The 57,036-nt window shown below is 68.4% G+C and carries 54 protein-coding genes and 2 pseudogenes (1 of these 56 only partly in view); 27 read left to right on the top strand and 29 right to left on the bottom strand.

What is annotated here, in order from left to right; translation table 11 throughout:
• From QMK34_RS10865 to QMK34_RS10850, 4 genes are all read right to left on the bottom strand, one after another.
• Nucleotides 1-227: the beginning of a patatin-like phospholipase family protein gene (locus QMK34_RS10865; protein WP_326413610.1), read on the bottom strand. 679 nt of this gene lie to the left of the window's left edge; 227 of the gene's 906 nt are visible here — the first part of the coding sequence; the start codon lies at nt 225-227; its stop codon lies beyond the left edge, outside the window.
• Between the two features lie 502 nt (nt 228-729).
• Complete coding sequence (locus tag QMK34_RS10860) at nt 730-1,680, bottom strand: aldo/keto reductase (protein ID WP_326413702.1); 951 nt, start codon at nt 1,678-1,680, stop codon at nt 730-732.
• 684 nt (nt 1,681-2,364) lie between these two features.
• Nucleotides 2,365-3,183, bottom strand: a complete 819-nt coding sequence (locus QMK34_RS10855) for an SDR family NAD(P)-dependent oxidoreductase (RefSeq protein WP_326413608.1) — start codon at nt 3,181-3,183, stop codon at nt 2,365-2,367.
• Nucleotides 3,164-4,624 carry an aldehyde dehydrogenase family protein gene (locus QMK34_RS10850; RefSeq protein ID WP_326413607.1) on the bottom strand — a complete coding sequence of 487 codons (1,461 nt, stop codon included), beginning with the start codon at nt 4,622-4,624 and terminating at the stop codon, nt 3,164-3,166. Before QMK34_RS10850 ends, QMK34_RS10855 begins: the two co-directional genes overlap by 20 nt.
• A 539-nt stretch (nt 4,625-5,163) precedes the next feature.
• Here QMK34_RS10850 and QMK34_RS10845 point away from each other — a divergent pair.
• The 5 genes from QMK34_RS10845 (at nt 5,164) to QMK34_RS10825 (ending at nt 10,093) form a co-directional block, all read left to right on the top strand.
• Nucleotides 5,164-6,267: a sugar ABC transporter substrate-binding protein gene (locus QMK34_RS10845; protein ID WP_326413606.1), complete on the top strand. Its 1,104-nt coding sequence runs from the start codon at nt 5,164-5,166 to the stop codon at nt 6,265-6,267.
• Nucleotides 6,268-6,272: 5 nt separating this feature from the next.
• On the top strand, nt 6,273-7,808 hold the full coding sequence (locus QMK34_RS10840; RefSeq protein WP_326413605.1) for a sugar ABC transporter ATP-binding protein: 1,536 nt from the start codon (nt 6,273-6,275) through the stop codon (nt 7,806-7,808).
• Nucleotides 7,809-7,813: 5 nt separating this feature from the next.
• Nucleotides 7,814-8,938 (top strand): ABC transporter permease, encoded by a 1,125-nt coding sequence (locus tag QMK34_RS10835; protein ID WP_326413701.1) that lies wholly within the window; start codon nt 7,814-7,816, stop codon nt 8,936-8,938.
• A 142-nt stretch (nt 8,939-9,080) separates the two neighbouring features.
• Nucleotides 9,081-9,710, top strand: coding sequence for a TetR/AcrR family transcriptional regulator (locus QMK34_RS10830; protein ID WP_326413604.1), 630 nt, complete (start codon nt 9,081-9,083; stop codon nt 9,708-9,710).
• A gap of 224 nt (nt 9,711-9,934) precedes the next feature.
• The gene (locus QMK34_RS10825) at nt 9,935-10,093 is read left to right on the top strand and encodes a hypothetical protein (protein ID WP_326413603.1); all 159 of its coding nucleotides are present in this window, start codon (nt 9,935-9,937) and stop codon (nt 10,091-10,093) included.
• Between the two features lie 6 nt (nt 10,094-10,099).
• Here QMK34_RS10825 and QMK34_RS10820 read toward each other — a convergent pair whose 3' ends face one another.
• The 3 genes from QMK34_RS10820 to QMK34_RS10810 all read right to left on the bottom strand — a co-directional run bounded on the left by QMK34_RS10820 (nt 10,100) and on the right by QMK34_RS10810 (nt 12,702).
• Nucleotides 10,100-10,249 carry a hypothetical protein gene (locus QMK34_RS10820; RefSeq protein ID WP_326413602.1) on the bottom strand — a complete coding sequence of 50 codons (150 nt, stop codon included), beginning with the start codon at nt 10,247-10,249 and terminating at the stop codon, nt 10,100-10,102.
• 69 nt (nt 10,250-10,318) lie between these two features.
• Nucleotides 10,319-10,723 (bottom strand): hypothetical protein, encoded by a 405-nt coding sequence (locus QMK34_RS10815; protein ID WP_326413601.1) that lies wholly within the window; start codon nt 10,721-10,723, stop codon nt 10,319-10,321.
• Nucleotides 10,724-11,019: 296 nt separating this feature from the next.
• Nucleotides 11,020-12,702: a bifunctional 3-(3-hydroxy-phenyl)propionate/3-hydroxycinnamic acid hydroxylase gene (locus QMK34_RS10810; protein WP_326413600.1), complete on the bottom strand. Its 1,683-nt coding sequence runs from the start codon at nt 12,700-12,702 to the stop codon at nt 11,020-11,022.
• Nucleotides 12,703-12,972: 270 nt separating this feature from the next.
• On the opposite strand from QMK34_RS10810, the gene QMK34_RS10805 reads away from it, so the two are divergent.
• From QMK34_RS10805 to QMK34_RS10795, 3 genes are all read left to right on the top strand, one after another.
• Nucleotides 12,973-13,230 (top strand): hypothetical protein, encoded by a 258-nt coding sequence (locus QMK34_RS10805; RefSeq protein ID WP_326413599.1) that lies wholly within the window; start codon nt 12,973-12,975, stop codon nt 13,228-13,230.
• 652 nt (nt 13,231-13,882) lie between these two features.
• Nucleotides 13,883-15,484, top strand: coding sequence for a tannase/feruloyl esterase family alpha/beta hydrolase (locus tag QMK34_RS10800; protein WP_326413598.1), 1,602 nt, complete (start codon nt 13,883-13,885; stop codon nt 15,482-15,484).
• 605 nt (nt 15,485-16,089) lie between these two features.
• On the top strand, nt 16,090-16,536 hold the full coding sequence (locus QMK34_RS10795) for a hypothetical protein (protein WP_326413597.1): 447 nt from the start codon (nt 16,090-16,092) through the stop codon (nt 16,534-16,536).
• A gap of 427 nt (nt 16,537-16,963) precedes the next feature.
• Here QMK34_RS10795 and QMK34_RS10785 read toward each other — a convergent pair whose 3' ends face one another.
• Nucleotides 16,964-17,257, bottom strand: a complete 294-nt coding sequence (locus QMK34_RS10785) for an SbtR family transcriptional regulator (protein ID WP_326413596.1) — start codon at nt 17,255-17,257, stop codon at nt 16,964-16,966.
• 25 nt (nt 17,258-17,282) lie between these two features.
• Nucleotides 17,283-17,701: pseudogene (locus tag QMK34_RS47765) on the bottom strand (IS982 family transposase); the annotation flags it as partial.
• Nucleotides 17,702-17,829: 128 nt separating this feature from the next.
• On the opposite strand from QMK34_RS47765, the gene QMK34_RS10780 reads away from it, so the two are divergent.
• The 5 genes from QMK34_RS10780 (at nt 17,830) to QMK34_RS10760 (ending at nt 22,235) form a co-directional block, all read left to right on the top strand.
• Nucleotides 17,830-17,988: a helix-turn-helix domain-containing protein gene (locus QMK34_RS10780; protein WP_326413595.1), complete on the top strand. Its 159-nt coding sequence runs from the start codon at nt 17,830-17,832 to the stop codon at nt 17,986-17,988.
• Nucleotides 17,985-18,275, top strand: a complete 291-nt coding sequence (locus QMK34_RS10775; RefSeq protein WP_326413594.1) for a TetR-like C-terminal domain-containing protein — start codon at nt 17,985-17,987, stop codon at nt 18,273-18,275. The genes QMK34_RS10780 and QMK34_RS10775 overlap by 4 nt, the downstream gene beginning before the upstream one ends.
• A gap of 146 nt (nt 18,276-18,421) precedes the next feature.
• Complete coding sequence (locus QMK34_RS10770; RefSeq protein WP_326413593.1) at nt 18,422-19,093, top strand: (2Fe-2S)-binding protein; 672 nt, start codon at nt 18,422-18,424, stop codon at nt 19,091-19,093.
• 5 nt (nt 19,094-19,098) lie between these two features.
• Nucleotides 19,099-20,079, top strand: coding sequence for an FAD binding domain-containing protein (locus QMK34_RS10765; RefSeq protein ID WP_326413591.1), 981 nt, complete (start codon nt 19,099-19,101; stop codon nt 20,077-20,079).
• Complete coding sequence (locus QMK34_RS10760) at nt 20,076-22,235, top strand: xanthine dehydrogenase family protein molybdopterin-binding subunit (RefSeq protein WP_326413590.1); 2,160 nt, start codon at nt 20,076-20,078, stop codon at nt 22,233-22,235. The genes QMK34_RS10765 and QMK34_RS10760 overlap by 4 nt, the downstream gene beginning before the upstream one ends.
• A 367-nt stretch (nt 22,236-22,602) precedes the next feature.
• Here the strand turns inward: QMK34_RS10760 and QMK34_RS10755 are convergent, their stop codons facing one another.
• Genes QMK34_RS10755 through QMK34_RS10745 form a run of 3 tightly spaced genes read right to left on the bottom strand, consistent with a single transcriptional unit; the run spans nt 22,603 to nt 25,738 of the window.
• Entirely contained in the window at nt 22,603-23,547 is a 945-nt protein-coding gene (locus QMK34_RS10755) for an alpha/beta hydrolase (protein WP_326413589.1), read from the bottom strand.
• Nucleotides 23,548-23,594: 47 nt separating this feature from the next.
• Entirely contained in the window at nt 23,595-24,740 is a 1,146-nt protein-coding gene (locus QMK34_RS10750; protein ID WP_326413588.1) for a TetR/AcrR family transcriptional regulator, read from the bottom strand.
• Between the two features lie 32 nt (nt 24,741-24,772).
• A complete protein-coding gene (locus QMK34_RS10745; protein ID WP_326413587.1) occupies nt 24,773-25,738 on the bottom strand; it encodes an SDR family oxidoreductase in 966 nt (321 codons plus the stop codon).
• 117 nt (nt 25,739-25,855) lie between these two features.
• Here QMK34_RS10745 and QMK34_RS10740 point away from each other — a divergent pair, with 117 nt between their 5' ends.
• A complete protein-coding gene (locus QMK34_RS10740; RefSeq protein WP_326413586.1) occupies nt 25,856-27,370 on the top strand; it encodes a class I adenylate-forming enzyme family protein in 1,515 nt (504 codons plus the stop codon).
• 22 nt (nt 27,371-27,392) lie between these two features.
• On the opposite strand, the gene QMK34_RS10735 is transcribed toward QMK34_RS10740, so the two are convergent.
• From QMK34_RS10735 to QMK34_RS10725, 3 genes are read right to left on the bottom strand one after another with little or no spacing between them, the layout of a single operon-like run.
• Entirely contained in the window at nt 27,393-27,953 is a 561-nt protein-coding gene (locus QMK34_RS10735; RefSeq protein ID WP_326413585.1) for a carboxymuconolactone decarboxylase family protein, read from the bottom strand.
• 45 nt (nt 27,954-27,998) lie between these two features.
• Nucleotides 27,999-28,766, bottom strand: coding sequence for an SDR family oxidoreductase (locus QMK34_RS10730; RefSeq protein ID WP_326413584.1), 768 nt, complete (start codon nt 28,764-28,766; stop codon nt 27,999-28,001).
• A gap of 12 nt (nt 28,767-28,778) precedes the next feature.
• Nucleotides 28,779-29,660 (bottom strand): IclR family transcriptional regulator, encoded by an 882-nt coding sequence (locus QMK34_RS10725; protein WP_326413583.1) that lies wholly within the window; start codon nt 29,658-29,660, stop codon nt 28,779-28,781.
• 34 nt (nt 29,661-29,694) lie between these two features.
• Here QMK34_RS10725 and QMK34_RS10720 point away from each other — a divergent pair, with 34 nt between their 5' ends.
• The 4 genes from QMK34_RS10720 to QMK34_RS10705 all read left to right on the top strand — a co-directional run bounded on the left by QMK34_RS10720 (nt 29,695) and on the right by QMK34_RS10705 (nt 33,478).
• Entirely contained in the window at nt 29,695-30,687 is a 993-nt protein-coding gene (locus QMK34_RS10720; protein WP_326413582.1) for an amidohydrolase family protein, read from the top strand.
• Nucleotides 30,684-32,243 carry a bifunctional 3-(3-hydroxy-phenyl)propionate/3-hydroxycinnamic acid hydroxylase MhpA gene (mhpA, locus tag QMK34_RS10715; protein WP_326413581.1) on the top strand — a complete coding sequence of 520 codons (1,560 nt, stop codon included), beginning with the start codon at nt 30,684-30,686 and terminating at the stop codon, nt 32,241-32,243. The genes QMK34_RS10720 and mhpA overlap by 4 nt, the downstream gene beginning before the upstream one ends.
• Nucleotides 32,244-32,363: 120 nt before the next feature.
• Nucleotides 32,364-33,011, top strand: coding sequence for an alpha/beta fold hydrolase (locus QMK34_RS10710; RefSeq protein WP_326413580.1), 648 nt, complete (start codon nt 32,364-32,366; stop codon nt 33,009-33,011).
• 158 nt (nt 33,012-33,169) lie between these two features.
• Nucleotides 33,170-33,478, top strand: coding sequence for a carboxymuconolactone decarboxylase family protein (locus QMK34_RS10705; RefSeq protein WP_326413579.1), 309 nt, complete (start codon nt 33,170-33,172; stop codon nt 33,476-33,478).
• A 143-nt stretch (nt 33,479-33,621) separates the two neighbouring features.
• Here the strand turns inward: QMK34_RS10705 and QMK34_RS10700 are convergent, their stop codons facing one another.
• The 10 genes from QMK34_RS10700 to QMK34_RS10655 form a co-directional block, all read right to left on the bottom strand.
• Complete coding sequence (locus QMK34_RS10700; protein WP_326413578.1) at nt 33,622-34,536, bottom strand: cyclase family protein; 915 nt, start codon at nt 34,534-34,536, stop codon at nt 33,622-33,624.
• Nucleotides 34,533-34,817 (bottom strand): SDR family NAD(P)-dependent oxidoreductase, encoded by a 285-nt coding sequence (locus QMK34_RS10695; protein ID WP_326413577.1) that lies wholly within the window; start codon nt 34,815-34,817, stop codon nt 34,533-34,535. Before QMK34_RS10695 ends, QMK34_RS10700 begins: the two co-directional genes overlap by 4 nt.
• Nucleotides 34,787-35,128 (bottom strand): SDR family oxidoreductase, encoded by a 342-nt coding sequence (locus tag QMK34_RS10690; RefSeq protein WP_326413575.1) that lies wholly within the window; start codon nt 35,126-35,128, stop codon nt 34,787-34,789. Before QMK34_RS10690 ends, QMK34_RS10695 begins: the two co-directional genes overlap by 31 nt.
• A 169-nt stretch (nt 35,129-35,297) precedes the next feature.
• Nucleotides 35,298-36,134, bottom strand: coding sequence for a fumarylacetoacetate hydrolase family protein (locus QMK34_RS10685; RefSeq protein WP_326413574.1), 837 nt, complete (start codon nt 36,132-36,134; stop codon nt 35,298-35,300).
• Entirely contained in the window at nt 36,131-36,787 is a 657-nt protein-coding gene (locus QMK34_RS10680) for a VOC family protein (RefSeq protein ID WP_326413573.1), read from the bottom strand. Before QMK34_RS10680 ends, QMK34_RS10685 begins: the two co-directional genes overlap by 4 nt.
• On the bottom strand, nt 36,784-37,233 hold the full coding sequence (locus tag QMK34_RS10675; RefSeq protein ID WP_326413572.1) for a nuclear transport factor 2 family protein: 450 nt from the start codon (nt 37,231-37,233) through the stop codon (nt 36,784-36,786). The genes QMK34_RS10680 and QMK34_RS10675 overlap by 4 nt, the downstream gene beginning before the upstream one ends.
• A gap of 64 nt (nt 37,234-37,297) precedes the next feature.
• Nucleotides 37,298-37,891, bottom strand: coding sequence for an NADPH-dependent FMN reductase (locus QMK34_RS10670; RefSeq protein ID WP_326413571.1), 594 nt, complete (start codon nt 37,889-37,891; stop codon nt 37,298-37,300).
• Nucleotides 37,892-37,918: 27 nt separating this feature from the next.
• The gene (locus QMK34_RS10665; protein WP_326413570.1) at nt 37,919-38,557 is read right to left on the bottom strand and encodes a nuclear transport factor 2 family protein; all 639 of its coding nucleotides are present in this window, start codon (nt 38,555-38,557) and stop codon (nt 37,919-37,921) included.
• Nucleotides 38,558-38,561: 4 nt separating this feature from the next.
• Nucleotides 38,562-39,773 (bottom strand): acyl-CoA dehydrogenase family protein, encoded by a 1,212-nt coding sequence (locus QMK34_RS10660; protein WP_326413569.1) that lies wholly within the window; start codon nt 39,771-39,773, stop codon nt 38,562-38,564.
• Nucleotides 39,774-39,827: 54 nt separating this feature from the next.
• Nucleotides 39,828-40,985: a flavin reductase gene (locus tag QMK34_RS10655; RefSeq protein WP_326413568.1), complete on the bottom strand. Its 1,158-nt coding sequence runs from the start codon at nt 40,983-40,985 to the stop codon at nt 39,828-39,830.
• Nucleotides 40,986-41,157: 172 nt separating this feature from the next.
• Between QMK34_RS10655 and QMK34_RS10650 the strand changes: the two genes are divergently transcribed.
• A complete protein-coding gene (locus QMK34_RS10650; RefSeq protein WP_326413567.1) occupies nt 41,158-42,624 on the top strand; it encodes an aldehyde dehydrogenase family protein in 1,467 nt (488 codons plus the stop codon).
• Between the two features lie 38 nt (nt 42,625-42,662).
• On the opposite strand, the gene QMK34_RS10645 is transcribed toward QMK34_RS10650, so the two are convergent.
• Nucleotides 42,663-43,550 carry an aldo/keto reductase gene (locus QMK34_RS10645; RefSeq protein WP_326413565.1) on the bottom strand — a complete coding sequence of 296 codons (888 nt, stop codon included), beginning with the start codon at nt 43,548-43,550 and terminating at the stop codon, nt 42,663-42,665.
• A gap of 137 nt (nt 43,551-43,687) precedes the next feature.
• On the opposite strand from QMK34_RS10645, the gene QMK34_RS10640 reads away from it, so the two are divergent.
• The 8 genes from QMK34_RS10640 to QMK34_RS10605 all read left to right on the top strand — a co-directional run bounded on the left by QMK34_RS10640 (nt 43,688) and on the right by QMK34_RS10605 (nt 53,996).
• Complete coding sequence (locus QMK34_RS10640; RefSeq protein ID WP_326413564.1) at nt 43,688-44,338, top strand: nuclear transport factor 2 family protein; 651 nt, start codon at nt 43,688-43,690, stop codon at nt 44,336-44,338.
• Nucleotides 44,339-44,610: 272 nt separating this feature from the next.
• On the top strand, nt 44,611-45,783 hold the full coding sequence (locus tag QMK34_RS10635; protein ID WP_326413563.1) for a sugar ABC transporter substrate-binding protein: 1,173 nt from the start codon (nt 44,611-44,613) through the stop codon (nt 45,781-45,783).
• Entirely contained in the window at nt 45,780-47,294 is a 1,515-nt protein-coding gene (locus QMK34_RS10630) for a sugar ABC transporter ATP-binding protein (protein WP_326413562.1), read from the top strand. The genes QMK34_RS10635 and QMK34_RS10630 overlap by 4 nt, the downstream gene beginning before the upstream one ends.
• The gene (locus QMK34_RS10625; protein WP_326413561.1) at nt 47,291-49,507 is read left to right on the top strand and encodes an ABC transporter permease; all 2,217 of its coding nucleotides are present in this window, start codon (nt 47,291-47,293) and stop codon (nt 49,505-49,507) included. The genes QMK34_RS10630 and QMK34_RS10625 overlap by 4 nt, the downstream gene beginning before the upstream one ends.
• Nucleotides 49,508-49,549: 42 nt before the next feature.
• On the top strand, nt 49,550-51,007 hold the full coding sequence (locus tag QMK34_RS10620) for an aldehyde dehydrogenase (protein ID WP_326413560.1): 1,458 nt from the start codon (nt 49,550-49,552) through the stop codon (nt 51,005-51,007).
• A gap of 36 nt (nt 51,008-51,043) precedes the next feature.
• Nucleotides 51,044-51,742: an SDR family NAD(P)-dependent oxidoreductase gene (locus QMK34_RS10615; protein ID WP_326413559.1), complete on the top strand. Its 699-nt coding sequence runs from the start codon at nt 51,044-51,046 to the stop codon at nt 51,740-51,742.
• A 45-nt stretch (nt 51,743-51,787) separates the two neighbouring features.
• Nucleotides 51,788-52,972, top strand: coding sequence for a cytochrome P450 (locus QMK34_RS10610; protein WP_326413558.1), 1,185 nt, complete (start codon nt 51,788-51,790; stop codon nt 52,970-52,972).
• Nucleotides 52,973-52,982: 10 nt separating this feature from the next.
• Nucleotides 52,983-53,996, top strand: a complete 1,014-nt coding sequence (locus tag QMK34_RS10605) for a PDR/VanB family oxidoreductase (RefSeq protein ID WP_326413557.1) — start codon at nt 52,983-52,985, stop codon at nt 53,994-53,996.
• Here QMK34_RS10605 and QMK34_RS10600 read toward each other — a convergent pair.
• From QMK34_RS10600 to QMK34_RS10590, 3 genes and pseudogenes are all read right to left on the bottom strand, one after another.
• Nucleotides 53,993-54,175, bottom strand: a pseudogene (locus QMK34_RS10600) (IS630 family transposase); the annotation flags it as partial. The gene QMK34_RS10605 and the pseudogene QMK34_RS10600 overlap by 4 nt on opposite strands.
• Nucleotides 54,176-54,268: 93 nt before the next feature.
• Nucleotides 54,269-55,270 carry an amidohydrolase family protein gene (locus QMK34_RS10595; protein ID WP_326413556.1) on the bottom strand — a complete coding sequence of 334 codons (1,002 nt, stop codon included), beginning with the start codon at nt 55,268-55,270 and terminating at the stop codon, nt 54,269-54,271.
• A gap of 109 nt (nt 55,271-55,379) precedes the next feature.
• Complete coding sequence (locus QMK34_RS10590) at nt 55,380-56,183, bottom strand: IclR family transcriptional regulator (protein ID WP_326413555.1); 804 nt, start codon at nt 56,181-56,183, stop codon at nt 55,380-55,382.
• Nucleotides 56,184-57,036: the final 853 nt, after the last annotated feature.

Below are 57,036 nucleotides of genomic sequence, written 5' to 3'. Positions count from 1 at the left end.
GGCATGATCTCGGCGGCCTGCATCTCCGGTTCGACCTGCCGGGCATACAGTTCCTCCAAGCCCAACCCACTCCCCAACTGCGCCGCGACGGCCGAGCCTGCCGAGGTCCCAACGATCAGCTCAGCCCCACTCACGTCCTGACCCGCATCAGCCAGCCCCGTTAGCAGCCCGATCGTCCATGCCACTCCGGCGACGCCTCCACCTCCGAGCACCAACGCTTCAGTCATCTCTTGTCCTGTCTTGTCCTGTGGCTAGTTGAAGAAGTCATTTGCACTTCGGGTACCTGTGATCACAAATGAGTGGAACGTCACTCTGCGGTGGCGACCGCTGCTCGGGAGGGCGTCCAGCTCCGCGAGGACCTCGGCGTCCAGTTCCACCACTCCAGAGTCGACGTTCGATGAAGGTGCCCGGCCTCTGCGATACCGGGGATAAGGTGGGTGTTTGGCGCGTACCGCAGGATTCAGGCCAGGCCGATCTTTACTGGGTACAGCAGACTTCGCCGGCGACGTGCCGCTCGCCGCCGCGCAGCCGATGGCGGCGGTGATGGTTCGAAACTCTCGTCCGGTGACATGTTCGGCACGGCGCCGCGATCGGGCTCAGCCCGAACCGACACATGACGCGCCCGACTGAGCCACCGAGTTTCGGGCGACATTTGCGTGTTCGAACAGGCGGGATTGCGCTTCGCATTGCGCGAACTCGCCTTCATGACCGGTGCCAGGCTTTCCGGTCTTACCGGAAAGCCAAAGCCGTTTCGGTCGGTCGTGGATGAGCTTCGGCGATTGCGGCGAGAGTTGCGGTGTCGAGGATGATCGTTCCCGCATCGAGGTTCGCCTCGAGGTGGCTCGGGTCGGCGGTGCCCGGGATAAGCAACACGTTGGCGGCGTGGTGCAGCAGCCACGCCAGGCCGACCTGAGCCGGAGTACGGTTGAGCGACTTAGCTGCGGCGCGGATGGCGGGATCGTCGGTGACCTTGGATGTGCCGGGCACGGCACCACCGAGAGGAAAGAAGGGAATCCAGGCGATGCCCTCATCGGCACACATGTCGAGCAGGTCCTCGTCTTCCCGGTTGAGCAGGCTGTATTCATTCTGCACGCACGCGATGCCGACAGGGATCGCACGACGCAGCGCGTCAGAAGTGACGCTGCTCAAGCCGATGGCACCAATCTTACCTTCGTCGCGCATGGCGGTCATCACCGCGAGCTGGTCGTCAAGGTCCACCACCTGGTCGCCTTCGGCGCGTAGCCGTGACGTGCGATCGAGGCGCCTGAGGTTTACCACCGGCAACTGCTCGAGCCCCAGGGCCCGAAGATTGTCTTCTACACTGGCACGCAGCTGCTCGGGTCGCTGCGCCGGTCGCATCGGAAAAGGGCCTTCAGGATTGGGATCGCAACCGATCTTCGTGACCACAAGGACGTCTTCTTGGCCACCCAGTCCCTCGCGGATCAGCTCGTTGACCAGACCGTCGCCGTAGAACTGGGCCGTGTCCACGTGATCGACACCCAGTTCCATGGCCCGCCGAAGGAGGGCGATTGCGGCTTTGCGGTCGTCGTGCAAGCGCCGAAGCTGCATTGCCCCGTAACCGATTCGAGAAACGGTGTGTCCGGCGAGCGGGCCGGTACCGCCCGGCTTCGGGCCTTCGCCGGCTGCCGGGCCGGTAGCTGAGGTGCTGTCGTGGGTCATCGTGTGTATGTCCTTCATAGAGTTGACGGTACTTGCGCGAAAGCTCGCGCTCAGTCCTTGATGGAGGAGACGTGCGCGCGTTCGGGGGACGGCCCTCCGTCGTGCGATCCCAGCCACGAGAACGCGGCGTCGTAGAGCGCGTCGACTGGTTCGGGCTGGTCGTCTCAGTAAAGGTCCTCCGTGATCTGCTTGCCGACCTGGTGCAGGTGGTAAGCCAGGTACGTGAACGGCCGGCGGAAGCGAGCCAGTAGCTCGGGATCGATCGTGGGCGATGACCCGTGGATAACCGGCACCAGGGTGTCGCGTTCATAGATGCAGTCGAGAGCGGCAATCAGTCAGTTGCCGCCGAGGCGCTCGTCCACTCCACCGAAATCCTGAATCACCGAGACTTCGGCAGGCACCTCGGCCACGGCCCGATCGACCCTGTGATGTACCACGGGTGGCGCGAGCCGGTGACTGGGTCGGATGCTCTCGGCATACTGGCTCGAGAGAGCTGCACGAACTCGGCGCCGGGACCGTCGAACCAGGTGATGTGCACGCGTGACTGCGGATGGAAGCACGACGCCTCCTGCTCGAACCATCCGCGATCGCGTCCCTGGCGTTCCTTGAGGATCACCTGCGTGATCGCGGTGACATCGTCCATGGCGTCGGCTCCCCGATTGTGGTCGTGCATCATGGTTGATTTCAGACCCGCATGAGTCCGCCGTCGGCGACGATGGTCTGCCCGGTCACGAAGTCCGAGTCGTCGCTGGACAGGAAGCAGATCGAGCCGACGATGTCGGTTGCCGTCCCGACCCGTTTGATCGCCTGCATGTTGGCCACCATCTCGAGTACCTCGTCGCCGATGAAGCTCTGCCCACCCGGAGTGCGCGAGGCGGTCGGGCAGACTGCGTTGACGGTGATGCCGAACGGTGCGAGGTCGGTTGCCAGTGCGCGGGTGAACCCGATGACCCCGCCCTTGGCGGCCATGTATGGAACCATGTTCGCTACAGCGAGACCGAGGGAGTTCGACGCGAGGTTTACGATCCGACCCCACGAGTTGTCGCGCATCGAGGACATCACGGCTTTCGCCATGAGGAACTGGGAGTCCAGGTTGATGGCCTGAATGCGCTTCCACTCCGCGAAATCGAGTTCCCAGATGTCGCGAAACGGGAAGATGCCGGCGTTGTTGACGAGGATGTCGATACGGCCGGCGAAACCCAGCATGTCGGCGGTGATGGCTTCGACTTGTTCTGGGTCGGAGACATCGGCCTGCAGTGCGAGCGCCTTCTGCCCGATGTCTTCGACGGCCGAGACCACTGCGGCCGCGGGATTGAGGTCGACGGCGATGATGTCGGCACCGCGGCGGGCCAGTTCACAGGCGATGGCCGTGCCGAAACCCCCGGCCGCGCCGGTGATGACGGCGATGCGGCCGCTGTGCGACGACGTTGTGGACATAGAGGCTCCTTTGCCAGCTGAGAGCGACGATCCGAGGGTGTGCCGGTCAGTGGCCGGTGGGTGCATAGTCCTGCACGATCTGCTTGTACTCGAGGAAGTCCTCCATACTGGCGACACCACCGAGCCGGCCGAGACCGCTGGCCTTGAAGCCGCCTTCCTCGAATTCGATGGTCAGGTTGGCCCAGCTGTTGACCGAGATCAGTCCGACCTCCAGCTGCCGGGCGACGCGCACCGGCCGGTCGACATCGCGGCTGTAGATGCAGGCCGATAGCCCGTACCGGCTGTCGTTGGCCAGCGTGATCGCCTCCTCTTCGGTGTCGAAGACCTGCACGGTCTGCACGGGGCCGAAGGTCTCCTCCTGGACGATCGGCAGGGCGGAGTCGGACACCAGCAGCAGCGTCGGCTGGAAGAAGGCGCCGTCGGCCAGCGCGGGGTCGGTGCTCGGTCCGCCACGGACGAGCGCCTTCGCACCCGCCGCGATGGCCGCCTCGACAGCGGCGTCGACCCGGGCGACGGACGCCTTGTCGATCATCGGCCCGATCTCGCTCGCCGGGTCCGAGGCCGGTCCGGGCTTGACCGCTTCCAGCCTCTGGGCCAGCCGCTCGATGAGCTCATCGGCGATGTCCCGCTGCACCAAGACCCGGCTGCCGGTCATGCAGAACTGCCCGGCGAACACGGTCGAGGACGCGACGACGGTGGGGATCACCAGGTCGAGGTCGGCGTCGGCGAACACCAGGTGCGGCGTTTTGCCGCCCAGTTCCAATCCGACCCGCTTGAAGTTAGCCGCCGCAGCCGCGGCGATGAGCTGGCCGGTGGCGGTGCTGCCGGTGAAGCTGATGACCGGCACCTGCGGCGACTCGACCAGCAGCCGGGCGACCTCGGCACCGGATTCGACGACGATGTTGACCACGCCGGCCGGCAGGTCCGGCACGCTACCCAGGATGTCAGCCATCAGGTCGGCGGACTGAGCCGCCTGGCCGGGCAGCTTCAGCACCGCGGTGCACCCGGCCGCGAGCGCCGGCGCCAGCGCCCGGATGGAAAGGTACGCGGGCGAGTTCCACGGGACGATGAGGCCGGCGACCCCGACTGGCTGCCGGATCGACAGCGCTTGCCGGCCGGGCTGGGTGTCACTGACCCGGCCGAAGGTGTGCAGGGCGAGGCCGACGGCGAACCGCAGCGCACGGACGATGAACTGAGCCTCGAAACCCGCTTCAGCCTGTAGTTTGCCGTTCTCCCGGCACAACGTGGTGACCACGTCGTCCAGCCGCTCGGCATAGGCGTCGGCAAGATGGCTCAACGCGGTGGCTCGCTGCATCGCGTCGAGCCGCCAGCTGCTTTCGGCGAACGTTAGGACGGCGGCATCGATCGCCGCCTGCCCGGTTGCCGCGTCAGCCTCGGCGTAGGTGCCGATCACCTCTCCGGTTGCCGGGTTGGTGCTCGTGGACGTGGTGGCGGTATCGACCCGCCGCCCGGCGATCCAGTGCCGCACTGCGATGTGTTCGGTCATCTTCTCGTCTCCTCTGCCGGGTGTTGCCGGCGACAGCGTCGATGCGACGGGGGTCAGTGGGGAGAGGCTCGGCGTAGCCGTCGACTTACACCTGGCGTTCACTTCTGTGCATCAGTTTCACGAATGTTGAACCCTGGCACCTGCTCGTGTCAATGCCGCCGACGGGGTGCCAGGAGGATTCACAGACGGCGAGAGTGGCGAACCGACCGGCTCCACCCTGCCCCCTCCACCTCGTGGGCCGCAGCGGGAAGGTCGACAAGTTGCCTGGTCAAGGAACTGTCGGCGCGCCGACGGTGCGAGTTCGCCGCTCCGCGGATTCCTCACGTTGGCCGTTGACGCCGGTGGTCCGCTGGCCTATGGTCAGGCAATCAGCTGTAAGTAACGACCGTCACAGAAGGTCGGCCTGGTGGTGGCGTGCCCTGCGCGACCGGCGTGAGCAGCCGCTCCCATTTCTCAGCTTCTTTCAATGGCGACAGGAGAGTGCAGCAGTGCGTCACAGAATCGATGAACGGCGTGCGAAGCGTCGGACACGCTGGAGGGTGAGCATCACCTGTGCGGCCGCGTTGGGTGTGCTGGCCAGTTCGGCTTGCGGGGCGTCCGGCTCGGCGGAGTCCGGATCGGGTGGGCAGGCGAACGTCGCCGCCGCGAAGACGGCCATTGCTGCCTACCAGGGGCACCCGAGTGCCTTCCCGGTGTCCGAACCGCTGAGCAAGCCGTTGCCGGCCGGCACCAAGTTCGTCTACCTGCAGTGCTCGACGACCGCGTGCGGACTGATAGGCAGCCTGATCCGGCCGGCGATCGCGGCCGTCGGCGGGACCTTGACCTCGGTGAACGCCAGCTCGACAGCGCAGGCGTCACAGGCCGCCGTGTCGAGCGCGCTGGCCCTCAAACCCGACGCCGTGATCATCACCGGGATTGACCCGTCACTGTTCGGTGACGGACTCAAAGCGCTGTCCGCCGCCGGGATCAAGGTGCTGTCGCTGTCGATCAGCAAGGACGTCAAGCCCTTCGGTATCACGTTCAACTACATCGGCTTCCCGCTCACTCTGCAGAACGGGAGACTCCTGGCGGACTGGGTGATCGCCAACAAGGGCGCGAACGCCGACGTCGTCTTCTACGGCGTTCCCGCCCTCGACTTCTCCGGTCCGATGCAGAAGGCCTTCGAGGACGAGATGAAGAAGAACTGTCCCTCGTGCAAGGTGCGCACCGACCCGATCGGCTTGGCCACGATCGGGACGACCTCGGCGAGGACGGTCGTGACCGACCTGCAGGCCCATCCCTCGACGAACGTCGCGGTGTTCGCCAGTTCCGAGGTGGCCGCGGGCTTATCGTCGGCGATGAAGGCGGCCGGATTGTCGGTCACCACCCTGGGCTACGCCCCAACGCCCGGCAACCTGCAGGACATCAAGGACGGTGGCCTGACCGCCGGGTTGGCCATCGACTTCCCGGTGTCGGTCTGGACCGGTGTCGACGCAGCCGCACGCCTGATCGAGGGCGGCCAGCCGGTTCCGGGGCAGCAGGCCGGGCAGGTGCCGACGCAGTTCCTGGAGCAGAAGGACATCACCTTCGACCCGGCCAGAGGCTGGTCGGGATATCCGGACTACCAGCAGCGTTTCGCCCAGCTCTGGCATCCGGCGAGGTGAACGCGGTGATCGCTGGATGCGCACCACTGCTGCGGGTGCACGAGCTGTCGAAGACCTTTCCGGGGTTGAAGGCTCTTGATGAAGTGTCCCTGGACGTGCACGCCGGTGAGGTGGTCGCGGTGCTGGGACACAACGGCTCGGGCAAGTCGACGCTGGTGAAGGTCCTGGCCGGTGTCCACCAGGCCGATGCGGGCGGAAGTGTCCAGGTGCGCAACGCCCAAGGGCGGCTCACGGCTTGGTCGGCGGCACGCGAGGAGCTGCACTTCATCCATCAGGATCTCGGCCTGGCCGACATCCTTTCGACCGTGGAAAACCTGGGCCTGGGCAAGCCGGCGCGTGGCCGGGGGTTCGCTCCCGTGCATTCGGCCGCCGAAAGACGGCACGCGCAGCAGCTGATCGCCCGCTTCGGTGTCCGGTTCGATGTGACGGCGCCGGTGGGTGGGCTCTCACCAGCCCAGCGGGCGATCGTGGGAATCGCCAGGGCAATGGACGGTTGGACCAGGCCGGACAACGTGCTGGTGCTCGACGAGCCGACGACGGCGCTGCACGGCGACGAGGTACGAATCCTCTTCGACGCCGTCCGACGGGTGGCGGCCTCCGGTGCCGGGGTGGTCTTCATCTCCCACCGGCTCGACGAGGTGCTCAGCCTGGCTGACCGGGCGGTCGTGCTGCGCGATGGCCGGGTGGTCGCCGACGAGGCGACCAGTCGGTTCGACCACGACGCGATGGTGAAGCTGATCGCCGGGCGCGAGGTCGCCGACGTCGACCTCGCCGGCGGTAGCGGCGGGCAGCCGGTGCTGACCGTCTCGGGAATCAGCGGGGAGGAGATCCACGACTTTTCCCTCACCCTCCGCGCCGGGGAGATCGTCGGTGTCGGTGGCCTGCAGGGTTCGGGGCGTGAGCAACTGGGCGCGATGCTGTTCGGGGCCCGGCACCGCCACGGCGGCCGGGTCGAGGTCGCCGGCCGGAAGCTGGTTCCCGGTGACACCTCCGCGGCGATCAGAAGCGGCGTGGCCTACGTGCCCGCCGACCGCAGGCGTGGCGGCGCGATCATGGATCTGACCGTCCGGGAGAACCTGACGCTGCCGTCGCTGCGGCCGCTGCGACGGCGCCTGGGCTGGATCGACCGCCAGGCCGAGCTGGCCGAGACCCGGACGTGGATGCGGGTGGTGGACCTGCGTCCGCCGGCTCCGGAGCAGCCGCTGAAGCTGCTCTCAGGGGGCAACCAGCAGAAGGTCGTGATGGCCAAGTGGCTCCGGCTGGAGCCGAGGGTGCTGCTGCTTGACGAACCCACCCAGGGCGTAGACGTGGGTGCGAAGGCGGCCATCCATGAACTCGTCGCCGCCGCGAAGAACAACGGCACCGCGGTTCTCGTCTGCTCATCCGACACCAAGGAACTCGTGTCGCTGTGCGACCGGGTGCTGGTGTTCAAGGACGGCCGGGTGATCAGCGAGGTCGCACGGGCACAACTGACCGAAGCCCGCCTTGTCCGCGACGAGCTGGGACTCGACGCAAACCTCAAGACGGACAACACGGAGTGAAGCAGATGAAGGAAGCTCAAGTCACCGACGTCCAGGCAGTGTCGTCGGAGACTGCCTCGCAAACGCCAACGAAGACGCAGAATCCGCAGGTTGCGACGGAATCCGACCCGTGGCAGGTGCGATTGCGGCGTGTCGTGGCGTTTCGCAACGCTGCCGCGTTGTACCTGTTCGCCATCATGTTCGTCATCTTTTCGCTGTGGGTGCCGGACACCTTTCTGACGGCGAGTACATGGCGGTCGTTGTTGTCGAACGAGGCGGTCACGTGCCTGGTAGCGGTCGGTCTCGTGGTGCCGATCGCCGCCGGGGTGGTGGATCTCGCGATCGGTACCGAGGTCGGGCTGGGCGCGGTTGTCGTGGCCCGGCTGCTGGTCGGTTCGGTGCCGATCGTGTGGGCCGTCGTCTTGTCCTTGCTGGCGGGTGCGGCCGTGGGAATGTTCTCCTGGTTGATGATCACACATGCGCGGATCCCGTCGTTCATCGCGACACTGGGCGTGAGCTCACTGCTGACCGCTGCGATCGCGTGGATCTCAGGCAGCCAGCAGATCGTGAACCTGCCGGGCGGTTTCGAGGTGCTGGGAACGGGGCTGCTGTTCGGCCTGACTTGGCCCTTCTACATCATGGTGGTGGTGGCCTTGGTGTTGTGGTACGTGCTGGAGCGCACGCCGGCGGGCCGGCGGATCTACGCCACCGGCGGCAGTATCGAGGCAGCCCAGCTGAGCGGTATCCGCACCTCGCGCGTCATGCTCGGCGCGCTGGTCACCGGCGGCGTGGTGGCCGCGTTGGCCGGCTTGCTGCTGACCTCGCAGCTGTCCGCCGGCGATCCGACCGTCGGACCCGGGTACCTGCTGCCGGTCATCGCCGCGGTGTTCCTGGGATCGACGCAGTTCCGCGGTGGCCGGTTCAACGTCTGGGGTACGGTGGTGGCGGCCTACGTGCTGGCCGTGGGAGTGAAAGGGCTGCAGCTGGCACAGCTGCCGATCTGGATCCCCGATCTCTTCAACGGCGCTGCGCTGCTGCTTGCGGTCGGCCTGGCCGCTTGGCGGCGGAAACCCGGCACGCGCACGGCCTGGGTCCGGCGGCTGCCGTGGATCGGGCGGTTGGCTGCGGCCGGTGACAAGGACATGGGATGAGTGGACGATCCGGACCGCTCACGCTCTGCGTACCGGTTGCCGGCCGGGCGCATGCCGAAACACCTAACACCCCGGCCGCCGGCGCTGCCCGCTGGAGCCATCGTCGTGTGCTTTCCGGGCCAGCCGGCCGTAGGCTTTGCCGGTGAGCGAAAAAGCCACCAAGACCAAACGGCAGGAACAGGGCGACCGCTCGCGGGAGGAGATCCTCGACGCGGCCAGTCGGCTGATGGCCGTCCGCGGCTACGACGGCACCAGCATTTCGGCGCTCTCCAAGCAGGTGGGGTTGCCGGCCAGTTCGATCTACTGGCACTTCGGCTCCAAGGAGGGCGTGCTCAAGGCGGTCATGGAGCGAGGTGCCGCGCATTTCGCGGCGTCGACATCTCCGGCCGACCTGCCCCAAGCGGGCTCGCCGGCGCAGAAGGTGGCCTGGGTTCTGCAACGGGCCGCCAGAGTCATCGCGGAGTCCCCCGATTTCCTGCGCCTGCAGACCATCCTGCTACTCAGCGCCCCGAATGGAGAAGTCAACGACGCGGTGCTCCGGCTGCGACTGCGGCAGCGGGACGGACTGCGCGATGCCTTGGCCCTTTGCTTCGCCGAACCGAGCGGACCACCGGCCACAGCCATAGCCGACCGGCTGGTCGACTTCGCCGGGGCAGCGTTCGAAGGCGCGTTCCTCACCGCTCAGGGGGGCTCGCTGGCGCACTCGGACACATTGGCGAAGCTCGTCAACGTCCTGATCTTCATGGCAGCCGAGGATGGGGAGCCGGAGTGACGTCCTGACGGCACGACGCCGTCGACTCGCCTGCCCTACACCACGCTTGGCTTTCTATACGGAACGTGAGCGTCGAGCCGACGGATGCCGAGCAACTGGGGCCGGTGGGTAAATGACGACCAGTACGGCACGCTGAACTTCATCACCGACGAAGCACGAGCCCGGGGCGCAGCCGCGATCCGCACCGGGCGCGCGGGCCCGCGCTGGTGCTGCATCAAATCGGGGTGACGCGGCTGGGGCTGGCCCTCATCGACAACGCAGACGTGTCGACCTTGGCCGAGGTGTGCGCGGAAACAAAGCGCAGTCAGTTCCTCTTCGTGCTGGGCGCGCTACCCGTACACGGCGCCACCGGTGTCCAGGTCAGCCCCCTCGCGATTACCTGACGCCACTCACCGTCCCTGGTGGCCGATTTCTTCCGACATGGCCTGGGTCGAACGCAACAATTCTTTGGTCACCGAGGCGAGCAGTTCGTCGGTGACCTGCTGGGAAGGCATGGCGATCGAGACGACGAGCGGGAGCGAATCAGCCGCGGAGAACACCGGCGCGCCACTGAGACGACCCCGGGCACCACCCCGCCCGAGGTGACCGCCACGCGAGTGCGCCGCACCTCAGCGACGATGCGGTCGTTCTCCGCGAGGTCGGGCATTCGGGCGTCGGCTGCGTCGTCGGGCTGGCTTTTCAGCGGCGGCGCGGTCAGCGTCTGCGGTAGATACGCGAGATACACCCGGCCCACCGACGACGCCAGCAGCGGCATGGTCGCCGACCCGGACGGTGATGGGCGGGGCATACGAGCCGTAGTCCCAGCGGACGATGACCGGCCCGTGATCAGCCCAAGCCGCGAGGTTGACCGCGTGGCCGGTCCGATCGCGCAGCGTCGGCAGGTGCTCGGAGACGAGCGCGACCTCATCCATCCGTCGCAGCGCCGCGATGCCCAGCCTGCGCATCGCCGGCCCGACATCATAACGGCCCGAACCCGGCGACTGGGCGACGAAGCCGACCCGGGCCAAGCTCACCAAGTAGCGGTGCACTTGCTCGGCTGCATTCCACTGCCGACGCCGATCTGCTTGAGGCTCATGGGCCCGAGGCCCTTCTCGATCGCCTGCAGCACGGTCGCGGCGAGTTCGACGGACTGAATGCCCTGCCGCGTCGGCGACGCGCTCGTGTCGTCGGTTGTTTCGGGAGTCCCAGGGCCGGTCTCAGGGACACTGTACGTGCGGTTGGTCGCCAGCGGAGGCCCTGTGCCTGTCCAGGCCACTCGAGGTCTCCGAGCCGTCGATCTGCACCTGCCGACGGCCGGGACGTCGCGTGCTCAGCGGGCGGACCCGGTTGCCTGCGGGTGTTGACGCCCGTTCGCTTCGTCGAGTTCGTACCACCCATGACGGGCAAGCGCAGCGGCAAGTTCGTCGAGCAGAGCGGGCAGCTCCGCCACCGAACGCGCGGTTCCGAAGACGTAGCCGTCGGGGCGCTGCAGGAATGCCTGCACGCCCCTCGCCTGGAACCACTGGTCGTACTCGCCGTCGATGTCGAGGTAGTAACCGGGCCCGGGGCCGCGCGAGACGTGGACGACGTCGGTGTCCAACCTGGTCAGCAGGTCACGCTGGGCGTGGTCGAACAGCTCGGTCGCAACCGCGTGCCGGGACACGATCCGCCAACCAGACACGAATTCATCGAGCCGGGCGACTCGCTGGTCCAGCGCTACTCGCGCCTGCGGTGACGGCCGGCCGGCCGGGCCGTCCGGATCGTCGTCAAAGCCTTCGGCAACGATCCCCGGGCCCAATCGGGGGAACGTCGGCGGCGTCGGCACGGTGCCGGAGCGCAGCGTCTCATCGCGCTGACGGGCCAGCTCGGGGTCACGCATGAGAACCAGGTCGCCGAAGGCCATCGAGATCTCGGTCAGCCGCTGCACGTGTGGTGCCCGCTCCGCCTCGTAGGTGTCCAGCAGGGTGTCGGCGGCCTCGCCGCGCATTACCGCGGCGAGCTTCCACGACAGGTTCGCCGCGTCGCGGACACCCGAGCACATGCCCTGCCCCATAAACGGTGGCATGGTGTGCGCGGCGTCGCCGGCGAGCAGCACCCGGCCCTGCCGCCATGACGAGGTGAGCGTGCTCTCGAAGGTGTAGACCGCTCGCCGCTCGATCTTGCCCATCTCGGGAGTGATATCCCAACGTGCCAGCAGCTCCCAGCACCGTTGTTCGTCCACCAGTTCCGCACGGCTCTCACCGTTGTTCGCGGCGAACTCGAACCGCGAATGTCGCGGCCCGGACCACCGGCCGGCCAGCAGCGGCCGCTCGATGTCGAGCACCTGGTAGACCTCGGGCAGCTGAGGCAGGTGCACGTCCGGGTCACGGTGCTCGAGGTCGATGACGAGTTGGTCGAGAGCCGGGAAACCCAGGTCCATGCGGTCAATGCCGAGTGTGGTGCGTACCCAGCTGCGTGCTCCGTCCGCCCCGATCACGTAGCCGGCTCTGATCGTGCGAGGATCGGCGCCCGGCCGAGGTTCGGATTCCGGACCATGGCTGGGAACGACGGTCAAAGTGACGGCATCGGAATCCTGCTCCAAATGGGTCGCCACAGTACCCATGTGGACTGTCACCCCGAGTTCGCGCACCCTGGCGTCGAAGATGGCTTCAATTTCCGGTTGGTAGGACAGGTAGCTTTCCTTCCAACCGCTGCCGCCCTTGCCCAACATGAGGGTGGCCAGTACTTGCATGTCGGCTGACAACAGGCTCCACTCCAGCATGGGTCGGGCCACCAGCTCCACCGCCTCGGCGACACCCAGGTGCTGCAATGTCCGCATGGTTTCGCCGTCGAGGTGCCCTGCCCTGGACAAGGAGTACCGCTGAGGCCAGCGCTCGGCCACGACCACGTTCAGCCCCTGCTGCGCGAGCAGGCCTGCCGTGATCATGCCGACGGGTCCATAGCCCACGATCGCGACGTCGCAGTCGGTGTGGAGGGGCAGCGCCGGGTGCCCGTGCTGGCTGGGATGAGCCACGTCATCTCCTCGCAAAGAGTGTTCACCTACGAATGAGGTGGTCGGCCACTCGAAGGCTCGCGCCACCCCGCGTCGTTCGCACGCCGACCTGGTCGAAAGTCTCCGTAACGAACGATACAGATACGGAAGGCTACGGACTGCCCCGCGGTGTGTCAAGACTGCGTCACCTCGTTGAACTGTCGACGAAACCCGCTAATATTCACTTATATGCATCGAATTCACTGAATCCTGCGGTTCGGCCCGTAGCTACGGCGGAAGGAGCAGCGATAGGTGTCCACTGCATCATCAGCCTCGTTCGCGAGGTGTCGAACCTCCCTGCGACCGCGGGCCTTCTACACCGAGTTCGGACTGCAGGAGACGTCGTCAGGCACGTTCGCCACCCAGATCGGCGGCGAGCAGCTGGTCCTACGCACCGGCGACGAACCGCGCGTCGCCGAGTTGAATATCGAGACGGACGCCGAAGCCGACCTCGACGCAATCGCGCGCCGGATCGAAGATCTCGTATTCCCACCGCGCGCACCGGCCTAGGAGTGGAAGCGATCGAGCCAATCACTGAGGTGCTGGTTCGGGTTTCGATCGCCGAGCGGCTGCCGAAGACCCGCCACCGAGCGCGCCGACGTCGGTGGACCGGACCTAACTGGTTCAGCGAGAGCCCATCCGGCCGCAGCGGCTCGGCCACGTGGCCATCGGGTGGAGTGCACAACCCCCAGCCGTGCGGCTTCGTCGGTACCGGCGCCTGGTTGGCCGGCAAGCACGTTGGCCTTCGGATGTCAGCAGCACACCCGCAGCGACCTGCGCCACCACGACGTCCGGCTGCTGCTCGCCAAGTCGACCGATCTTCACCGCGTGACCCTTGTCACTCCAATTCGGGATGGGCAAGCCGGTCGACGCGATCGTGAGCTTTCAATCCGCACGTCAGACGTAGTCCACGCCCATCACGGGACTTAACCGGTCACGCTTGACATCGCCCGGCCGCATGTCATCATTGGTGAAACAAGTGCATGATAGTGAATATGGACAAAGTGACCAATGGAGTTCGTGGCGACCTATCGACCATCTCCGCACTCCGCCGATATCGTGCAACACGGACATCTTGGCCACAACGGGTGAAGGGAATCCATCCATAAGGCTATTGCATTGCGGTCCGACTAACTCACTATCGTCGTTCGAAGGGAAGAACGTGCGAGCTCGTATTGGTCATGTCCTCTCGCTTCCCATCACCCGGTCAAGAACCTTCACCGTCGTCAGCGTCGCAGCCACCACGATGCTGGTCATGGTCTTGGCCGCCACATCAATGCCCGCAGACGCCGTGATCGGCGCCCACGAAACGCAGGCATCGGAAGAGGCAGTCCGCGCAGAATCACAATGCGCAGCGTTGGCCGCCAATGGCGGGGACAATTTCGAGTCTCTCCAGGGCGCTACAACATTCATCACGTCGGCGACGCTCACGACCAGCGGCACCGGAAGTCAGGCGGTGACCCAGTGCACCGTCGACGGATACGTCACACCGTCGGACAATTTCATTGTCCAGCTCCCTGTTTCCGACTGGAATCAAATGTTGGAAGCGAACGGCAGTCATGGCTTGGGAGGCGCCTACTATCTCAACGAGTGCGCGCCATTCTTGGGGAAAGGCTACGCAACTGTCGCGAACAGCCTGGGACATGTCGATCCCGGCCTGAACGGAGGATTCGCTTACAACAATCCACAAGCTGACATCGATTTTGCTTACCGCGCGACCCACGTAACCACGGTGGCAGCCAAGGCAATCGTCCATGCTTTCTACGGAATGGAGCCGCGCGAGTCGTACTTCAGCGGCTGCTCGGAAGGCGGCCGCCAAGGGCTCGTCGAGGCCGCGCGGTATCCCGCTGACTTCAACGGCATCATTTCCGGGCCGGCATTCCCGGACTGGTCTTCGGTAATCGGGTATGACGGCATCTACACGGATGTCATCAACCGGGACGCCAACGGTCACACGATCCTCACGACCGACAAACTTCCCATCCTTCACGAGGCTGCGCTTCAGACGTGCGGCGCCGTTGACGGCACCATCACCGATCCCGAAAACTGTCATTTCGACCCGACGGTTGCGCAGTGCCCACCGGCGAGCCCCAACGGCGCCGACTGTCTCAGCGCTGCCCAGGTGAGAGTCGCACGGCTGTTCTATGGGCCGGTTCGCAACTCGCGCGGCCAAGCGATCACCTCTTACGCGAGCAATGAGCCTGGCTCCGAACTGAAATGGACCTCTCGGATAAATGATGCCGGCGGCCCCTCGCTCGAGGGCGGAATCGGCCTTCAGTTCGACCGTTACATGGCTTTTTCTCGCGATCCCGGTCCGGCGTTTCAGGAGACGAGCTTCAACTTCGACACCGATCCCGCTCGGCTCACGGCCTTGGCGTCACAATACGATGCCAATCCGAACCTCCAGGCGTTCCGCAACGCTGGTGGCAAGCTGATCATGTGGAGCGGCTGGGCTGACGAGGCCATGCCGCCGGACGCCACCGTGCAGTTCTACAAGGCCATCGAAGCCAATGCCGGCGGAGCGGCGGCGGCGCAGAGTTTTGCAAGCCTTTTCATGGTCCCCGGGGAATACCACTGCGTCGGAGGCAGTGGGCCACAACTGGCTAGTGACAGTTTCGCCGATCTACTCAACACCTGGGTCACCACCGGCCAGGCTCCCCAGACGGCTGTAGCCATTCAGACCAAGGCTGACGGCCAGGTCACAGCCACCCGAAAGATCCATCCGTATCCACTTCCCCCTGAGCCACAGGAAAACCAAGGATAGCCATAGTTCCGTCCAGGCATCTGAAAAAGCTTTTAGTCGAATTTTACCTTTGTCGAATTTCAGTCCTACGCGTCGTTCAATTGTCTCCGCCGTCGGCGGCGGAGACAATTGAACGACCGCACCACCTTGCACGCCGCCGCGGTCGCGCTGTACACCGCGATTCCGCAGGAGTCGCCGGCCGGCGCAGACAGAATATAACCCGGGGTCGAAGCGCTCTTCGGCAAACGTCATCTTCGCGCAGTCCGCAGTTACCGCCGACCAGGCGGCGGGCCCACGGTCGGGTCAGCACCTCACCGCCAAGACGGGATAGTGTCGGACAATTGGTTCCCGTAACGACTACCGCGCACCCGGTCGGGACACCGTTTTTCAGCCCAAACTCTGGTCGATGCATGGCCGTCCTAGCGACGATCCGCATGACCCCATCTATGGCCGAAAATCGCCTCCACCCCAGCGAAGCCGGATGGGCCGCAGAGCCCAAACCAGATCACGGAACCAGTGTTCAGCTGGAACCGATATTCCCGCCGACTTCATGAGACTGCGACGGTTCGCGGCACCACCTGCTGCATCGGCATCCGGTCGAGTCTGGTGGGAGGTAGCGTGTCTACGTGCCGCACGGCCTGTCCGATGTGTTCGACCTCGTCGTGCGCCTGAACCCGATTCGGGCACCACGCCAGGTCTACGAGACCAAGACCGACCGCCGGCGCCAGCAATGGCCCGCCTTTCCCCGGCCGGCACCGGCTGGCAAGGATGCACAGCTGCCGGCTTCCCGTAGACCGACCTTCACACTCGATGCCGAGGGAACCTCACGCCGCGGCCGACGCGAGCGTGCTGTGGATGCTGCCCCCTGGCTCGCCGGGCAGCCCGCAGGCGTGGGCAGCGCCAAGCCGGCTTGTGGTCGTTGCATCTGCCAGCGAGTCACGGCGCTCGGGCCCCGTCACCAGCGCAGGTTGCGGCAGCCGCCCGCGCACAACTTCACTGTTCCGAGGCATCGATTGGACGAAAACCGTCACGATGGCGCGGGGCCAACCACGCGCACCGGGACGAGGGGATGATCTGTGGCCGCACAACGTTCGAGTTTCGGTGGCGGCCGGCTTCCGCCGAAACTCGCGCTGGGCCTGGCCATCGTGTGGACCGTTCTCACGGTGGGGACCTTCTTGTGGTTAGCCACCACCAACTGGGTCGGCTGGTTATCCCGGTCAAGGAGGACCAGAAGCCACCAGGCTCAAGCGCGGCAGCGCCGGCGGCAGACCGCCGGCTTTCGACGCCGAGGGCTACAAAGAACGCAACACCACGGAGTGGTGTTTCACCAAGCTCAACGGTTTCCGGGCGGTCGCGACTCGCTACGACAAACTCGAAGTGGTGTATCACCTCCCTCATCGTGCGATGCATCATCGGCCACACCCAAAGCGCCGAGGCAGTCACGCACCCCGATCAGCCCATCGTGCATCCATGTTTTACCTGTGCCGGGGGCCACCACAGTTATGGCAGGGCACGGCTGGTGTCGCTCGCGCGGCATCCCTCCAGCAGCAAGGCGAGATAGCGGCGCCAGCGCGCGGGCTGGTCGGTCTCCAGATCGGGCACAGCGAGCATCGTGGCAACCACCATGGCGATCAGCGACGGGAAGTCGCTCGCATCCAGATCGGCCCGCGCGACGCCGGCCACCTGCGCCCGCTCCAGCGCCCGGCTCAGCGGCTTGACGAAACCCTCAGCCGTCGCGCGGGTGACCAGAGCCGTGTCGCGTGCCGCGGTCAGCAGCGCGGAATTGGCAGCCACGGTGACAACCGTGGTCTCCAGCCCATCGATCTGCCAACAGGACCTGGCCCTCGCGGATCAGATGGTGGTTGTTGTCAAGCAGTGCGGCGAGCACCTCACGTTCGCCAGTCTTGGGGTCGGCGAGGCACCACATGATCGCCCGTGCCGTCTCCGGCTCACACCAGGTACAGCTTGAGGCTCCAGTACCACCGAGAATGCGACGCACAGTAACCGTAGTTGGCGGGTCCTGACAGGTCAGAGCGTTTCACGGTCTCGCGGGACATACCGAACGGCATGGGGGTGGCGTCGGTGATCCACAGATCGTCGAACCGTGATGGGCAGAGCACGGCCAACGTCACGATTGTTCTACACAGCAAGGACTGTGCGGTCTTGATCCGGCGGTGGTAGCCGGACTGGCCAAGCATGTCGGGGGAACATTGCGAGGAGCTCAGGTGTGGCGTGGACTTTCGTCCACACACTGATCTTGAACACCCTCCTCCCGCGCCCGGAAGGCCGTACACGGGGAGAACTACGCCGGGCAGTCACGGCAGGAACGCACCGCCGATCGACGCGGCCGGATCGCGCAGGCGGCGTTGGAGCTGTTCGCCGCACGCAGCTACGACGACGTGACAGTGGCCGAGGTCTGCGCACGAGCGGTAGTGGCGAAGCGCTATTTCTACGACCACTTCGCCGACCGCGCGGACCTCCTGATCACCGGCCCGAAGGCCTCGACGAGTTGTTGCGGCCGATGAGGCAGGCCCTGGTCACCACGCTGCTCGAGCACCCGGTCCGGGCTCGTGTCATCTGCATCAACGCGTCACGCATGGAACTGCGGCTGCGCGAAGACGCCGCGGTCTTCGGACCGCTGGTCCGGCGTGCCGTTGACCGGCAGCGGTACGAGCGAGTCCTGCTGGCACTGGTGGCGGGCGTGAGCGAAGTCGTCATCGACTGGCTTAACCGCGGCATGACAGATTCGCTCGAAGTCATGGCCGACCATCTCACCCTTCTCGCCCGTTACTCGCTGGCCGCCCCGACGTAGATCTTTCACTGAGAGTAAATTGCTTCACGTAAAATTGACCACTACCGTCGATATGGTCGATACATGGACATCCCAGCTGAACCGAACCGGCTCGGATATTTGCCCGGTCGCGCATGCGGTCGGTGGCCTGAAGGCGCGGAGGCGGCATGAGCGAGCACACGTCCAGCGAGGGCGGACGGGACGGGGCCGATCTCGAACAGGTCACCGACGCATCTGCCGCTGCCACGGCGGAGAAGCCGGGGTGGACGCCGACCCGGCGCCAGTTCGTCGGCGTCGCGGGCGGCGCGGCCGGCGGGCTGGCGTTGTCCGGTGTCCTGACCGGCTCCAGTTCCGAGGCGGAAACGGCACCGCCCGAAGAGACCACGATCAGCGTGACGATCAACGGCAAACGCCAGCAGGTCTCGGTGGACAGCCGCACTTCGCTGCTCGACATGCTGCGCGAGCGGATCGGGTTGACCGGCACCAAGAAGGGGTGCAACCAGGGCGCCTGCGGCGCGTGCACCGTGTTGGTGAACGGACGGCGGATCGTCTCCTGTCTGACCCTGGCGGTGATGCACGAGGGCGCCGAGCTGACCACGGTGGAGGGGCTGGCCCAGAATGGGCGGCTGCACCCGCTCCAGCAGGCATTCATCGACCGCGACGCCTTCCAGTGCGGGTTCTGCACCTCCGGTCAGATCGTGTCCGGCGTCGGGTGCATCCGGGAGGGCCACACCGGCTCGCCGGAGGAGATCCGGGAATGGATGAGCGGGAACATCTGCCGCTGCGGCGCCTACCCCAACATCGTCGCCGCGGTCGCCCAGACCGCCAAGGCCCGGTGAGCGGCATGTTTCCCTTCACCTTCGTCAAGGCGCGCGACGAGCGGGCCGCCCTGGCCGCCGGTCGCGACGGCGGGCGTTACATCGCCGGGGGCACCACGCTGGTTGACCTGATGCGCGAGACGGTCGAGCGGCCAGGGACCGTCGTCGACATCACTGCCCTCCCCTACCGGCAGATCGAGCTCAGAGGCGACGTCCTGCGCCTGGGAGCGCTGGCGACCATGGCCGACGTGGCCGCCACGGGCATCGTGAAGCAGCAGTTCCCCGTACTCGCGCAGGCTCTCGATCGCTCCGCCTCGGCCCAGCTGCGCAACATGGCCACCATCGGCGGCAACCTCATGCAGCGTCCCCGGTGCCTGTACTTCCGGGACGTCACCGCCGGCTGCAACCGCCGCGATCCCGGCTCCGGCTGTTCCGCCGTCGAGGGCCACAACCGCACGCACGCCGTGCTGGGCACCAGCCCGGCGTGCGTGGCGACCCATCCTTCCGACCTGGCCGTGGCGCTGGTCGCCCTGGACGCCATCGTGCTGCTGCGCTCGACCGAGGGAGACCGCCGGGTGGCCGTGCAAAAGTTCTTCCTCGCCCCGGGATCCACTCCGGACCGTGAACACGATCTGCGCCCCGGCGAGCTGATCACCGGCGTCGAGGTGCCGAGGACCGCGGCCACCCGCACCTCCGGCTACCTGAAGGTCCGGGACCGCGAGTCCTACGAGTTCGCGCTGGCCTCGGCGGCGATCGCTCTGGAGATCAGGGCCGGAGTGATCCGGTCCGCCCGGATCGCCGTGGGCGGAATGGGCACGGTGCCGTGGCGGCTGCCCGCGGTGGAGGCGGCCCTGATCGGCCGCCGACCGGGGCCGGAACTTTTCGACAAGGCGGCCGCGCTGGCCGCCGACGGGGCCCGGCCCTTGTCGGAAAACGCCTTCAAGATCACCCTGGTGCAGCGGACCGTGGCCCGGCAGCTGGCCACCGTGGCCGAGGGGGCGGCATGACCGGCCCTTCGATCGGACAGCCCGTGGCCCGGGTGGACGGCGTGGCCAGGGTGACCGGCGCCGCCCGGTACTCCGCCGACCACTCCGCGCCCGGCCTGGTCCACGCGGTCCTGGTCACCTCGGCGGTCAGCCGGGCGAGCGTGGCCGCACCCGACGTCGCCGATGCCCGGTCGCAGCCAGGGGTGGTCGAGGTGTTCACCGACTTCTCGGGGGCGCGGCTCCCCTGGGCCGCCGGGCAGGTCAACTTTTTCGGCCAGCCCGTGGCCATCGTGGTGGGCACGACACTGGAAGCGGCCGAACACGCCGCCAGGCTGATCGACACCGGACCCGCCGCGGGCGGGTCCACTCCCGCCGTCACGGACATGAACGATCCCGGCCTGCCGACCGTGGTGCCGCCGAGGAGTCCCGACTACCGCCGGGGCGACCCGGACTCCGCGATCGCCGCGGCGCCGGTCCGCGTCGACCAGCGGTACCGCATCGCGCGCGAAAACCACAACCCGATGGAGCCCCCCGGCGTCGTGGCCGAGTGGACCGGCGATCGGCTGACCATGTACGACAAGACCCAGTGGGTTCAGGGCACGGCCCGGGACGTGGCCGCGGCGCTGGGCGTGCCGCCGGAGAACGTGCGAGTGATCTCGCCGTTCATCGGTGGCGCGTTCGGGAGCGCCGGTCTCACGTGGCCGCACCAGATCCTGGCGGCGTGGACGGCCCGGCAGCTCCGCCGGCCGGTGAAGCTGGTGCTGACCCGCAAGCAGATGTACTCGTCCATCGGCTACCGCCCGGCCAGCGACCAACGGGTCATCCTGGCCGCCGGTCGGGACGGACGGATCACCGCGACCGCGCACGAGGCCCGCACCGAGGACGCCCGCTACGCGTCCTACCAGGACGAGATCACGGCGGTGTCCCGCTTCCTGTACCGGAGCCCGGCCATGAGGTCCTCCCATCGCCTGGTGCCGCTGGACGTCGCCGTGCCCACCTACACGCGCGGGCCCGGTTTCGTCACCGGGACGTTCGCCCTCGAGTCCGCGATGGACGAACTGGCCGTCGAACTGGGCATCGATCCCATCGAACTGCGACTGCGCAACGAACCGGACGCCAACCAGGACACCGGTCTGCCCTTCTCCTCCCGGGGCCTGCCCACCTGCCTGCGGCGCGGCGCGGCCGAGTTCGGCTGGGCAGGGCGCAACCCGGCCCCGCGGTCACGACGGGAAGACGGGCTGCTGATCGGCACCGGCGTGGCCAGCGGCGCCTACAACGCCGGCCGCCGCCCAGCATCCGCACGCGCGCGGATCGACCGAGCCGGCAACGCCGTGGTCTCCAGCGCCACCAGCGACATGGGCCCTGGCACGGCCACCTCGATGACCCAGGTGGCCGCCGACGCGCTGGGGTTGCCGATGTCGCGCGTGCAGTTCATGCTCGGCGACTCGGAGCTGCCCACGGCACCCATGCACGCGGGCTCGGTGACCATGGCCAGCGTGGGGCCGGCGGTGCTGACCGCGTGCACCATGTTGCGCGACGCGCTGGTCCGCATCGCCGTGACCGACCCGGCCTCGCCCCTCTACGGCGTACCAGTCGAACGGGTCACGGTCCGCGACGGGAGGCTGTCATCCTCCGACGACCCGAAACGGTCGGAGACGTACCGGCAACTGCTGTCCCGCCGGGGCGGCGACGGTCTGGACACGTTGCGTGATTGGTCGCCCAGCGACAATCAGACCCGTTACGACACCCACGGCTACGGTGCGGTGTTCGCCGAGGTGGCGGTGGACGAGCTGGTCGGGACCATCCGGGTCCGCCGCATGCGCGCGGTGTACGACGTGGGTGCGGTCGTCAACCCCCGGCTGGCGCACAGCCAGGCGCTGAGCGGCATGGTCTACGGCATCGGGATGGCGCTGCTCGAGGGGACCATCCGCGACCACCGCGACGGGCGGATCGTCAACGCCAACCTGTCCAACTACCTGGTCCCGGTCAACGCCGACATCGTCGACCTCGACGCGTCCTTCCTGGGCGAGGCCGATCCGGTCACCGGTCCGCTCGGGGTCAAGGGTCTCGCGGAACTGGTGATCGTCGGGGTCCCGGCCGCCGTCGCGAACGCGGTCTATCACGCGACAGGCCGCCGGGCGCGTGAACTGCCGATCACGCTGGAGTCCCAGTTGTGACGTGACCGGACCGAGATCGAGTCGCCCGAGTACCGGCGCCGGCCAGCGCGAGGCGCCGGTACTTGTCGCGACCGGACCTGTCTCGCCGATGCCCGGTTGGCATCGGCGCGTGGGCCGTCGAGTGTGGACGCGCGGGCAGATCATCGGCCGCCACCGGCGAGTCCTGGCACACCGATGCGACGATCGTCGCAGGGAAAGATCGAAGCGGCACAGGCACGCTGGGCGACGGAGCTGCCGAACGCCGCGCGGGCGACGACGGCGACGGTGTTCGGCAAGCCTGCGGTACCGGCACCGGCGCGCGCTGAAGGAGACTTTCCTAGCATGTGACGAGGAAAGTCCCCTTCGCCTCGCGAGACGAGACCTACTGTTACGACACCGCGGCGTCGAGCAGGCGCCGGAGGTCGGCGTTGAGGGTGCGGACGGCGTCGGCCGCCGCGTCGGACATCAGGCCCATCCCGTAAAACCCATGGATCAGGCCGTCGAAGCAGTGCACCACAGCCGCGACACCGGCCCCTTCGAGACGTTTCCCGTAGGCCGTCACCTCGTCGCGAAGCAGGTCGTACTCACCGACGCCGATCACCGCCGGCGCGACGCCGGACAGGTCCTCGGCCAGCAGGACCGATGCGCGGGGGTCGCGGATGTCGTCCGGGGAGATGTAGTGGCCCTGGAACCAGTCGGCCAGTTCGCCGGTGAGGAAATAGCCCTCGGCGTTGTCGATGCGTGATTGATAAGCGGTGTCTTCCGTGAAGTCCGTCTTGGGATAGACGAGCAGCTGCGCCGCCAGTTGTGGCCCGTCGGTTCGCGCGGCGATGGCGACCGCGGCGGCGAGGTTGCCCCCTGCGCTGTCGCCGGCGACAGCGAGCCGATCGGGGTCGCCGCCGAGGGTGGCGATGGCGTCCACCGCCCATCGGGTGGCGGCCAGGCAGTCGTCGAACGCCGCGGGGAAGGGGTGCTCGGGAGCCAGCCGGTAGGCGACGCTCACGACGACGGCCCCGACGTCGCGGCAGATCATCCGGCCGTGGTCGTCGTGGGAGTCCAGGTCGCCGGCGACCATGCCACCTCCGTGGAAGAACACGACCGTCGGAGCCGGCCCGGTCGTCTCCGGCCGGTAGATGCGCACTGTGAGCGGGCCGGCCGGCCCCGCGATGTCCTGGTCGTCGACCGAGCCGACCTGCACCGTGTTCGACGGATCGGCGCCGGCGGAGATGCGCAGGAACCCGCGCACGTCCTGGGGTGAGCCTTTTGCCAGCTCTCCGGCACCGCTGCTTTCGAGTAGGTCGATGATGATCTGCATCTGCGGATCGACGGGCATGGGTTCCTCCGTGGGTGGGTCGGCGGGCGGGGTGACCGCAGGGTGGTTCAGCCGGACTTCGTCTCGGCGGTGAAGATCGCCTGCGCCAGCAGCGCGGTGCGGGCGGCAAGATCCGGGTGGGCCCGCAGGTGAGGGATCCGCGAGAGACTATTGACGAGCGCCAGCGCGGCTTGGACCACTACGCGAGCATCGGCGTCGGTGAGGTCCGGCCGGGCGGCCATGAGCAGCGTGACCCATTCGGTCACGTAGTCCACCTCGGCGCGCCGGAACGCGGTACGGCGTTCACCGGGGAGGTGGATGATCTCGGAGACGAGAATACTGATGATGTCCTTGTCGGCCGCGGCGAACGCGGCGTAGTCCGCGACGAGCCGATCCAGTGCGTCGGCGGGATTCTCGGCCGCGGCCAGCGCGCGGTGCAGCCCGGCCCACAAGGCTTCGGTGCCGCGGTGGAGCGCGGCGGTGAGGACGTCGATCTTGCTGTCGAAGTGGTTGTAGACGCTGGGGCCGGCGATACCGGCCGCGGCGCCGATGTCGTCGAGCCCGACCGAGGGGTAGCCGCGCTCGCTGAACAACCTGATCGCCGCGGCGAGCAGAGCCTCCCGGCGCGACGCCGGAGCGATGGCGGCGGCCCGGTGCGATGGCGGCGGAGCCGGGTGCACGACCGGAGGCAACTCCGCGGCGAGCACAGCCCGGGCGGCCGCGCGAAGCAGTTGCTCGAACCGGGCGGGTTCGATCCGGGTGCGGTGGTGCGACGGGCTGTCGAGGATCGAGAGCACGGCCCAGGCGCGGAGGTCGGAAGCCGGCCGGTCTGCGTCACCGGTCGCGGCGGCGACGGCGGCCGCGAGTGAGCGCAAGCGGTGGCGCAACGCGCGACGGGCGTCGGCGGGGAGGTGCCCGGCTTCGCGTTCCCACAGCACTCCGAACTCACGGCGCTCGAGGGCGAACGCGGCGAAACTCGGGATCAGGTCGCGGCCCGGATCGGCAGCGAGGTGTTCGAGACTGCGCAGGTGCTCGTCGAGGATCGCGAGCAGCAGTTCCTGCTTGCCGCGAAAGTGCCGGTAGAGCGCGCTCGCGCCGATGCCGACCGCGGCGGCGATGTCGGCCATGCCGACCTGGTGGTAGCCCACCGTCCAAAACCGCTCGGACGCCGCGGCGAGGATCTGCTGTTTGCGGTCCCGTGGGCGTGTGCGCACGGCGGAGCTCGCGGAGACGTCAGCCCTCACGGTCAGCCACCGAAGCCGCCGTCGCAGGTGAGGACCTGCCCGCTGACGTAGTCGCTCTCGGGCAGGCAGAACAGGTAGACCGCGCCCGCACCTTCGGCGGGTGTGCCGGCGCGCCCCAGCGGGATCCCGGTCTCCAGCCGGGCCAGCAGATCGGGGTTGACGCCGACCTCGATCTGCCGGCCGCCGACGTCGATCTTCGCGTCGCCACCGGCCGCTGCCTCGGTGAGCCGGGTCCGGATCAGCCCGAAGGCGACGCAGTTCACGGTCACGTCGTAGCGGCCCCATTCCTTGGCCAGTGCCTTCGTCAGGCCGGTGACCCCGGCCTTGGCCGAGCTGTAGTTGGCCTGCTCGGCCTTGACCGCGGCGGAGATCACGGGTTGTGCGGCGCGGAGGATCCGGAAGGGCGCTTTGAGGTGGACGTCGAGGATGTCGTCCCACTGCTGGTCGGTCATCTTCTGCACGACGTTGTCCCAGGTGCCGAAGCGCCGCATGTGCTCCCGCCCGGCCCCGCCGAAGTACCGGGCGGCGAACGGCGCGCCCGGGTCCGTCTCCTGCAGTTCGCGCGCCGCGTCGTCGAACTTCGCGAACGGTGAGGTGCGGTCGGTGAAGCCCGTGGAAAGCGCGCCGTTGACCATCTGCTCGAACCCGAGTGCGAGCGCACACTCCACCACCCCCGACGCGACGGCCTGGCGGGCGAGGAACAGGGCCGAGGATCCGGTGGAGCAGTTGTTGTTCACGTTGAGCACCGGGATGCCGGTGAGCCCGAGCGGGTAGAGCGCGGCCTGCCCCGAGGTGGAGTCGCCGTACACGTAACCGGCGTAGGCCTGCTGCACCAGCGTGTACTCCACGCCGGCATCCGCCAGTGCCGCACGCGCCGCGGTCGCGCCCATCACCTGGTAGCCCTCGGTCTCCCGAGGCTTGCGGAACGGCACCATGCCGACCCCCGCAACGTACACCGATCGACTCACCACGATTCCTGCCGTAGACCTTTTCAGCTTTCCGAGAAGCTTTTCAGGTGGTTCACTGTGTCCCACGATGCTAACCGCAATTCACAAGATCTGACAATCGGCCCCGGGAGAGCGACGATGCCCTCGATTCCAGACACCCTGCGCACCACCGTGGCGCGCTGCCCCGATCGCGAGGCTCTCGTCTTCGGCGACCGCCGGCGCACCTACCGCGAACTGCACCGCGACGTGGAGGCCGCGGCGGCGGCGCTCGCCGCGCGAGGGATCGCCCCGGGGGACCGGGTCCTGCTGATGTCCCCCAACAGCGACACCTTCGTGATCGCCGCCTACGCGGCGCTGCGAACCGGCGCGATCCTGGTTCCGGCGAACCCGCGCAACGCGCCGCCCGAGCTGGCGCACCTCATCACCGATTCCGGGGCCGCCGCCGTCCTGTACGCGGCCGAAGTCGCCGAGGTCGCCGCCACCGGCGTCGAGCAGGCCGGCACGTCACCACTGTTGCTGAGTCTCGACGAACTGTCCGCGCTCGCCACCGAGGACCACCCGCAGCTCGCCCACCTGCCAGCGGAGTCCGACGACGCGTTGCTCGTCTACACCTCCGGCACCACCGGCTCGCCGAAGGGTGCTTTGTTCGACCACCACCGCAGCCTCTGGTGTGCGGTGAACATGGCCACCACGACCGGGTACCGCGACGGCGACCGCACTCTGCACGTCGCCCCGCTCTATCACGCCGCCCAGCTGTGCCTGGTTCTCTTCGCCGGCACAGGGCTCGCGATGACCCACGTGGTCGCGCCCGCGTTCGACCCGGTCGTGGTGGCCGACCTGATGGCCCGGGAACGCGTGTCGGTGTTCTTCGGAGTTCCGACCATGTACCAGTTCCTGCTGCGCCTGCCCGATTTCGCCGACCGGGACCTGTCCGCCTGGCGGATCGGCATGTTCGGTGCGGCCCCCATGCCGCCCGACACCGCCCGCGCGCTGGCGAAGACCCTGCCCGGGGTGAATCTCTACCAGCTCTGCGGACAGACCGAGGCGGGCCCCGGCGGCATCTACGCCGGCCCCGAGGACATCCACGCCCGCCCCGACGCGAGCGGCCGCTACGCGCTGCCCAACACCGAGTGCCGCGTCGTCACCACTGACGGCACCGAAGTCAACCCCGGCCAAGTGGGCGAGCTCATCCTCCGCGGGGAGACGATCATGAAGGGCTACTGGAACCAGCCCGCAGCCACGGCGGAGACCATCCGGGACGGCTGGCTGCACACCGGGGACCTCGCCCGCCGCGACGCCGACGGTTACATCACCCTCGTCGACCGCCTCAAGGACATGATCATCACCGGCGGGCGCAACGTCTACTCGGTCGAGGTGGAGGGAGCGCTCGCCGGGCACCCCGATGTCCTGGACATCGCCGTCATCGGCATCCCCCACCCCGACTACGGGGAGAGCATCCTCGCCGTGGTCGTACCCGCCGACGGGGCGCACCCGACACTGGAGTCGTTGCGTGCCTGGGCCCGCGAACGCATCGCCGACTACAAGGCCCCGCACGCTCTGGTCGTGCACGCCATTCCACGCAATCCCTCCGGCAAGATCCAGAAGCACCTCCTGCGCAAGGAACTGGCTGATGTCTCACCCGCGGTGAAGTGACCCCGAAACCCGGCAGCGCACATCACCCCTTCGGGTTTTCCCAGGCATGTTCCTGCCAGGCCTGGTCGAGGGGTCGTTCGGCGAGGTGGTTGGTGTAGTTGGAAATCGTCTTCGCCCCTACACCGAGCACGACTTCGAGGACGTTGCGCTTGGTCAGGCCCGCCGAGAGGAACCGGTCGATGTCCTCCTCCGTGGCGTGCCCCCGGCTCGTGACGAGCACGCGCGTGAGAGTGGCGATCGCGTCGAGGACGGGGTCGCCGGTCGGTTCTCCGCGACGGAGTGCGCCGAGCGTGCCGGGCGGCATCCCGGCGCGCACCGCCATGGTCGAGTGGGCGGCGACGCAGTATTCGCAGCCGTTCTCCACACTCGCGGTGATCACGACGGTGTGCCGTCCGAGCAGTGGCAGAGAGGACTTCATGAAAGCCGTGAACGCGGCGCTGTAGCCGGCGAGCAGCTCGGGCGAATCGGCCATGACGCCCGCGAGGGACGAGATGAAGCCGAGCCCGGAGCGGGCTCCCTCCAGCGCCGGGACGGCCTCGGCGGGGGCAGTGTGCTCGTCGTGAACCGTGAATTCGGTCGGCATGCGGTCCTCTCGCAATGGTGTCCGGCGGTGGAAGAACAGTGGGATTTACCAGGAGAGGACGCCGTAGCCGCCGTCTCCGTCGCCCTCGGTGGTCCAGATGTGCCCGTACAGCACGCCCGACGGGCCGTCGTCGGGCAAGGTCGCCAGGTAAACGCTGGGCTCGGCGCCCTGGGCCGCGGTGCGCACCCCCCGGCCACCGGTGAAGTCCGTCTGGGTGAAGCCAGGGTTGGCCGCGTTGACCTTGATCGGGACATCACGCAGCTGCTTCGCGTACTGCGCGGTGAGCATGTTGACCGCAGCCTTCGACGACGGGTACTGCGCGGACGCCGGGTTCCCGCCCATCGGGGACGTCGTGCCGGTCTGCGAGGTGATCGAGCCGGCCTCGCTGGAAACGTTGACGATCCGCGCGGCCGGCGCCATCTGCAGGAGCGGCAGCATGGCGTTGGTCACCCGCACAACTCCGAAGACGTTGATCTCGTAGACCGCCTTCATGTCTTCGAGCGCCGTCTCGCTCGGCTGGGTCCGCTTCCGCGCGACGCTGGCCGTACCCGCGTTGTTGACCAGAACGTCGAGGTGGCCGTAGTCCTTCTCTATCTGCTTCGCCGCCCGCGCGACCGATGCGTCGTCAGTCACGTCGAGCTGGACGAAATGCGCACCGGCGCCGCTCTCGCGCAACTCGCGCGCGGCCTGCTCCCCGCGCTCGGCGTCCCGCGCACCGATCAGCACGGTCATGCCCTCGGCCGCGAGCTGCTTGGCCGTCTCGAAGCCGATTCCCTTGTTGGCGCCCGTGATGAGCGCGATCTTGTTCACCATGATCTGAGTCCTTTAGTGTTCGTGCGGCGGACCGCCCAGGTCGGCGGTGATGGCGGCGGCGGTCTGGATGAGAGCGCTCAAAGTCTTTTGGGCCTCGGCTTCGTCGAAGCCATCCTTCGGGAGTACCACCGTGGCCACGAGCGGCATCGGCTCGGACGCGCTCGCGACGAGCACGGCATAGGACAGCTGGCTGGCGATGACCCCGCCCTTTCCTTCGGCGTAGCCGCGCCTGCGGACCTGCGTCTTCAGCTTGTCGATGTCGGCGAGCTGCTTGGCGCTCAGCGTGCCGTACTGGCGATCGAGCACGGTCGAGGTCATGACACTCGGGAGGTGGGCGAGGAAGACCTGGCCCGCGGCCGACTCGAGCAGGGGCAACGCGGCGCCGATCCGCGCGGTCAGCGAGAGCGCGTGGCTCCCGTAGTCCCAGCGCACCACGACCGGGCCGGCATCGCTCCACACCGACAGGTTCACGGCGTGCCCGGTCTCGTTGCTCAGCTGGACCACGTGGTCGGTGGCGACCGCCACCTCGTTCGACCGGCGGAGGGCCTCGGCGCCGATGCGCCGCATCGTCGGCCCGAGGTCGTACCGGCCGGTCGTCTGCGACTGGGCGGTCAGCCCGGCGCGGCCGAGGCTCACCAGGTAACGGTGGATCTTGTTGGGCGCCGCGCCGCAGCGCTTGGCCAGCTCGTTGAGGGCTACCGGGCCACCCGCCTGCTCGAGGGCGACAAGCACCCGGCTCGCGATCTCGACCGACTGGATCCCCTGCCTCGAGTCCGCCGCGTCGTCGCCTTCAGCGGCCCGAGCCGGACCGTCGATGGGGGCTGTTACATGTCGCACTTCGCCCGCCCGCCCGGCCGTGGGGCCTTGACCACAGTCCTCGGCACCAGTCATCATTAGTGAACCGTAGCACTAATAGTGAAGGTGGACTATGAAATACATCGGCATCGAAGAGCACTTCGTGACTTCGGAGCTGGCCGCTTACGGTGCGAGTTCGAGCTCAATCGCTCAGCCCCGGGCCTGGGAGAACGCGTCACGGCGCATGGTCGACCTCTTCGACGAGCGCATCGAGCAGATGGACCGATCGGGTCTCGACCTGCAGGTGCTGTCGTTGAACTCTCCCGGCATCCAGGCCGAGCCCGACCCCGCACTCGCCACGTCCCGCGCCCGCACTGTCAACGACTTCCTCGCCTCGGCGATCGAGCTGCGCAGCGACCGGTTCTCCGGCTTCTGCGCACTCCCCCTGCAGGACCCGGCGGCCGCGGCGGACGAGCTCCAGCGGGCCGTCGCCGAACTCGGCATGAAGGGGGCGCTGGTCAACGCGCACACCCAGGGCCGCTATCTCGACGACCGCCGCTTCGACGTCGTCTGGGAGCGCGCCGTCGACCTGGACGTACCGATCTACCTGCACCCCGCCAACGGCGTTGACGCCGGCCACGTCTTTTCCGGCCACCCCGAGATGATCGGGCCGATGTGGAGCTGGGGAATCGACACCGCCACGCACGCGCTGCGCCTGATCTTCGGCGGGGTCTTCGACCGTCACCCCGGCGCCAAGCTCCTGCTGGGGCACATGGGCGAAGGCCTGCCGTTCGCGCTCTGGCGGCTGGACTCGCGCTGGGACTTCCACAACCGGCACGGCGTCGAACTCGCCCTCGGCCACCCCTCGGAGTACCTCAAGCGCAACCTCTACGTGACCACCAGCGGCGTCTGCGACGAGATCCCCCTGCGGGCGACGATCTCGGCCATCGGCATCGACCACGTGCTCTTCGGCACGGACTACCCGTTCGAGGAGATGAGCGTGGCGACCGAGTTCCTGCGCACCGCAACCCTTTCGGACGACGAACGGGCCGCGATCGCCCACGGCAACGCCGGGCGCCTGCTCGGGCTGGACGTTCGCGTGCAGGCGGAGGGTCTGCCGTCGTGAGCGCCCAGCCGCAGGCCGGGACGGTCTACGACGTGGCTGTTGTCGGCTACGGCCCGGTCGGCATGACCGCCGCCAACCTCATGGCGAGGCGGGGACACCGGGTCCTCGTGCTGGAGCGCTACCCGGGCCTGTACAACCTGCCCCGAGCGGCGACCTTCGACGACGAGACCATGCGCACCCTGGACGCGCTCGGAATCGCGGACCGGCTACTGCCGGCGGTGCACCCGCAGGAGTCGTACGAATGGCAGAACAGCAAGGGCGAGACCCTCGTCCAGCACGCGTATGCCAAGGAAGGCGACCTCGGCTGGGCGGAGTGGTACATGATGTACCAACCCGATCTCGAGGACGCGCTCGACAAGCTGGCGCGCTCCAGCCCGAACATCGAAATCCGGATGTCCGCGGAGGCCGTCGGCTACGCGCAGGACGACGAGGGCGTGACCATCGAGCTCGGCGACGGCGGACAGGTGCGCGCCCGGTACGTGATCGCCTGCGACGGGGGCAACAGCTTCACCCGCGAGCACCTCGGCATCGAGGTCACCGACCACGGGTTCTCCGAGCCCTGGATGGTCACCGACTTCCGGCTGCACCGCCCGATCACCGGCTTGCCCATGGCTCGCCAGGTCTGCGACCCGGCGCAGCCGACGGCGATCATCTCGCTCGGCCCGAAGCACCACCGGGTCAGCTTCATGCTCGACTCCGAGGAGAGCTTCCGCACCGAGAACCAGCCCGCGAAGGTCTGGAACCGCGTCTCGCACCTGATCACTCCGGATGACGCGGACCTGATCCGGGTCGCGACGTACACCTTCCGATCACGGATGGCGCACCGGTGGCAGGTGGGACGGATCGTCCTCGCCGGCGATGCGGCCCACCAGATGCCGCCGTTCCTCGGCCAAGGCATGTGCTCCGGCCTGCGGGACGCGTGGAACCTCGCCTTCAAGCTCGACCGCGTCCTGCGCGAGCGGAGCTCGCCGGACCTGCTCGACACCTACCAGGTCGAGCGCGAGCCGCACGTCACCACCGTCATGCTCAAGGGAATCGAGCTCGGCCACGTGCAGACCATGCGCGACCCGCGGCAAGCGGCCGAGCGCGACGCCCGGATGCTCGCCGAGCGGACCGCGGACTCGCGGCCGCGGCCGATGAAGTTCCCGAAGCTCTCCGGCGGCCTGCTCTCGCGAACCCCGGGTGCAGGCGAGCTGATGTGGCAGGGCCGCGTCACGGTCAACGGCCGAACCGACCTGTTCGACCGCGTGTTCCCGGCAGACGGCTTCGTCCTCCTCTTCGACGGCGACGACGCCTCCAGCGACTGGGCGGACGCGCAGCGGGAGTCGCTTGCGGAGGAGGGCATCACGGTGGTCGTCGTGGGCTCGGGCGTCGGCTCCGACGCACAGGACACCGAGGGGCGTTACGCTCGTTGGTTCGCCGACCACGAGGCAACCGCGGTCATCGTCCGCCCCGACTTCTACGTCTACGGATCGGCCTCGGGCGGAACACAGACCAAGGCGCTGGTCGGCTCTTTGCTCGAGTCCCTCGACGCGGGCGTCGCCGACGCTCGCTGAACAGTTCAGGCGGACCGGACTCGCATCCGAGGTGTGCGGTTGCGCTGGAGCCGCCGCGCCTCCGGTGCCATCGGTATGTGTAGACGTTGACGACCGCCCCGGCGGGATCGCGGATCAGAAGTGACAGATTGCCCACGGCATCATGATCGGGGGCTGCAGAACGTCGAGGTCGTTCCCGAACTCGGCCTCGAGCCTCTCGTACAGAGCTTCCGTGTCATCGACGAGGAACTCGACGATCGCGCTGTTGTTGGCGCGCCCGCGAGGGGTGTTCGCGGTGATGAACGCGACGCGTTCGGGACCGCTGACCGCAAAGATGGCGGACGGTGTCACCAGTTCGACGAAGTCGAGCAGTACCAGGGCCGCGACGGCGCGGTCTTCGCCGAGCTCATCGCGGCCGCTGTGCTGGAGCCCGGCACCGCGCAGCTGCTCAACGAGCGGTTCGTCCGCGACCGCACCGCGGTGCCCCTGCCGCAGCACGTTTTCGACCGCGCCTGCGAGGACTATTCGCGAACGAACCGCAAGGCCTGGGACGCGTGGCTGAACGAAGGAATCTACGAGGACTGGACCGGCCGCGCCGCGCCGATCGACGTCGAGACCCTGCTGGTCGTGGCCGACCACGACCCGGTCTGGGGTCTGGACGTGCAGCGCGGACCGACCATGCCCCACTTGACCCGTGCCTCGATCGTGACGGTCGACTCCGGTCACCAGGTCCCGATGGAAGCACCGCACGCACTCGCCGACCTCATCCTCCCCTTCGCCACGTCATGACCACCGTTGCGGAACCATCCGGCGCAGCCGGAAACTGGGGTGGGTGCCTTCCCCTCGCTCGCACCGGTCCGCTGCGGGAGGACCAGGTCGCCTGGGAAGCGGAGCTACGGTCCGAAGTAGTGCCCTGGGCCCGGCGCTCGGGGGTTCACGCCGCCACGGTGGAAGGCGATCTCATCGGCCCGTTCAACGCGTTCGTGCACCGGCCCGTCCCTGGCCGGGCGTTCATGGCCTGGGTCCGCGCCGACCAGGCTCAGTCGTCGCTCGCCGCGGCGGTCCGCGAGATCGTCATCCTCACCGTCGGCGTGGCATGGAACTCCGCCTACGAGATCTACGTCCACACGGCGCTCGCCCGGGACGCCGGCATCGCGGAACCGGTGATCGCCGCCGTCCTCGCCGGAGAACCGGCCGAACGGTTCTCCGCCGCCGAGGCCGCCGCACACCGCTTCACCGACGAACTGCAAGGTTGAGTCGAGGGAAAGTCCCCTTCAGTCGCCACCCCACGCTTGCCGTATGCCCTGATGGGAGCCTTCACGGCGTCTAACGCCGTCATGGTGGCCTTCAGGGGCACGTATGAAACGGTGTCCAGACGTCCTCTTATGTTTGCTGGGGCTCAGAAGATGGCCAGCGGGTTGACCGGCAACCCGGTCAACCCGTCGACCCGCATCGGCGCGAAGACGATCATGAAGGTGTAGCGGCCGAGTTCGGCGCACACCTCGGCCAGTGCCGTCGGGTCGGCGGCATCGCACAGCACCAGCCCGAGGTGCACCAGGCCGATCCGGTGCAGCGGCGTCGGGTTCTCGGGGTCCAGGATCGGATGCGAGTCGCCGATGTCGCCGGCGTACACCGACACGCTCTTCTCCCCCAGCCAGCGCACCCCGTCCGGGGTGAAGCCGGCCGTCGCCCGGCCGGGCTCCAGCTCGCGCCAGCCCGAGCGCACCACGACCGCGTCCCCTGGCAGCACCTCGACACCGGTCCGCGCACAGGCATCGTCCAGCACCGCACCGGTGATCGGGAACCGCTCGGGCAGCCGGCCGCCGGGTGCGAGGTCGAGGAAGACACCACGGCTGACGATCCCGCCGGAGAACGCCGCGCTCGACCCCTTGGTGATCCCGAAGAACGTGGCCCGTTCCGGCAGCGGCACACCGGGATAGACCTTGTTGTCGACCACCGTGTGCGTCAAGGCGTCAAGATGCGTCAGCTGGGGGTGGTGGGTGTTGACCGTCAGCTGCTCGGCCATCGACATCGGCGGCGACCCGGTATAGAACTTGGTCGCGACCACCGGGCCGAACGGCGGGCTGGCCGCCGCCATCGGCCCGGGAATGACGGCGCTCGCGTCGAGCCGGGCACCGAGGGAGACGAACCGTCCGAGCCGGGCCTCCGAGACGGCACGCGCACGCACCTCGTCGGTGATGTGGTTGAGGGTGCCGAGTTCATCGTCCGCACCCCACCGCCCCTGGTTCGAGACGGCCTCGATCGCCGCGGCGGTCGCGCTGCCGACAGCCTGAGCAAGCGTGTTGTCGTTCATAGCCGGACCAGGCCCCCGTCCGCGGAGATGGTCTGCCCGGTCACGAGGTGACAGTCCTCGCTCGTCAGGAAGCACGTCACGCCCACCACGTCCTGCGCGGTGCCGACACGCTTGATAGCTTGCATTTGCCCCACCATTTCAAGGGTCTCGTTGCCGATGAACTTCTCACCACCCGGGGTCCGGGACGCGGTCGGCAGGATCGCGTTGACCGTGATGTTGTACGCCGCGAGGTCGGTGGCGAGGCCGCGGGTCAAGCCGATGACCGCGCCCTTGCTCGCCATGTAGGGGACCATGTCTGGCACGGCCAGCCCCAGTTGTTCTGCTTCATCGAGCCCATCACCGCCTTGGTCATCAGGAACTGCGAGTCGGTGTTGACCGCGAAGATCTCGCGCCAGCGCTCGAAAGTCAGCTGCCACAGGTCCTCGAAGGGGAAGATCCCGGCGTTATTGACGAGGATGTCGACCCGGCCTGCGAAGCCGAGCATCGCCGGGGTGATGGCCTCGACCGCGGCCGGGTCCGCGAGGTCGGCCGCCAGCGCGATCGCCTTGCGCCCTCCGCTTCGACGGCCTTGACCGTCTTGCTCGCGTCGCACACGTCGACGGCGATGATGTCCGCGCCGCGGCGCGCCAGCTCGGTGGAGATGGCGGCACCGGTGACGACGGCGACGCGGCCGGTGTGGGTTGCGGGGCTGGACATGAGTTCTCCTACGGTCGGGTCCACGACGCGATGAGCCGCACGGACGGGTTGCTGGGATTCAGCGCTCACGCGCAGGTGTTTACCAGCTCGCCGATGCCCTCGATCGCGATGCGCACGGTCTGCCCGCTGCGCAGGAACTTGCCCTGCTTGTGGCCGACCCCGGCCGGGGTGCCTGTCATGATCACGTCGCCGGGCTCCAGCGTGGTCTGGCGCGACAGGTAGGCCACGATGACCTTGGCCGGGTAGATCAGGTCGGACGTCCGGGCGTCCTGGCGCAGCTCGTCGTCGACCCAGGTGCGCAGGGACAGGTCGTTGGGGTCGGCGAACCCGTCCAGCGTGGCGAGGGCTGGCCCGAGCGGTGTGAACGTGTCGAAACTCTTGGCCGCGGAGACGTCGGCCGGACGGCCCTCGATGCGGCCCTTCTGCACGTCGCGGGCGCTCACGTCGTTGGCGATCGTGAAGCCGGCGATGCCGTCCCACGCGGCCTGTTCGTCCACCGAGGTCAGTCGCTGCCCGATCACGATGGCGAGCTCGCCCTCGTAATCGACCTCGTCGGGCGCCACCGCGGGGAACCGGATCGGCGCACCGGACGCGGTGACCGACGAGGGAGCCTTCATGAAGATCGTCGGCTCACCCACCTCCGCGCTGTGCCCCGTCTCGGCCCGGTGGTCGTGGTAACCGAAGCCGACCGCCCAGATCTTCGACGGCCGGGGAATCGCCGGCAGCAGCTCGACCTCGGCCGGCGCGATCTTGTCGCGGGTGCCGGCCGCGGCCAGTTCGCCGAGCGTCCGGCCGGCCCGCAGGACGGCACCGAGATCGGGCTCGGCGATGTCGAGGAGCTCGACCGTGTCGTCCGCCAGGAAGCGGCCGACTCCCCGGGTGGTGCTCACATATCTGGTCATGCGGATCCCTTCGGCTCGAGGCTCAGCAACGACTCGCGCGGCTCGCCGGAGTGGTAGCGACGCGCGAAGTCCGCGTGATCCAGCTCCAGGCCCGAGGGGTTCCCGGCGAAGGCCGGACTGGCCATGAAAGCCGCTTCTTTTTCCCAGGTGGGAAAGTTCGAGCAGGAGAACTCGATGATGTTCCCGTCCGGGTCGGTGAAGTAGAAGCTCGTCGCCTGTCCGTGGTTGGCGACGCGGTGCGGCACCGAGCCCGCGGCCATCATGTGGTCGTACTGCGTGATCAGCTCTTTGAGGCCGTCCACGCCGAACTGGAAGTGGTGCAGGCCGGACCCGCTGCGCTGCACGCCGGCGAGGCTGTCGATGCCGAAGATGCCGAGTGTCTGGTGGTGCGGGTGCCCGTTGTCGTGAATCTCGAAGAAGGCCAGACGCACGTCGACCGCCCGCTCGGGCATACCGGCCGGCCTCGGCGGCTGGTCCGGGTCGGGAAGGCGGGTGAAGAACGGGCCGTGCCCCAGCAGGTGCTCGTACCACGCGCACATCCGGTCGTAGTTCGCCGTCTTGATCACCAGCTCGGCCATCTGCAGCTTGACCGGCCGGGTGCGGCGGGCGGCGCCATCCGGGGCAACGGAGGTCTGAGGGGTCTGGGTGCTCATGCGCTCACCCGCGAAGTGGGGGCGGCGGGGTGCAGCCGCCGGCTCGTGCGGTCCACGATCAGCCAGCCAGCAGCGGATCGGGTGAAGCGGTGAACGGTGTCGAGGACGTTCTCGATGACGTAGGCGTCTGAGTCGTCCATCGCGTACAACACGATCACCGCGGCGATGGAAAGGTCGTCGTCGCTGTCGAACGTGGTCACCGGGTTGGTGATGACGTGCAGGGTGCGGCGGGCCGTTTTCGCCTCACGGTCGGTGAGGAAGCCCAGGATCGCGTCGCGGCCGGCCAGGTCCCGTCCTCTGGCCTGGAAGCGCGCGTCGTCAGCGAAGTAGCGGATGCCGCGGGTCGCCCGGCCGCGGTCGATGTCGCCGTGGTAGGCCACGATCGACTGCAGGCAGTCCGCCGCGCCGCCGGTCCGGTTCGGGACCGTGGTCTCGGTCGTGCTCATCGAATTCCCTCCGATGGATCGGTTCTATGCCAAGGAATCGGCGGCGGTTCACTCGCGAAGGGGGTCATCCCTTCGGCCTCAGCTGCCGCAGCACGGGTTCCACCCGGGCGAGCTCGTCGAGCATGGCCTTGGCGCCGGCCTCGATCTCGGCGGACGCGACGAACCTGCGGTCCTGGCCCTCGCCCTCGAGGGCGGTCGCGATCATCGGGATGATCACGCCCTCGGTGAGCGGCATCATCTTGAGCACCGCCAGCGTGGGCTTGAGCGCGGCGACCGCGCGGGTGCCCCCGGCGACGCCCCCGTAACTGACGAGACCGACCGGCTTGAAAGCCCACTCGTGCACCAGGTAGTCGAGCGCGTTCTTGGTGGCCGCGTTCGGGCCGTGGTTGTATTCCGGCACGACGAGGATGTACGCGTCGCCGCGCTCGATCGTCTCGCTCCACCTCTTGGTGTGCTCGTGCGTGTACTTGCGCAGCCGCGGGTGGTTCGGCTCGTTCATGATCGGCAGGTCGAGCTCGGCGAGATCCAGCACCTCGACCTCGAACCCGCCGTGCTTCTCGGCACGCTCGGCGATCCAGCCGGCGACCGGCAAGCCGGCGCGCCCGGGGCGCGTGCTCCCGACGATCACCTGGACGCGGGGAAGGGACTGTTCGGACATCAACTTCCTTTCGAAGCAGCGAAATCTTCAGTTCGAGTGGGGAGCCGACGGGTCGGCGGACCCGCCGCGGCCGCTTTCGAGCCAGCCGAACGCCGCCGAGTAGAGCGAGTCGACCGAGTCCCGATCGTCCAGGCCGGGGAGGTCGTCCTTCACCGGCTCACCGTGCAGGGTGTGGAACAGGCTGAGGAACCGGTAGGAGCGGCGGAAGCCGGCCAGCAGCTCGCGGTCGATCTTCGGCACGTCACCCGGGATCGCCGGGAACAGCGTGTCCGCTTCGTTGATCGCGTTGAGCTGCAGGATCCGCCACACCCCGTCCCGCCGCTCGGCGCGGTAGACGAGCAGCATGTAGGAGGTCAACTCCACCTCGACGCCGTCGATCGGGAACCACCGGATCGTCGTCGAGGGCAGCTCGACGAGCGCCCTGTCCCGCCCCGCGCTCTCGCCGGCGAGATGGACGACCGGCGGCGAGAGTCGGTTGATGATCGAGTTGCCGGGGCGGTACCGCTTGACGCTGACGTCGACGAATTCGGGGCCGGTGCCCTCGAACCAGCTCGTGATCACCAGCGAGTCCGGGTGGAAGCAGCCACGCAGCGCGTCCCACTGCGCGTGGTTCCGGGCGGCGCGCTCGCGCAGGACGAGCTCGCTGAGGTCGGTGTGGTCACTCATGGCGTCAGATGATGCTGATCGTGGACTGAGTGGCTCGGCCCAGCAGGATCTGGCCGGTCATGCCGAGCATCGCGTCCTCGTCGATGGTCTGGTGGCTGAGCAGCATCTCCAGATCCCGGATGTAGTACTGCATCGGGTGGTCGTTCTTGAACACTGAGGTGCCCGAGCCCTTGACCGCCAGGTCCACGGCCTCCCAGGCCATCCGCAAGACGCCCATGAGGCCGAGCTTGACCGAAGCGCGCATCTCCGGCGGGAACTCACCCTCGATGGTGGCGTTGGCCTCGACCACCTCGTCGACGGTCTGCTTGAGCGTCGCCTGGGCCAGGCGCAGCGCCTGGATGCACCGGGCGTAGCGCATCTGGCCGCCTACCGAGTCCGCGGTGATCAGCGAGCTGAACGGCGCCCGCCGGTTTTCGAGACGCTGGCGGTAGTCGGCGATGATCGACTCGGCGGCACCGACCGCCATCGCGGGATACATGAAGCCGAGCACGTCACGCAGTGCGTAGGAGTACACCGCCTCCGGGTGCAGGAACGCGCCCGGGTTGCCGCGGGACGACCACACGTCCATGTCGAGCGTGCGGTACTCCGGGACGAAGGCCCCCTCCGTGCGCACGTGGTGGCTCCCGGTACCCCCCATGCCCGACATGTCCCAGGTTTCCACGACCTCGACGTCTTCGCGCTTGAGCAGGGTGAGCAGGGTCTCGCCCTCACGGCCCTCGACTTTGGCGAACACCTGCACCCAGTCCGCGTGCTGCACGGCGGTGGCGTAACCCCAGTAGCCGCTCACCTCGTAACCGCCCTCGACCGGTACGGCGGTGCCCGGCGGGTGGATGACGCCGCTCATGAGGGCATCGCTTCCCTCGGCGAAGATCTCTTTCTGGGCCTCCTCCGGATAGCGGGCCAGCATCAGGCCGTGCTCGGCGAGGAAGGCCAGCGTCCAAGCGGCCGACAGGTGGCCTTGCGCGAGTGCCTTGACCATTTCGACGAAGTCCCCGACGCCGCCACCGGCACCCCCGAGGGACTTCGGCACGAACAGGGAGAAGATCCCGGCCTCGGCGGCCTCCTTCATCGTCTCTTCCGGGAGCTTGCGGAGCCGCTCGGTCTCGGCGATGCGGGCGCGCAGGTGGGGAACCATCGCGCGGGCGTTCTCGACGATCCGGCTCGGGGTGGGCGAAGTGGCCTGGACCGGCTCGGCGGGATCAGCCGTTTTGATCATGTGGGTTCTCCAATTTCGAGACGGTCGAGGCCGGATGGCCGTTTTGAGTTCCGGTCAGCGGGCGACCGGCGCGAGCTGCCGGGAGATCGCCGCGGCCGTGTGCTTCAGCCGGATCGTCCAGACGTCGACCTGGGCACCGGTGAGGCCGGCCGGCAGGCCGGTTAGACGCAGCGCGAGCGCCGGGGCGTCGAGCTGTGACCGCAGCGGCACGACGATCGAGTGGACGTCGTAGCGCTCGCCCGGGTCGAGGTCGGGCTCGTAGAGGGCGGTGCGGTCGGCGATGAGCTGCCGGATCCGCCGGTCATGGGCCGGCAGCCGCTCCGGGGACGTGTACTCCTCGGCCAGTGCGACCCGTTCGGAGTCCAAATCCTCGCGCAGCGCAAGGGAATACCCTCGTTCGCGCACCCGCTCGAGGCTCTGCCGGAGCCGGTCGCGGATCGCCGGGTCCCTGCCCGGCGCGCGATCGAGCCACTCCCGCACCTCCTCCTCTCCGGCGCCAAGGAGGTGCGTCGCACCCAACGGCGGGACGAGGGGGACGCGGTGGCCCACGCTGCCTGCGCTCGGCGCCGGAGAATGTTCCGAGGTGAGCACTATGACGGCGTCGCCGCCGACCTTGGCCAGCAGACTGCAGTCCACGCCGTGCTCCAGCGCCAGCCGCTCGATCTCCCCGCGAGCGACCTCGGCCAGGCGCACCGCCTGGATCAGGTCAGGGTCGGACGGAGCGACCAGTGACGGCGGCGAGAACCGGCCGTAGCCGCCCTGGAAGAACAGCAGCGGCAGGGTCGGGCGCGAGACGTCGAGGGCATCGACCCGGCCGAGCACCATGAAGTGGTCGCCGCCGTCGAGGACCTGCTCGTAGGAGCACTCGATCCACGAGACCGCGCCGTCCAGGATGGGCGATCCGTGCGGGGCCGGGCGCCACCCGACCCCCTCGAACTTGTCGGCGCCGCGCGCGGCGAACCGCCGGCAAACGTCCTCCTGGTCGGCGGCCAGGACGTTGACGCAGAAGTACGCCGAGGTGCGCATCCGCGCGAAGCTGCCGGACTCCCGCGCGGGGAAGAACGCGACCAGCGGCGGGTCGAGCGAGACCGACGTGAACGATCCGACGACCATCCCGGCCGGGCGGCCGTCGTCGCCCACGGCGGTGACCACCGCGACGCCGGTCGGGTAGTGACCGAGGGTGTCCCGGTAACGGAGGGGGTCGATGGTCACCGTCGCCTCCTTCCCGCGGGTAGCCGCAGGTGGCGGCCCTGCCTATTGACAGGCCGAAGCCTATCCTTCACGATCATTCAAGTCAATGCATATAGATGAACTCGCGAAGGGCTCGTGGTCCACGAGTTCATCGCCGATCCGGCTTCGACACGCGCTCGACGAGGAGACACCGATGACCGATCAGCTCACCTCCCGCCAGTGGATCGGCGGCGAATGGACCGAAGCGGACTCGACCCGCCGGAAGACGATCGACCCGGCCACCGGCAACGAGATCGGCACCTACTTCGACGGTGGTGCGGAGGTCTGCCGGTCGGCGATCACCGCGGCGCTCAACGCTTTCGAGAGCACCACCTGGCGTGACGACGCGATGCTGCGCGCCACCGCGCTGAACCACTTGGCCGACGCGTACGACATGAACCTGCCCAAGGTCGCCTCGGTGCTGTCGCGCGAGAACGGCAAGCTCGCCGGCGAGGCCGGCTTCGAGGCCCACTTCATCCCGCGCGCGCTGCGCTTCGCCGCCGCCCTGGCCCTCACGACCTTCGGCAAGGTGGGCGACACCATGCCCGGCCGCCAATCGCTGTCCTTCCGCCAGCCCATCGGGGTGGCCGGGATCATCGCCCCCTGGAACTCGCCCGCCTACCTCTCGATCCGCGCGATCGCCCCCGCCCTCGCGGCCGGGTGCGCCGTCGTGCTCAAGCTGCCGGCCCAGGCCGCCCAGTCCGGGCAGGTGCTGGCCGACGTCTTCAGCAGCGTCAAAGAGATCCCCGCGGGCATCGTCAACGTGTTCGTCGAGTCCGGCTCCGACGGCGCGAAGCTGCTCGTCGACTCGCCCGACGTGCCGGTGGTGAGCTACACCGGCAGCACCGCGGTCGGCCGGCTCATCGCTGAAGGGGCCGCCAAGAACCTGAAACGAGTCGGTCTCGAGCTGGGCGGCAAGACGCCCCACCTGATCTTCGACGACGCCGACCTCGCCGTCGCCGTGCCCACGATCATCGCGTCGAGCACGGTTTTCGGCGGCCAGTTCTGCATGACCGGCAGCCGGATCATCGCCCAGAGCGGGATCGCCGCCGAGCTGCGGGAGGCCCTCAAGGAGGGCCTGTCGAACGTCAGGCCGGGCCCGGCGTCGGACCCGGAGAGCCAGATGGGTCCCTTGATCGACAAGGACGCGGTCGCCAGGGTCGACAAAGCGGTCCAAGAGGCGATCGACGCCGGCGCCGAGGTCGTCGTGCGCGGTGGCCCGGTCACCGAAGGCCCGCTCAAGGCCGGCGCCTTCTACCTGCCCACGCTGCTCGAGGTCACCGACTCCTCGCTCGACATCGTGCAGACGGAGACCTTCGGCCCGGTCCAGACCTTCCGGACGTTCGAAACCGAGGCGGAGGGCATCCGGCTCGCGAACGAGACCGAATACGGTCTCAGCGCGTGCGTCTGGACCTCGGACGTCAACCGCCCGCTGCGGGTATCGAGGCGGCTGAACTCCGGGCTGATCTCGATCAACAGCTGGGCCAACCTGGCCGTGGAGTTCGAGGAGGGCGGCTACAAGGCCAGCGGGCTCGGCCGGCTCGGCGGGCACCAGAGCATCGAAGAGTTCCTCGAGCACAAGCAGATCGCGCACCAGTACATCGAGCAGCCGCATCACTGAGCCCGGCTGCGGGTGACGACCGGACGTCGGGGCTCACGTCAATTCGCCAGCGCGCCGAGTGCGCGCACATCCCCTTCGTCGAGCTGTACCGACGCGGCACCGATGTTGTCGAGCAGGTGCGCCACGGTCGAGGTGCCTGGGATCGGGAAGACGTGCGGTCCCAGTGCCAGCAGCCACGCGATCGCGACCTGCGCCGGGCTGGCGCCGTGCTTGCCGGCGATCTCGGCGACGGTCGCGTTCTCCGTCACCCGGGGCAGCCGCGAGACGGCCGATCCCAGCGGGAAGTAGGGCACGAAGGCGATCCCGGACTCGCGGCACAACCGCAGGACCGGCTCGTGGGTGCGATCGAGCAAGTTGTAGAGGTTCTGCACGCCGACGATCCCTGCCGGGAGCGCCCGGGCCACCAGGTCGGCGCTCACGTCGCTGACCCCGAGCGCGGCGATCTTGCCCTCCTCCCGCAGCCGGACGAGTTCGGCCAGCTGGTCGTCCAGGTCCACCTGCTGGTCGCCCGTCGCGACGACCCGCCCGGAGTCCATCCGGCGCAGGTTCACCAGCCCCAGCCGCTCGAGTCCGAGCGTGCGCAGGTTGTCCTCGACCCCGGCACGCAGTTCCTCCGGCCGCTGTGCGGGAACCCGCTCGGTGCCACTCCAGCGCACGCCGATCTTGGTGGCGATCACCAGGCCGTTCCGGTACGGAGCCAGCGCCTCCCGGATGAGCCTGTTCGTCGCACCCGCGCCGTAGAAGGCCGCCGTGTCGATGTGCTCGACGCCGTGCTCGACCGCCGCGCGCAACACGACGTGGGCGCGCTCGGCGGCGGCGGGGCCTCCGGAGGCGCCCAGCTGCATCGCGCCGTAGCCGACGCGAGCGATCCACCGATCCGCGAACTCCCCGCGCTGTGCCTGCCATACGGACTCCTCGCCGGACATCCGAGCTCCTTCACCATTAAGAGATTTCTTCATCAATAGTGACTCTGGCGAGATTCCGTGTCAAACTTGCCGGCAGACCGAGACCACCCGCGAGCCCCGCGTCGCCGCGGCGGCCGCCAGCCGGGAAGGAGGTCCGAATGCCCGTCACCGCAGATGCCACCACCCGCGAGCCAGGCGCTACGGACTTCGGAAGCGAAGCAGCGACGATCACCCAGGTGATCCTCCACGAACGACAGGGCCGCGACCGTGGGCGGTGGGAGCAGATGGCAGACGCCTACTGGCCCGACTCCACGGTCCGGCTCAGCTGGTACGAAGGGGACGGCGCCGGTTTCGTCGCGGGTTCACGCGAGATGGTCGAACGCGGCCGCACGACGGTGCACAACATGTTCGCCCCGGTCGTGCACACCCGCGGCGACCGGGCGTACGCCGAAGCCTCCTCGGCGATCCGGGCACACCTGGAGGTCGAGGGCGTGCTCGGCCACCTGGTGTCCTACAGCAGGCTGAACTACCGGCTCGAGCGTCGCGACGGCGTCTGGAAGATCACCCGCCTCGACGCGATCTACGAGGACATCTCGCTCACCCCCGTGGCGCCCGGCGAGCGGATCAACCTCCCCGCCGCGCGGCTGGCGAAGTTCCGCCAGACCTACTCGATCATCGCCTGGGACCTCGGCCGCAACGGCATGGAGGTCGACGACACGCTTCTCGGCGACGACCGGCCCGGGCCGGTCCAGGAGTTCTACGACGCGACCTGGCAGTGGCTGACCGGGTCCGACGACACCGGTAACTGAACCAGCCGGCCGGACGCCGCGCTTCTACGCCTCGGCATGCCGCGGCGTAGCCGACGTATGCCGAAACCTGGATGTAAGTGCTTGTGCCGCAACGGTTTTGACCGGAACTTGACGGCGCGACTGCTTCACTAATATGCATTGACTTCAACGATAGTGAAGCCTAGCGTGCCGGTGCGGAGTGATTCCCCGGAGTCCGGCCGGACCGCCGAACCGCGGAACCGGCTCAGTCCATCCATCAAGGTCCATCTATCAACGGCGATAGGAGCTTGGCGATGTCGATCGCGAAACCGAAGGCGCAGTCGCGCCGGTTGACACCCGGCCTGTCCGGTGTGCATCGAGCTTTGGGTACCTTGTCGATCGCGGTGGTGATGGCGGCTTCCCTCACCGCGTGCGGTTCCTCCGGAACAGGATCGGGCGCGGCCGCCGGGTCCGCGAACGCCGACGCCGCGAGGCAGGCGATCGCGGCCTACACCAGCGGCAAGGCGAGCCCGTTCGTCGTGGACCAGCCGCTGAGCAAGCCCGTCCCGCCCGGCACGAACTTCGCCTTCCTGCAATGCGCCGCGCAGGCCTGCTCCGTCGCCGGCCGTGAGGTGCAGGCGGCGGTCCGGGCCATCGGCGGCACCGTCACGATCGTGAACTCGGGTTCGTCCGCCCAGACGGCGCAGTCCGCAGCTTCCGCCGTCCTGGCGATGAAACCCGCCGCGGTGATCGCCACCGGTCTCGACCCGCAGATCTACGGTGGTGGCCTGCAACGGATCGCCGACGCCGGGATCAAGATCGTCACGATCTCGGTTTCCGTGGACACCAAGCCGTTCGGCATCACCGCGAACTACCTCGGCGCCCCGACCTTCGTCAAGGCCGGCGGGCTCCTGGCGGACTGGGTGATCGCGAACAAGGGGCCCGGCGCGAAGGTCGCCTTCTACGGCGTGCCGGAGATCAGCTTCGTGCCCGCGATGATCAAGGGCTTCGAGGACGAGCTGAAGAAGAACTGTTCCTCTTGCGAGTCGCGCACCGTCAACGTCGCGCTGGCGACCCTCGGCACCAGCGCGCCGCAGACCGTCGTCACCGACCTGCAGTCACATCCCGACACGACGATCGCCGTCATGAGCACCGGCACCCTGGCCGCCGGCGTTCCCGCTGCGATGAGCTCGGCCGGCATCGACGTCAGCACCCTGCTCTACGCGCCGCAGGCCGGCAACCTGCAGGACATCAAGGACGGCAAGATCGACACCGCCCTCGCGATCGACTACAACTCTTCCGTGTGGGCCGGCGTGGACGTGGCCGCCCGGCTCGTGCTCGGCGACCAGCCGCTGAAGGCCGAGGCCGACGGCGAAGCCTCGTTCGGTTTCCTGGGACAGAAGGACATCACCTTCGACCCGGCCAAGGGCTGGAACCCCTATCCCGACTACGCCCAGCGCTACGCGAAGCTCTGGCTGAAGTCATGACCACCAGCGCCGTAGCGCCGCCGCTGCTCACCATCCGGCGCATGTCGAAGACCTTTCCCGGCCTCAAGGCCCTCGACGACGTCTCGCTGGACGTCGGAGCGGGCGAGATCGTCGCCGTACTGGGCCACAACGGCTCGGGCAAGTCAACACTGGTGAAGATCCTCGCCGGGGTGTATCAGGCCGACCACGGAACCGAGGTCGAGGTGCGCGCCGCGGAGGGCACCGTCGTGACCGGGACGGCCGGCGGCAAGCTGCACTTCATCCACCAGGACCTCGGCCTCGCGGACATCCTCAGCACGGTGGAGAACATCGGCATCGGCAAGCCGGCGCGCGCCTTCGGGCTCGCACCGGTGCGCGCCGCCGCCGAGCGACGCCACGCCGACGAGCTCATCTCGCGGTTCGGGGCTCATTTCGACACCACGGTGCCGGTCGGCAGGCTCTCCCCAGCCCAGCGGACGATCGTCGCGATCGCGCGTGCCATGGACGGGTGGGAGCGGCCGGACAACATCCTGGTGCTCGACGAGCCGACGACCGCGCTGCACCGCGACGAGGTCGCCGTGCTCTTCGAGGCGGTCCGCCGGATCGCGGACAGGGGCGCCGGCATCGTGTTCATCTCGCACCGGCTCGACGAGGTGCGCGCACTGGCCCATCGGGTCGTCGTGCTTCGCGACGGGCGGGTCGTGGCGGACGAACCGACCGGCGACCTCGACCACGACGAGCTGGTGCGGCTCATCGCGGGCCGGGAGGTCGCCGAGCTCGAGGTCGCCGAGCGGCAGAACCTCGCCGAACCCGTCCTGACCGTCGAGCACCTGCGCTGCGCCGAGATCGCGGACTTCTCGCTCGACCTGCGCGCGGGAGAGATCGTGGGGGTGTCCGGGATCCTCGGCTCCGGCCGCGAGCAGCTCGCCCCCGCCCTGTTCGGCGCCCGGCACCGTGAGAGCGGCCGGATCGAGGTGGGCGGCGACGAGCTCACCCCGGACGACACCCGCGCCGCGATCGAGGCGGGGATGGCCTACCTGCCCGCCGACCGGCGCCGGGACGGGACCGTCATGACGATGACCGTCCGCGAGAATCTCACGCTGCCGCTGATGCAGCCGCTCAAGCGCGCCTTCGGCCGGCTCGACCTGCGCGCCGAGCGCGCCGAGACCCGGCGCTGGATCGCGACCGTCGGCCTGCGGCCGCCGTTCCCGGACCGGCCGATGAACACCTTCAGCGGCGGCAACCAGCAGAAGATCGCGTTGGCCAAATGGCTCCGGGTCGCGCCTCTCGTGCTCGTGCTCGACGAGCCCACCCAGGGCGTCGACGTAGGCGCCAAGTCGGCCATCTACGAACTCATCCTCGCCGCGAGGCGAGCCGGCACGGGCGTCGTCCTGTGCTCGTCCGACACGAAGGAGCTGGTGCAGTTGTGCGATCGCGTACTGGTCCTGCGCGACGGAGTCGTGGCGGCGGAAGTGCCCCGGGCGTCCTTGAGCGAGCCCCGGCTGGTGGAAGCGGAGCTGGGACACCCATGACGGACGAGGCCGCGACTCTTCCCGGCGGCAAAACCGGTCGGGTGCCGACCCGCACGCCCAAGCCGGGCTTCCTGGGGCGCCTGCGGGATGCGTTGCACTTCCGTAACTCCGCCGCCGTTTACCTGTTCATCGCGATGTTCGTCATCTTCGCCCTCTGGGTGCCCAGGACGTTCCTCAGCTGGGGCATCTGGCGATCGCTGATCTCGAACCAGTCGATCACCTGCCTGATCGCCGTCGGGCTCGTGGTGCCCATCGCGGCCGGGGTGGTCGACCTAGCCGTCGGCACCGAGGTGGGCCTGTCCACCGTCCTGGTCGCCAAGCTGCTCGTGGACGCGCAGGTCAGCATCCCGCTCGCGATCCTGCTGGCCATCCTCGTCGGCGCCGCCGTGGGCGCGCTCTCCTGGTCGCTGATCGTGCTGGCCCGGATCCCGTCGTTCATCGCCACCCTCGGCGTGAGCTCCGTGCTCACCGCCGCCATCGCCTGGGTGTCGAGCAGCGAACAGATCGTGAACCTGCCGCCCGGCTTCGGCGAACTCGGCACCGGCCAGCTGTTCGGCCTGACCTACCCCTTCTACATCATGCTCATCGTCGCGGTGATCCTCTGGTACGTGCTGGAGAAGACCCCGCTAGGCCGGAAGGTCTACGCCACCGGCGGAAACGTCGACGCGATGGGTGGCAACAGCGAGAATGCCGCGCTGGCCGGCGTCCGCACCAAGAGGATCATCCTCTTCGCCCTCATCACCAGCGGCGTCGTGAGCGCGCTCGCCGGTGTGCTGATCACGTCGCAGCTGTCGATGGGTGACCCGACCGTCGGCCCGGGATACCTGCTGCCGGTCATCGCCGCGGTGTTCTTCGGATCCACCCAGTTCCGCGCCGGGCGGGTGAACATCTGGGGCACGGTCGTCGCGGCCTACGTGCTGGCCACCGGCGTCAAGGGCCTGCAGCTCGCGGGCCTGCCGATCTGGATCCCCGACCTGTTCAACGGCGTGGCGCTGCTCGGCGCGGTCGCACTGGCCGCCTGGCGCCGTCCTCAGGTCGGCCGGCGCGAGGCGATCATGCGGCTGCTGCGCGGCTACTCCCCCGCCGCACGGGAGAGGCGCCGGGTGCGCCGGTCCGCGCTGCTCGCGCGGCTGTCCGGCGTGGTGACGCTCACGGCCGCGGCGGACGAGCAGGGCGCTTCCCCCGGGCAGCTGCCGACGGCCCGGCGGCTGCGCCGCGGCCTGGGGTTCCGCAACATCGCCGCGATCTACCTGTTCATCGGGCTGTTCGTCGTCTTCGCGGTGTGGATCCCGGACAGCTTCCTGCAGTGGGACACCTGGCGCTCGCTGATCTCGAACCAGGCCATCACCTGCCTGGTCGCGCTCGGGCTGGTGCTGCCGATCGCGGCCGGAGCGCTCGACCTGGCCATCGGCACGGAGGTTGGGCTCGGCACCATCCTCGTCGCCAAGCTGCTCGTCGGCACCGGGCTCGGCATCCCGGTCGCGATCCTGGTCGCGCTGGCCGCCGGCGCGGCCTGCGGTGTGTTGTCGTGGCTGATGATCACCAAGGCCAGGGTCCCGTCGTTCATCGCCACCCTGGGGGTCAGCTCGCTTCTACTGGCGATGATCTCCTGGGTCTCGGACAGCCAGCAGATCGTGAACCTTCCGGCGGCGTTCGGCACGATCGCCACCGGCCGCCTGCTCGGGCTGACCTACCCGTTCTACATCATGCTCGTGGTGGCGTTCGCGCTCTGGTACCTCATGGAGCGCACCTCGGTCGGCCGCAAGGTGTACGCCACGGGCAGCAACCCGTCGGCGGCCCGCCTCTCGGGCGTCCGGACATCGCGGATCCTGCTGTTCGCGCTGACCACCTGCGGTCTTGTCAGCGGTCTGTCCGGTGTCCTGCTGTCCGCGGAGCTGTCGACCGGCGACCCGACCGTCGGCCCCGGCTACCTGCTGCCGGTCATCGCCGCCGTCTTCCTCGGCTCGACCCAGTTCCGCGCCGGGCGGGTGAACATCTGGGGCACGGTCGTCGCGGCCTACGTGCTGGCCACCGGCGTCAAGGGCCTGCAGCTCGCGGGCCTGCCGATCTGGATCCCGGACCTGTTCAACGGCGTCGCACTGCTGCTGGCGGTCGGCCTCGCCGCCTACCAGCGCATTCCCAGGGCCCGCAAGCCGAAGGCGGCCGCGCCGACGTCGCCGCCCACCCCGGCTGCCGTCGCCGGGGTCGGCTGAGGCCCCCTGTGTCCCACCGAATCCGCCCGCCAAGGAGCAACCGTGAGTCTCTCACCTCTGCAAATCGACATGGACAGCGCGAACGTCTTCGTCGACGGGACCTGGACGCCGAGCCACAGCGCCGACCGGGTGCTCGCGATCAACCCCGCCACCGAGGAAACCATCGGCCGGGCGCCCGACGGCGATGAGCAGGATGTCGACGCGGCCGTCCGCGCGGCCCGCGCCGCCTTCGTCCGTGCCGACTGGGCGAAGACGACCCCCCGTGAGCGCGCCGGCTACCTGCGCGGGATGGCCGACCGTCTCGAACAACGCTCAGCCGAAGCCGGCGAGTTCCTCACCACCGAGAACGGGATGCCCATCGCGATCACCGCGATGATGAACATCGACTTCGGCGCCGCGATCCTGCGGTACTACGCGGGACTCGGGGACGCCCTGGAGCTCGAAGAGGTGCGCGGTAGCACGATCGTGCGACGCGAGCCGGTTGGTGTTGCGGGATTGATCGTGGCCTGGAACGGTCCGCTGATGCTGGCCATCGCGAAGATCGCGCCGATGCTGCTGGCCGGGTGCACGGCCGTGCTCAAGCCCGCCGGCGAGACGCCGCTGAGCGTCGCCTACCTCATCGACGCGGCCCAGCACGCGGGCCTGCCCGCAGGGGTGCTGAACGTCGTCACCGGCGGGCGCGAGACCGGCGCCCGACTCGTCTCCCACCCGGGCGTCGACAAGATCGCCTTCACCGGCTCGACCCAGGCGGGCCGGGCGATCGCGGCCGCCTGCGGCGAGCAGATGAAACCGTGCAGCCTGGAGCTCGGCGGCAAGTCGGCGGCGATCATCCTTGAGGACGCCGACCTGGACCACTACCTCGCCCAGCTGCCGATCGTTTCGATGGGCGGCAACGGCCAGGGCTGCGTCCTGTCCACCCGGCTGCTGGTCGCGCGCCCGCGCTACGACGAACTGAAGGGCGGGCTGCGCGACACCATCGCCAAGCTCCCCGTCGGCGACCCGCACGACCCGGCCACCGTCTTCGGCCCACTGGCGATGGAACGCCAGCGCGACAAGGTGGAGGACTACATCCGCGACGGCAAGGCGCAGGGCTTCGAGGTGCTGACCGGCGGAGGCCGCCCGGCCGGCCTGGACCGCGGCTTCTACGTGGAGCCGACGGTGTTCGCCGACGTCGACAACTCGAGCCGGATCGCCCAGGAAGAGATCTTCGGCCCGGTCGTCACGGTCACCCCGTTCGACTCCGACGAGGAGGCCGTCGCGCTGGCCAACGACTCGCAGTACGGACTCGGCGGCTCAGTCTTCAGCACTGACCAGGACCGCGGGGTCGAGGTCGCCCGGCAGGTGCGGACCGGCACGATCGGCGTCAACGGCTACCAGCCCGGCCTCGACGCACCCTTCGGCGGGGTCAAGCAGAGCGGCGTGGGCCGCGAGTACGGCCCGGAGGGGCTCGACGTCTACCTGCAAGCAAAATCGATCTACGGCGCTCGGCCACAGGGCTGAGAAGCCTGATCCGCAACCAAGAAAGGTCACCCGCACATGCTGTTTCTCATCACCGGCGCCAACAAGGGGCTCGGCTACGAAGCGGCCCGCCGCCTGATCGAGGCCGGCCACCAGGTCATCGTCGGCGCACGGAACCCGGAGCTGGGCCAGGCCGCCGCCGACACCCTCGGGGCCGCGGCGCGGTTCGTCCCGCTCGACGTCACCGACGACGCGTCGGTCAAGGCAGCCGCCGAGAACGTAACCGCGAACGAAGGCCACCTCGATGGGCTGATCAACAACGCCGGGGTTTCCGGACCGCGCAAGGCGGTGGACGACCTCACCGCCGCCGACGCCGTGAGGGTCTACGACACCAACGTCTTCGGCATCATCCGCGTCACGAGTGCCTTCCTGCCGCTGCTGCGCAAGTCCGGCTCGCCGGTGATCGTCAACGTCAGCAGCGGGTTGGGGTCCTTCGAGCAAACCCATCGAGAGGGGTCCATGGAGGCGCGGGTCGTCACCCCGATCTACGCCTCGTCCAAGGCCGCGGTCTCGATGCTGACATCGCAGTACGCCAAGGCTCTGCCGGAAATCGTGGTCAACGCGGTGGACCCGGGCTTCACGAACACCGACCTCACCGGCGGCGCCGGCGTCCAGACCGTCACCGAAGGAACGGACGCGATCGTCGCGACAGCGACCATCGGCCCCGGCGGACCCACCGGAACGTTCCGGAATCGCCTCGGCGAGGTCGGCTGGTAGCCAGGTCCCCACCGGTGCCCCACCCCTATCTTCCAGGAGCATGAGATGAGTGTTGACTCCGCGCCGTCGCGGTTCCGGCTCGACGACAAGTCGATTCAGGAGAACCCGTTCGCACACTACGCGGCGCTGCGTGAGCAGGCCCCCGTTCTCCGGACCGAGCTGGCCGGCAACGCGGTCTGGGTGCTGAGCCGGCAGGAGGACGTCGCCGCGGCGCTGAAGGACTCGGCGACCTTCTCCAGTCGCACCTCGCCCCAGCCGACCCTGCTGCACTCCGATCCGCCGGAGCAGCAGCGGCTGCGAGCGATGACGTCGGGATTGTTCACCCGCGGCGCGGTGAGCTCGATGGAGCCGTTCATCGAGCAGCGCGGCCGCGAGTTGCTCGATGCGCTCGTGGCCGCCGGCGGCTGCGACATCGTCGACGACTTCGCCGGTCCGTTGACCGTGTCGGTCAGCTCTCGGCTGTTCGGGGTTTCGGTCGATGATGTGGAGCAGCTTCGGCGGTGGACGAAGCTCGCCGCGGAGTACATCCGGTCGACGCGGCTGGGAACTCCTGCGCCGGAGGACGCCAAGGCAGCCCACTCGGAGCTGTTCGCGTTCGCCGGCAGCCTGGTCGCCCCCGATCAGCACCGGCCCGAAGGCGCGGTCGCCACGCTGGCGAAGTTCACCGCCGCGGGCGAGCTGACCCAAGAGCAGTTTTCGCGCTTCGTGGTCTTGCTGCTGGTCGCCGGGCACTCGACCACGACGAACCTGATCGCTAACTCCGTGTACACCCTGACCCAGCATCCGGAGGACCTCGCGCGCCTGAGGGACGAGCCGGCCTTCGCCCAGAAGTTCATCGAGGAGGTCCTGCGGCTCAGGCCGTCCTTCCAGCGCATCCCGCGGGTGACCACCCGAGACGTCGAGGTGTCGGGCACCATGATCCCGGCGAATTCCACCGTCTACCTGCTCCTCGGGTCAGCCAACCGGGACCCGCGGTTGTTCGACGGGCCGGATGTCTTCGACCCCGAACAGCGGCGGAAGATGCACATGTCGTTCGGCTACGGCATTCACACCTGCCTGGGGCAGTGGCTGGCACGCCTGGAAGTCCGCATCGCGCTCCAGTCGTTGGCCGCACGGGTCGAATCGGTCACGCTCGATCCGGACCAGCAGCCTGATCACCTGTCCGGCGGCACGTTCAACGAGTTCGGGTTCCACCACCTGCCGGTGCGTTTCGTGCCGCTCGCGCGGTGAGTCGCAGATCATGACCGAGCAACCAAGCGCCACAGTTCGCACACTGCGTCAAGGCAGCACCGAGCTGACCCTGACGGCTCAGGAGTTCGAGATCGCCGCCCTGGTCGGGGCCAAAGGCGCGGCTTCCGCCGGGGTTGCCACGCTCGAGTTGCGCCGGGTCGACGGCGGGCCGTTTCCGCGCTGGGAGCCGGGCGCACACATCGACCTGATCCTCGATGCGGCTCCCACCCGGCAGTATTCGCTGTGCGGCGACCCCGCCGACCGTTCGTCGTACCGCATCGGCGTCCTGCTGGACCCGGCGGGCCAGGGCAGCTCACGCTACGTCCACGAACGCATGCAGGTCGGCGACGCCGCGCGGATTCGCGGGCCGCGCAACAACTTTCCACTCGCCAAGTCGCCCCGGTACATCTTCATCGCCGGGGGCATCGGGATCACGCCGTTGCTGCCGATGATCGCCGAGGCCGAGGCTGCGGGCGCCGAGTGGCGCCTGGTCTACGGCGGGCGGGAGCGGGCATCGATGGCGTTCCTGCCCGAGCTGGAGCCCTACAGCGACCGCGTCAGCGTCCGCCCGCAGGACGAGACCGGGCTGCTGGACCTCGAAGAGGTCCTCGGCTCCCCCGCCGGTGACACACTCGTGTACTGCTGTGGGCCGGAGCCGCTCCTCGTGGCGGTCGAGGCCAGGTGCGCGGCGTGGCCCCCCGGCGCGCTGCACGTGGAGCGGTTCAGCCCCAGGCCGATCGAGGAGGCGGCCGGTTCGGAGCCCTTCGAGATCGTGCTGGAGCAGTCGGGCGTGACGCTGGCGGTGCCTGCGGACCGGTCGATCCTCGATGTCGTCGACGAAGCCGGCGTTTTCGTGCTCTCCTCGTGTCGCGAAGGAACCTGTGGCACCTGCGAGACGGGCGTCCTCAGCGGCGAGCCGGACCACCGCGACTCGGTGCTCGGCCCGGTCGAGCGCGAGTCGAACCAGAGCATGATGATCTGCGTCTCGCGCGCCAAGTCGCCCCAGCTCTCGCTCGATCTCTAGTACATCGTCGCTTCTAACGTTTGAGGGTAGAGGTGGCGGAGTCGGGTGCGGGCGTCGTTGGTGGTCTGCGGCCAGGCGGCGAGTTCGACGTTGAGCACGGCCAGATCGTCGATCCGTCGGTCGAGGCATTGGCGGGTGAGTGCGGACAGTTCGATTTCGGCGATGTTGAGCTGCTCACCTCGTCCGGCGGATAGGATCCGCGAAGTTTCGAGTCCTGGCTGGCCAGGACACTCACCGCGAGCCTGTGCAGCTGACCCGCCGCACGCCGTTCCTCACGCGGTCGGCAGTTTCAGCAGGCGCTCGGCGGTCCCGTGTGCGATGTCCTCCTTCGCCGTTTCCGGCAGATCGGCCTCGTCGAGGAAGGCAGCCGCGCCCTCGTTGCCGACGAACGGGTAATCGACCGAATACATGATCCGCTCGGTGCCGAGTACGTCTACGCAGTACCGCAGCTGCGCCTGGCTGAACATTCCGCTCGGCGTGAGGTACACGTTCTGCCGCACGTAGTCGGCCATCGTCCGCTCCAGCTTCGTGAGGCGCGTCGGCAGCGCCTCGTCGAGCCGTTCCAGGTAGAACGGCACCATCTCACCCCAGTGACCGAGGATCACCTGCAGGTCCGGATAACGGTCGAACACCCCGCTCAGCACGAGGTTGAGGAAATGCACCGCCGTCTCCTGGTGCCATCCCCAGGCCGAGGTCTGGAACCGGGCGATGACCAGTGGATCGAGCCCCTCGTAGTTCGACGCGCTCGTCGCCCGCGGTGGCACGGCGGGGTGCAGGTAGATCGGGACCCGCAGCGCCGCGGCTGTGCGCAGGATCGGATCGAAGCGCGGGGCGGAGAGGAACTCGTCCTCGGTCCGGCCCATGATCATCGTCCCGACACAGCCCAGCTCGCCGACACACCGGTCGAGCTCGGCCGCCGCGGCGTCGGGCACCGAGGTCGGCAGTGCCGCGAAAGCGGCGAACCGGGTGGGATGCCGGCGCACGGCATCGGCGAGCGTGTCGTTCGTCGCCCGCACGAGATCGACCGCGACGTCGGCCGGGAGCTGCTGCGTCGAGAGACTCGACAGGACCTGCATCGAGATGCCGTGACGATCCATGTCGGCGATGCGTCCCTCGTCGAGATCGCGCAGCACCTCCGCACTCGGCGTGTAGGGCAGACCACTGTCCGAGTCGTAGCTCGCGGCGAAGTGCGGGCTCAAGGCCTGCGCCGCGGGAGCACTCGCGCGCGCGACGGCGACGTCCAGATAGTGCTCCTCGAGCGTAACGATCTTCACGACAGATCTTCTCCTCTGGTCCGGTCCCGCAGGTACGACGGCCCGAACGTCCGGGTGACACCGTCGAGCCCACGATCCATGTTAGGTGAAGTCAGTGCACCATAGTGAACTATTGTCGGCGAGCCGGCCGGACCGGCGTGTGCCCGAGCTCGGCCGACATCTCGGCGGTGGTCTCCAGCAGCGCCGTGGTGACCTCGGCCATCACGGATTCGGTGGCCTCCCGGGCCGGCAGAGCGAGCGCGACGGCAAGCGGCAACGATTCCCCGGCCGCGAAGACGGGCGCCGCCACCGACGTCACACCGGGGACAACGCCCCCGGAGGTCAACGCCACGCCATCGCGGAGCACGGATTTCGTGATGCGGGCGACCTCGCCGGCTGCCGGGCGCCGGGACGTCACGGACTCCATTTCGGCCCTCAGCACCGGACCGGTGAGCGTCTCCGGCAGATGGGCCAGGTACACCCGGCCGATCGACGAGGCGAACAGCGGCATCGTCGCACCCACCCGCACCGTGATGGGCAGCGCGTAGGAGCCGTAGTCCCAGCGCACGATCACCGGGCCTTGATCGCCCCACACCGCGAGGTTCACCGCGTGACCGGTGCGGTCCCGCAACCCGGGGAGGTGTTCCGAAGCGAGCCCGACCTCGTTCATCCGGCGCAGCGCCTCCATGCCGAGCCGTCGCATCGAGGGCCCCAGGTCGTAGTGCCCCGAGCTCCGCGACTGCGCGACGAGCCCGATGCGGCCGAGGCTCACCAGGTACCGATGGGCCTTGCTGCCCCCCATCCCGCTGGCCGCGGCGATCTGGGTGAGGGTCAGCGGGCCGCGGCCCTCCTCGAGCGCACGCAACACCGTCATGGCGATTTCGACCGACTGAATGCCTTGCCGGGCGTCGGCCGCGCCATCGATTTCTGCCATCGGATCACTATACGAAGCGGGCTGCCGCCATCCCACTCCGGCAGGGCGGGCCGTCGATGATCAGGGCACGGATGGCGTCGAGGACCACAGAGGCCGCACGGCCGGGTTCGTTTCGGCGTGGTCAGCGGCATGCGTTCCGTCGATCGCTCACGAAAGCACAGCGACCCGGACCGACGGAACGGTCATGACCACGAGCACCGCCGGCGTTCCACCGTTCATGAGCCTGGCGGCCAGGGCGGGGTCCACAGTGACCGGTTGTGTGCCTGGCAGCTTGCCACCGCAGGACGGCCGTTTCTCGGCTCTTGCCCGAGGTTGGACACGAGTTCGACTTCGGTGAAACGTGCTGCGTGACGATCGTGCTTGGCCGGTCGATGTGGCAGCGGTGGCCAGTCTCGATCCGCATCCCGAGCAGCCCTCTCTATCGGGCCTGATCGCGTCCCATCACTGCGTGCTCGGCCCGCTCGCGAGGTCTCGAGGTGCGCAGCTCCCAGGCTGATTACTCGGACAGTGGTATCAGGAGGGAACACCGCGAGTCGCGTGATTTTTCCGGAGGAGGCGGTTTGGGCAACCTCGAGCGGTGAACGGTGAACACGCGAATTCGGATTTCGGCGGCCGCCCCACGGACGTGAACATCGATTCAGCGGGCATCGTGGCCTAATCTGCGGCGGCGCTACGGTGACCACATGGACCTCGGTGCCCGCCGAAATGCGTTGCGCACTGACCGGCCCGCATCACGGTCTCCGCCACCGGCGAAGACCGCACGGAAATCCGGGCCTGACCTCCCGCCTCACGACCGAGGTGAGCGCCATGACCACCACCGAGGTACCGGTCGCGGTGGAACTGCTGCTCGTGC

This window comes from Amycolatopsis sp. H20-H5, assembly GCF_035828755.1.
Lineage (GTDB): Bacteria > Actinomycetota > Actinomycetes > Mycobacteriales > Pseudonocardiaceae > Amycolatopsis.
The sequence above is the reverse complement of the archived record's forward strand: the minus strand, read 5'-3'. Positions and strand labels throughout refer to the sequence as shown.

Coding starts and splice junctions, on each gene's coding strand:
- QMK34_RS10760 (WP_326413590.1), top strand. CDS start 20,076: ATGACCGGCCCTTCGATCGGACAGCCCGTGGCCCGGGTGGACGGCGTG.
- QMK34_RS10660 (WP_326413569.1), bottom strand. CDS start 39,773: ATGATCAAAACGGCTGATCCCGCCGAGCCGGTCCAGGCCACTTCGCCC.
- QMK34_RS10835 (WP_326413701.1), top strand. CDS start 7,814: ATGAAGGAAGCTCAAGTCACCGACGTCCAGGCAGTGTCGTCGGAGACT.
- QMK34_RS10630 (WP_326413562.1), top strand. CDS start 45,780: ATGACCACCAGCGCCGTAGCGCCGCCGCTGCTCACCATCCGGCGCATG.
- QMK34_RS10855 (WP_326413608.1), bottom strand. CDS start 3,183: ATGCACCCACCGGCCACTGACCGGCACACCCTCGGATCGTCGCTCTCA.
- QMK34_RS10755 (WP_326413589.1), bottom strand. CDS start 23,547: ATGCCCGTCGATCCGCAGATGCAGATCATCATCGACCTACTCGAAAGC.
- QMK34_RS10615 (WP_326413559.1), top strand. CDS start 51,044: ATGCTGTTTCTCATCACCGGCGCCAACAAGGGGCTCGGCTACGAAGCG.
- QMK34_RS10770 (WP_326413593.1), top strand. CDS start 18,422: ATGAGCGAGCACACGTCCAGCGAGGGCGGACGGGACGGGGCCGATCTC.
- QMK34_RS10720 (WP_326413582.1), top strand. CDS start 29,695: ATGAAATACATCGGCATCGAAGAGCACTTCGTGACTTCGGAGCTGGCC.
- QMK34_RS10640 (WP_326413564.1), top strand. CDS start 43,688: ATGCCCGTCACCGCAGATGCCACCACCCGCGAGCCAGGCGCTACGGAC.
- QMK34_RS10700 (WP_326413578.1), bottom strand. CDS start 34,536: ATGAACGACAACACGCTTGCTCAGGCTGTCGGCAGCGCGACCGCCGCG.
- QMK34_RS10605 (WP_326413557.1), top strand. CDS start 52,983: ATGACCGAGCAACCAAGCGCCACAGTTCGCACACTGCGTCAAGGCAGC.
- QMK34_RS10775 (WP_326413594.1), top strand. CDS start 17,985: ATGAGGCAGGCCCTGGTCACCACGCTGCTCGAGCACCCGGTCCGGGCT.
- QMK34_RS10730 (WP_326413584.1), bottom strand. CDS start 28,766: ATGGTGAACAAGATCGCGCTCATCACGGGCGCCAACAAGGGAATCGGC.
- QMK34_RS10735 (WP_326413585.1), bottom strand. CDS start 27,953: ATGCCGACCGAATTCACGGTTCACGACGAGCACACTGCCCCCGCCGAG.
- QMK34_RS10860 (WP_326413702.1), bottom strand. CDS start 1,680: ATGACCCACGACAGCACCTCAGCTACCGGCCCGGCAGCCGGCGAAGGC.
- QMK34_RS10850 (WP_326413607.1), bottom strand. CDS start 4,624: ATGACCGAACACATCGCAGTGCGGCACTGGATCGCCGGGCGGCGGGTC.
- QMK34_RS10680 (WP_326413573.1), bottom strand. CDS start 36,787: ATGAGCACCCAGACCCCTCAGACCTCCGTTGCCCCGGATGGCGCCGCC.
- QMK34_RS10610 (WP_326413558.1), top strand. CDS start 51,788: ATGAGTGTTGACTCCGCGCCGTCGCGGTTCCGGCTCGACGACAAGTCG.
- QMK34_RS10670 (WP_326413571.1), bottom strand. CDS start 37,891: ATGTCCGAACAGTCCCTTCCCCGCGTCCAGGTGATCGTCGGGAGCACG.
- QMK34_RS10645 (WP_326413565.1), bottom strand. CDS start 43,550: ATGTCCGGCGAGGAGTCCGTATGGCAGGCACAGCGCGGGGAGTTCGCG.
- QMK34_RS10665 (WP_326413570.1), bottom strand. CDS start 38,557: ATGAGTGACCACACCGACCTCAGCGAGCTCGTCCTGCGCGAGCGCGCC.
- QMK34_RS10590 (WP_326413555.1), bottom strand. CDS start 56,183: ATGGCAGAAATCGATGGCGCGGCCGACGCCCGGCAAGGCATTCAGTCG.
- QMK34_RS10765 (WP_326413591.1), top strand. CDS start 19,099: ATGTTTCCCTTCACCTTCGTCAAGGCGCGCGACGAGCGGGCCGCCCTG.
- QMK34_RS10725 (WP_326413583.1), bottom strand. CDS start 29,660: ATGATGACTGGTGCCGAGGACTGTGGTCAAGGCCCCACGGCCGGGCGG.
- QMK34_RS10740 (WP_326413586.1), top strand. CDS start 25,856: ATGCCCTCGATTCCAGACACCCTGCGCACCACCGTGGCGCGCTGCCCC.
- QMK34_RS10650 (WP_326413567.1), top strand. CDS start 41,158: ATGACCGATCAGCTCACCTCCCGCCAGTGGATCGGCGGCGAATGGACC.
- QMK34_RS10625 (WP_326413561.1), top strand. CDS start 47,291: ATGACGGACGAGGCCGCGACTCTTCCCGGCGGCAAAACCGGTCGGGTG.
- QMK34_RS10685 (WP_326413574.1), bottom strand. CDS start 36,134: ATGACCAGATATGTGAGCACCACCCGGGGAGTCGGCCGCTTCCTGGCG.
- QMK34_RS10695 (WP_326413577.1), bottom strand. CDS start 34,817: ATGGCGAGCAAGGGCGCGGTCATCGGCTTGACCCGCGGCCTCGCCACC.
- QMK34_RS10675 (WP_326413572.1), bottom strand. CDS start 37,233: ATGAGCACGACCGAGACCACGGTCCCGAACCGGACCGGCGGCGCGGCG.
- QMK34_RS10635 (WP_326413563.1), top strand. CDS start 44,611: ATGTCGATCGCGAAACCGAAGGCGCAGTCGCGCCGGTTGACACCCGGC.